Source organism: Ferdinandcohnia sp. FSL W7-1320, from assembly GCF_038050315.1.
GTDB lineage: Bacteria > Bacillota > Bacilli > Bacillales > Bacillaceae_L > Ferdinandcohnia > Ferdinandcohnia aciditolerans.
Genome location: NZ_JBBPAM010000001.1, coordinates 3,426,762 through 3,484,432 on the forward strand (window position 1 = coordinate 3,426,762; position 57,671 = coordinate 3,484,432).

Annotated in this window: 52 protein-coding genes and 1 pseudogene (2 of these 53 cut by a window edge); 15 read left to right on the plus strand and 38 right to left on the minus strand. The window is 36.1% G+C overall.

The features are described from left to right. Positions 1 to 137, plus strand: the 3' portion of a protein-coding gene (locus NST91_RS16980; RefSeq protein ID WP_304212292.1) for a hypothetical protein. Its footprint begins 40 nt before the window's first position; the window shows 137 of its 177 coding nt (coding positions 41–177); its start codon lies off the left edge, out of view; the stop codon is at positions 135 to 137. A gap of 16 nt (positions 138 to 153) precedes the next feature. Here the strand turns inward: NST91_RS16980 and NST91_RS16985 are convergent, their stop codons facing one another. From NST91_RS16985 to NST91_RS17020, 8 genes are all read right to left on the minus strand, one after another. Continuing rightward, on the minus strand, positions 154 to 384 hold the full coding sequence (locus NST91_RS16985; RefSeq protein WP_341332091.1) for a helix-hairpin-helix domain-containing protein: 231 nt from the start codon (positions 382 to 384) through the stop codon (positions 154 to 156). Next, positions 368 to 1,981, minus strand: a complete 1,614-nt coding sequence (locus NST91_RS16990; protein WP_341332092.1) for an ABC1 kinase family protein — start codon at positions 1,979 to 1,981, stop codon at positions 368 to 370. Before NST91_RS16990 ends, NST91_RS16985 begins: the two co-directional genes overlap by 17 nt. Positions 1,982 to 2,077: 96 nt before the next feature. Next, a complete protein-coding gene (locus NST91_RS16995; RefSeq protein WP_341332093.1) occupies positions 2,078 to 3,136 on the minus strand; it encodes an ABC transporter permease in 1,059 nt (352 codons plus the stop codon). Between the two features lies 1 nt (position 3,137). After that, entirely contained in the window at positions 3,138 to 4,640 is a 1,503-nt protein-coding gene (locus tag NST91_RS17000) for an ATP-binding cassette domain-containing protein (RefSeq protein ID WP_121445110.1), read from the minus strand. A 228-nt stretch (positions 4,641 to 4,868) separates the two neighbouring features. Then, positions 4,869 to 5,852, minus strand: coding sequence for an ABC transporter substrate-binding protein (locus tag NST91_RS17005; RefSeq protein ID WP_341332094.1), 984 nt, complete (start codon positions 5,850 to 5,852; stop codon positions 4,869 to 4,871). Positions 5,853 to 6,017: 165 nt separating this feature from the next. Then, positions 6,018 to 7,016, minus strand: a complete 999-nt coding sequence (locus NST91_RS17010; protein ID WP_341332095.1) for a Gfo/Idh/MocA family protein — start codon at positions 7,014 to 7,016, stop codon at positions 6,018 to 6,020. Positions 7,017 to 7,385: 369 nt separating this feature from the next. Further along, a complete protein-coding gene (locus NST91_RS17015) occupies positions 7,386 to 8,393 on the minus strand; it encodes a Gfo/Idh/MocA family protein (RefSeq protein ID WP_121445113.1) in 1,008 nt (335 codons plus the stop codon). 38 nt (positions 8,394 to 8,431) lie between these two features. After that, on the minus strand, positions 8,432 to 9,421 hold the full coding sequence (locus tag NST91_RS17020; RefSeq protein WP_341332096.1) for a LacI family DNA-binding transcriptional regulator: 990 nt from the start codon (positions 9,419 to 9,421) through the stop codon (positions 8,432 to 8,434). Between the two features lie 441 nt (positions 9,422 to 9,862). Here NST91_RS17020 and NST91_RS17025 point away from each other — a divergent pair, with 441 nt between their 5' ends. From NST91_RS17025 to NST91_RS17035, 3 genes are all read left to right on the plus strand, one after another. After that, the gene (locus tag NST91_RS17025; protein WP_341332097.1) at positions 9,863 to 10,831 is read left to right on the plus strand and encodes a sugar phosphate isomerase/epimerase family protein; all 969 of its coding nucleotides are present in this window, start codon (positions 9,863 to 9,865) and stop codon (positions 10,829 to 10,831) included. A gap of 275 nt (positions 10,832 to 11,106) precedes the next feature. Continuing rightward, entirely contained in the window at positions 11,107 to 11,337 is a 231-nt protein-coding gene (locus tag NST91_RS17030; RefSeq protein ID WP_341332098.1) for a hypothetical protein, read from the plus strand. After that, positions 11,330 to 13,057: an insertion element protein gene (locus tag NST91_RS17035; RefSeq protein WP_341332099.1), complete on the plus strand. Its 1,728-nt coding sequence runs from the start codon at positions 11,330 to 11,332 to the stop codon at positions 13,055 to 13,057. The genes NST91_RS17030 and NST91_RS17035 overlap by 8 nt, the downstream gene beginning before the upstream one ends. Positions 13,058 to 13,680: 623 nt before the next feature. On the opposite strand, the gene NST91_RS17040 is transcribed toward NST91_RS17035, so the two are convergent. Together NST91_RS17040 and NST91_RS17045 are read right to left on the minus strand one after the other, a co-directional pair. Then, on the minus strand, positions 13,681 to 14,205 hold the full coding sequence (locus NST91_RS17040; RefSeq protein WP_121445116.1) for a CBO0543 family protein: 525 nt from the start codon (positions 14,203 to 14,205) through the stop codon (positions 13,681 to 13,683). Between the two features lie 112 nt (positions 14,206 to 14,317). Beyond that, positions 14,318 to 15,484: an LL-diaminopimelate aminotransferase gene (locus NST91_RS17045; protein ID WP_121445117.1), complete on the minus strand. Its 1,167-nt coding sequence runs from the start codon at positions 15,482 to 15,484 to the stop codon at positions 14,318 to 14,320. 130 nt (positions 15,485 to 15,614) lie between these two features. Here NST91_RS17045 and NST91_RS17050 point away from each other — a divergent pair, with 130 nt between their 5' ends. Next, complete coding sequence (locus NST91_RS17050) at positions 15,615 to 16,841, plus strand: MFS transporter (protein ID WP_121445118.1); 1,227 nt, start codon at positions 15,615 to 15,617, stop codon at positions 16,839 to 16,841. A 118-nt stretch (positions 16,842 to 16,959) separates the two neighbouring features. On the opposite strand, the gene NST91_RS17055 is transcribed toward NST91_RS17050, so the two are convergent. The 3 genes from NST91_RS17055 to NST91_RS17065 form a co-directional block, all read right to left on the minus strand. Further along, positions 16,960 to 17,784 carry a D-alanyl-D-alanine carboxypeptidase family protein gene (locus tag NST91_RS17055; RefSeq protein ID WP_121445119.1) on the minus strand — a complete coding sequence of 275 codons (825 nt, stop codon included), beginning with the start codon at positions 17,782 to 17,784 and terminating at the stop codon, positions 16,960 to 16,962. 1,750 nt (positions 17,785 to 19,534) lie between these two features. Continuing rightward, positions 19,535 to 20,221, minus strand: a complete 687-nt coding sequence (locus tag NST91_RS17060) for an OmpA family protein (protein WP_121445120.1) — start codon at positions 20,219 to 20,221, stop codon at positions 19,535 to 19,537. Beyond that, entirely contained in the window at positions 20,214 to 22,040 is a 1,827-nt protein-coding gene (locus NST91_RS17065; protein ID WP_121445121.1) for a MotA/TolQ/ExbB proton channel family protein, read from the minus strand. The genes NST91_RS17060 and NST91_RS17065 overlap by 8 nt, the downstream gene beginning before the upstream one ends. A 200-nt stretch (positions 22,041 to 22,240) precedes the next feature. Between NST91_RS17065 and NST91_RS17070 the strand changes: the two genes are divergently transcribed. Both NST91_RS17070 and NST91_RS17075 read left to right on the plus strand, forming a co-directional pair. Then, entirely contained in the window at positions 22,241 to 23,080 is an 840-nt protein-coding gene (locus NST91_RS17070) for a serine O-acetyltransferase (RefSeq protein ID WP_246006327.1), read from the plus strand. Between the two features lie 96 nt (positions 23,081 to 23,176). Next, on the plus strand, positions 23,177 to 23,797 hold the full coding sequence (locus NST91_RS17075; protein ID WP_121445123.1) for a DUF3298 domain-containing protein: 621 nt from the start codon (positions 23,177 to 23,179) through the stop codon (positions 23,795 to 23,797). A 68-nt stretch (positions 23,798 to 23,865) separates the two neighbouring features. Here NST91_RS17075 and asnA read toward each other — a convergent pair whose 3' ends face one another. The 6 genes from asnA to NST91_RS17105 form a co-directional block, all read right to left on the minus strand. Beyond that, complete coding sequence (gene asnA, locus NST91_RS17080) at positions 23,866 to 24,867, minus strand: aspartate--ammonia ligase (protein ID WP_207899820.1); 1,002 nt, start codon at positions 24,865 to 24,867, stop codon at positions 23,866 to 23,868. 242 nt (positions 24,868 to 25,109) lie between these two features. Beyond that, positions 25,110 to 25,649 carry a VUT family protein gene (locus NST91_RS17085; protein WP_121445125.1) on the minus strand — a complete coding sequence of 180 codons (540 nt, stop codon included), beginning with the start codon at positions 25,647 to 25,649 and terminating at the stop codon, positions 25,110 to 25,112. Positions 25,650 to 25,696: 47 nt separating this feature from the next. Continuing rightward, positions 25,697 to 26,371, minus strand: a complete 675-nt coding sequence (gene queC / locus NST91_RS17090) for a 7-cyano-7-deazaguanine synthase QueC (protein ID WP_121445126.1) — start codon at positions 26,369 to 26,371, stop codon at positions 25,697 to 25,699. Between the two features lie 313 nt (positions 26,372 to 26,684). Next, positions 26,685 to 27,782 carry a Gfo/Idh/MocA family oxidoreductase gene (locus NST91_RS17095; protein ID WP_121445127.1) on the minus strand — a complete coding sequence of 366 codons (1,098 nt, stop codon included), beginning with the start codon at positions 27,780 to 27,782 and terminating at the stop codon, positions 26,685 to 26,687. Positions 27,783 to 27,818: 36 nt separating this feature from the next. Next, on the minus strand, positions 27,819 to 28,547 hold the full coding sequence (locus NST91_RS17100; protein ID WP_121445128.1) for a ThuA domain-containing protein: 729 nt from the start codon (positions 28,545 to 28,547) through the stop codon (positions 27,819 to 27,821). A 17-nt stretch (positions 28,548 to 28,564) separates the two neighbouring features. Further along, positions 28,565 to 29,722: a Gfo/Idh/MocA family protein gene (locus NST91_RS17105; RefSeq protein ID WP_121445129.1), complete on the minus strand. Its 1,158-nt coding sequence runs from the start codon at positions 29,720 to 29,722 to the stop codon at positions 28,565 to 28,567. A gap of 307 nt (positions 29,723 to 30,029) precedes the next feature. On the opposite strand from NST91_RS17105, the gene NST91_RS17110 reads away from it, so the two are divergent. Both NST91_RS17110 and NST91_RS17115 read left to right on the plus strand, forming a co-directional pair. Beyond that, entirely contained in the window at positions 30,030 to 30,194 is a 165-nt protein-coding gene (locus NST91_RS17110; RefSeq protein ID WP_121445130.1) for a DUF4177 domain-containing protein, read from the plus strand. 97 nt (positions 30,195 to 30,291) lie between these two features. Then, positions 30,292 to 30,558: a hypothetical protein gene (locus NST91_RS17115; RefSeq protein ID WP_121445131.1), complete on the plus strand. Its 267-nt coding sequence runs from the start codon at positions 30,292 to 30,294 to the stop codon at positions 30,556 to 30,558. A gap of 284 nt (positions 30,559 to 30,842) precedes the next feature. Here NST91_RS17115 and NST91_RS17120 read toward each other — a convergent pair whose 3' ends face one another. Further along, on the minus strand, positions 30,843 to 31,532 hold the full coding sequence (locus NST91_RS17120; protein WP_341332100.1) for an RraA family protein: 690 nt from the start codon (positions 31,530 to 31,532) through the stop codon (positions 30,843 to 30,845). Between the two features lie 206 nt (positions 31,533 to 31,738). On the opposite strand from NST91_RS17120, the gene NST91_RS17125 reads away from it, so the two are divergent. The 4 genes from NST91_RS17125 (at position 31,739) to NST91_RS17140 (ending at position 36,233) form a co-directional block, all read left to right on the plus strand. Further along, positions 31,739 to 32,824 carry an endospore germination permease gene (locus tag NST91_RS17125; RefSeq protein ID WP_121445132.1) on the plus strand — a complete coding sequence of 362 codons (1,086 nt, stop codon included), beginning with the start codon at positions 31,739 to 31,741 and terminating at the stop codon, positions 32,822 to 32,824. Continuing rightward, positions 32,821 to 34,251 (plus strand): spore germination protein, encoded by a 1,431-nt coding sequence (locus NST91_RS17130; protein ID WP_121445133.1) that lies wholly within the window; start codon positions 32,821 to 32,823, stop codon positions 34,249 to 34,251. Before NST91_RS17125 ends, NST91_RS17130 begins: the two co-directional genes overlap by 4 nt. Before the next feature lies 1 nt (position 34,252). Then, a complete protein-coding gene (locus NST91_RS17135) occupies positions 34,253 to 35,422 on the plus strand; it encodes a Ger(x)C family spore germination protein (protein ID WP_121445134.1) in 1,170 nt (389 codons plus the stop codon). A 178-nt stretch (positions 35,423 to 35,600) separates the two neighbouring features. Beyond that, complete coding sequence (locus NST91_RS17140; protein WP_121445501.1) at positions 35,601 to 36,233, plus strand: LysE family transporter; 633 nt, start codon at positions 35,601 to 35,603, stop codon at positions 36,231 to 36,233. Positions 36,234 to 36,361: 128 nt separating this feature from the next. Here NST91_RS17140 and NST91_RS17145 read toward each other — a convergent pair whose 3' ends face one another. From NST91_RS17145 to NST91_RS17170, 6 genes are all read right to left on the minus strand, one after another. Then, entirely contained in the window at positions 36,362 to 37,237 is an 876-nt protein-coding gene (locus NST91_RS17145; RefSeq protein WP_121445135.1) for a YitT family protein, read from the minus strand. Between the two features lie 398 nt (positions 37,238 to 37,635). Then, positions 37,636 to 38,148, minus strand: a complete 513-nt coding sequence (locus tag NST91_RS17150) for a GyrI-like domain-containing protein (protein WP_246006328.1) — start codon at positions 38,146 to 38,148, stop codon at positions 37,636 to 37,638. 160 nt (positions 38,149 to 38,308) lie between these two features. After that, positions 38,309 to 39,319, minus strand: coding sequence for a DUF3231 family protein (locus NST91_RS17155; RefSeq protein ID WP_121445136.1), 1,011 nt, complete (start codon positions 39,317 to 39,319; stop codon positions 38,309 to 38,311). A 116-nt stretch (positions 39,320 to 39,435) separates the two neighbouring features. After that, entirely contained in the window at positions 39,436 to 40,146 is a 711-nt protein-coding gene (locus tag NST91_RS17160; RefSeq protein ID WP_341332101.1) for a hypothetical protein, read from the minus strand. Positions 40,147 to 40,287: 141 nt separating this feature from the next. Then, on the minus strand, positions 40,288 to 41,049 hold the full coding sequence (locus NST91_RS17165; RefSeq protein ID WP_341332102.1) for an NERD domain-containing protein: 762 nt from the start codon (positions 41,047 to 41,049) through the stop codon (positions 40,288 to 40,290). 180 nt (positions 41,050 to 41,229) lie between these two features. After that, a complete protein-coding gene (locus NST91_RS17170) occupies positions 41,230 to 42,432 on the minus strand; it encodes an iron-containing alcohol dehydrogenase (RefSeq protein ID WP_341332103.1) in 1,203 nt (400 codons plus the stop codon). Between the two features lie 675 nt (positions 42,433 to 43,107). Here NST91_RS17170 and NST91_RS17175 point away from each other — a divergent pair. Further along, entirely contained in the window at positions 43,108 to 44,508 is a 1,401-nt protein-coding gene (locus tag NST91_RS17175) for a M28 family peptidase (RefSeq protein ID WP_341332104.1), read from the plus strand. A gap of 144 nt (positions 44,509 to 44,652) precedes the next feature. Next, positions 44,653 to 45,969, plus strand: a complete 1,317-nt coding sequence (locus tag NST91_RS17180) for a TIGR00366 family protein (RefSeq protein WP_121445142.1) — start codon at positions 44,653 to 44,655, stop codon at positions 45,967 to 45,969. A 100-nt stretch (positions 45,970 to 46,069) separates the two neighbouring features. Here NST91_RS17180 and NST91_RS17185 read toward each other — a convergent pair whose 3' ends face one another. From NST91_RS17185 to NST91_RS17240, 12 genes and pseudogenes are all read right to left on the minus strand, one after another. Then, the gene (locus tag NST91_RS17185) at positions 46,070 to 47,410 is read right to left on the minus strand and encodes a hypothetical protein (RefSeq protein ID WP_341332105.1); all 1,341 of its coding nucleotides are present in this window, start codon (positions 47,408 to 47,410) and stop codon (positions 46,070 to 46,072) included. Positions 47,411 to 47,483: 73 nt separating this feature from the next. Further along, on the minus strand, positions 47,484 to 48,515 hold the full coding sequence (locus tag NST91_RS17190; RefSeq protein WP_121445144.1) for a uroporphyrinogen decarboxylase family protein: 1,032 nt from the start codon (positions 48,513 to 48,515) through the stop codon (positions 47,484 to 47,486). A 68-nt stretch (positions 48,516 to 48,583) separates the two neighbouring features. Further along, a complete protein-coding gene (locus NST91_RS17195; RefSeq protein WP_341332106.1) occupies positions 48,584 to 49,276 on the minus strand; it encodes an amino acid ABC transporter permease in 693 nt (230 codons plus the stop codon). A 14-nt stretch (positions 49,277 to 49,290) separates the two neighbouring features. Then, on the minus strand, positions 49,291 to 49,989 hold the full coding sequence (locus NST91_RS17200) for an amino acid ABC transporter permease (RefSeq protein WP_341332107.1): 699 nt from the start codon (positions 49,987 to 49,989) through the stop codon (positions 49,291 to 49,293). 163 nt (positions 49,990 to 50,152) lie between these two features. Continuing rightward, positions 50,153 to 50,965, minus strand: coding sequence for a transporter substrate-binding domain-containing protein (locus NST91_RS17205; protein ID WP_341332108.1), 813 nt, complete (start codon positions 50,963 to 50,965; stop codon positions 50,153 to 50,155). 14 nt (positions 50,966 to 50,979) lie between these two features. Continuing rightward, positions 50,980 to 51,739: pseudogene (locus tag NST91_RS17210) on the minus strand (amino acid ABC transporter ATP-binding protein). A 133-nt stretch (positions 51,740 to 51,872) separates the two neighbouring features. Next, positions 51,873 to 53,072, minus strand: coding sequence for an aminotransferase class I/II-fold pyridoxal phosphate-dependent enzyme (locus NST91_RS17215; RefSeq protein ID WP_121445148.1), 1,200 nt, complete (start codon positions 53,070 to 53,072; stop codon positions 51,873 to 51,875). 71 nt (positions 53,073 to 53,143) lie between these two features. Next, entirely contained in the window at positions 53,144 to 53,836 is a 693-nt protein-coding gene (locus tag NST91_RS17220; RefSeq protein WP_121445149.1) for an FCD domain-containing protein, read from the minus strand. Positions 53,837 to 53,988: 152 nt separating this feature from the next. Continuing rightward, the gene (locus NST91_RS17225) at positions 53,989 to 54,876 is read right to left on the minus strand and encodes an NAD(P)-dependent oxidoreductase (protein ID WP_341332109.1); all 888 of its coding nucleotides are present in this window, start codon (positions 54,874 to 54,876) and stop codon (positions 53,989 to 53,991) included. Between the two features lie 85 nt (positions 54,877 to 54,961). After that, positions 54,962 to 56,725, minus strand: coding sequence for an ABC transporter ATP-binding protein (locus tag NST91_RS17230; RefSeq protein ID WP_341332110.1), 1,764 nt, complete (start codon positions 56,723 to 56,725; stop codon positions 54,962 to 54,964). A 40-nt stretch (positions 56,726 to 56,765) separates the two neighbouring features. Then, a complete protein-coding gene (locus NST91_RS17235; RefSeq protein WP_341332111.1) occupies positions 56,766 to 57,575 on the minus strand; it encodes an energy-coupling factor transporter transmembrane component T family protein in 810 nt (269 codons plus the stop codon). Between the two features lie 30 nt (positions 57,576 to 57,605). Further along, on the minus strand, positions 57,606 to 57,671 hold the 3' end of the coding sequence (locus NST91_RS17240) for a hypothetical protein (RefSeq protein ID WP_121445153.1). It continues 513 nt past the right edge of the window; the window shows 66 of its 579 coding nt (coding positions 514–579); its start codon lies beyond the right edge, outside the window; its stop codon occupies positions 57,606 to 57,608.

The window sequence follows — 57,671 nt, forward strand, 5'->3', positions numbered from 1 at the left end:
TTGGGATTTTTGCGGTTATCTTAACAACAATCTATACGATTATCATCATGATTCAAGGTAGTAGAACAATGAAGATGATTCGTTACATGTACAATCAAACTAAACAAAGTGTAGAACATGAAAATCGCGGGGAATAACCCTCGCGATTCTACTTTACGCTTCTGTTTTAAAAGCAAGTCCCTTTTCCCCTAGTGCTAATCGAAGCTCCCTAATGGCAGTAGGACCCACACCATGTAAAGCCAATACTTCTCTCTCAGTTAGTTTTGTGAACTGTTCTAACATGATATACCCCGCACCATGCAACGCACGTAATGCTGGTTTGCTCAATTTCAACTCATCAATTTCAGCCAAAATAAACACTCCTTTTTCATCTCCGTTTTTCATGCATGTACCTCATCCATTTTTTCTGTTTATGTGTCACATTAAAATATCCAATACAAGAAATTGATGTTAGCCCACCTGAAAAGTAAAGCAAGATTAAATGCGAAGTAAAAATACTGGCCGCAATTCCTATAATGCCAAGTAATGACAACTGAAATAGATGCTTTTTATATGTTTCATAAACCGTAAATTGAAATTCTCTTCTTTGTTCAATTTCCTTCAAATCCTCTAATTTGTGAGGTAACTGTAAAAACTGTTGGATTGAATGGAAAATCTTAAAAATCGGCTGTGCCTGAATCCATTGCCAGACCAATGACCATTTCTGATTGCCTTCCTTGTTCAACCAGTTCGTGAACACTGGTTTTACTAATTCTAATACATCATCCTCAGAGATTAGATTAAGAATAATTCCTTCAATTGCTACAAAGGATCGCCCTAAAAAGATATATCGTGTTGGGACTTGGATTGGTAGTGCTTGAATGATATCATTCAGGTCGCGTTTAAAGGCAATAAGGTCTATTTCCTTTAATTGAGACAGTTCAAACGACATTAATTCCTCTAACAGTTTTTCCATTGTTCGATGATCAGCCTCAGGTAATAAAAATCCTAATTGTGATAAGCAATCAACCGTTTTCGAATAATTCTTGGTAAGAAAGCTTTCAATTAACCCTTGAAAATGTTTCGCATCCTTTTTCGAGATTTCCCCAACCATCCCGAAATCAAGTAAGATGATTTTCCCTTCCTTTGATAGCAGAAGGTTACCTGGGTGTGGGTCAGCATGAAACATACCTGGTTCCAGCCATTGTGGAAGGAATAGTTCTATTAAACTCTGGGCAATCTTTCTCCGGTCAATGGATTGGATACCCTCGATACTTGATATTTTTATTCCATCAACCCATTCCATTACAAGAACCTTTGAAGTACAGTATTCTTGGTAGACCATAGGAATTTTGAGATCGTTCATATCCTTAAACCGCTCGGAAAAGGACCCAAGAGTTTGTCGTTCCTTTGTATAATCTAACTCTCTCTCAATTACTTGTTTTATTTCCTTAAATAGTACCTTGAAATTAATAAACCCCTTCGGAACTGGTACAAAATGATCAGCAAACCAAATAATGATTGCTAACGACCGAAAATCCGTTTTTAATATGGAATGAATATCTGGCCTTTGGACCTTAATTGCAACCCTTGCTCCATTTTTAAGAACACCCTGATATACTTCACCAATGGACGCAGAAGCAATCGCCTCTTTCTTGATTGATTGAAAAATGGAATGAATTGGCCTACCCCACTCGTCTTTAAGAATCCTTTCAACATTACTCCAATCTGAAGAAGGAACCTTATCTGTTAGATCTTCGATTTGCTTAATAAAAGGTTTTGGAAGAAGATCTGTTCTAGTACTTAAGATTTGTCCAACCTTAATCAATAAACCTTCTAATTCAAAAAGCGTATTTCGAAAATTTGCACCTATCTGCACCCAAAGTTTATCCCATTCAGCCTGTGGCTTTCTACGAAGTTTATACCAGTAAATTTTACTAAAAATCATTAAAGCCATCGAAAGAACCTTGGTCATGCGAATCAACTTATTTTTCGTCTTCATAAGAAACCTCTCATTTCCTAAACTTCCCATATTAAAATATTTCAATATAAAAAGCATTTCTCCTTTAAAAAGAAATGCTTTTTGTGTCCGGAGATCTTATGAAGTTTTCTCTTTCTTCTGCAATAAAACAGCTGCGATTACAATAACCCCTTTAAATGCTTCCCTTAAAAATGGCGGAACCCCGAATAGGTTAAGAAGGTTGTTCATAACGGCAATGATTAGCATACCGTAGACAGTTCCCAGAATGAAACCTCTTCCACCCATCATGTTTGTTCCTCCAACAACCGCTGCAGCGATTGCATCCATTTCCATTCCTCTACCCGCATTAGAAAAGTCCATAGAACCAATTCGCGAAACTTGGATAATAGCGGCTATTGACACGAGCAGCCCCATAAGAGCGTATACCCTTAATTTCACTTTCTCTACATTTATCCCAGAAAGCTTAGCTGCCCTTTCATTCGATCCAACCGCGATGATATGTCTTCCGAAGGTTGTTCTTTTCGAAACATAATAAAGTATATAGGCAATGACCGCCCAATAGACAATTGGCATAATCATATAGTTTCCAATTTTAAAGCTTGCAATTTGTAAAAATTCAACTGGAACAGTAGGATTATATCCTTGCATGAAGTGCTGTGTCACACTTCTAAAAATCATCATCGCTCCTAATGTTGCGATAAATGGAGGAACATTCCCCTTCGTAATACTAACTCCAATTAGTGAACCTAAAAGATAGCCTGCAAGTAAAACCAATAGAATTGTAATGATAAATGCTGGTGCACCTGATATTCCCATCATTGCCAGAAACCCTTTTGTCCCGGTATCTAGGAGCATCATTGAAAAGGCACCAGTGACAACCAAGGTAGAACCAACAGCTAAATCAATTCCCCCTGTCATGATAACAAAAGTCATCCCTAAAGCAACAATGGCTGTCCCTGCATTATTTCGTAAAATATTGATCCAGTTATTAATCCATGACTGAAACCATCCTCCAAATGAATCATAATCAAAGCCCAACACCAATGTTTGTAAAATAATCATAATAATTAATGCAATCGCGATACTGAATAATGGGTCATTTGACCATTTATATTTAAACCACCCAAAAAAATCTTTCTTATTTTTGATTGTTGTTTGATCGATATCTGGCTTCATGTTAGCTTACCTCACCCTCACTTAAGTCCCCACCCGTAGCAAGACTCATGATGGAATGCTCATTCATATTTTCTCCAGCGACCTCCCCTTGGATGGTACCGTGATACATGACGATTGCTCGGTCACAGACACGAATGATTTCATTTGCTTCACTTGAAAGAACAACAACTGCAATATTTTCTTCAGCTAGTTTGAGAATAATATCATAGATATCTTCCTTTGCCCCCACATCAACACCTTGGGTAGGATTGTCCAGAATAAGAAGTTTTGGATTAGCCGCCAACCATTTTGCTAGGACAACCTTTTGCTGATTTCCACCAGAGAGACTTGTAATACTGTCAGAAAGGTCACCCATTTTTAATTGCAAAGCTTTTCGATGCTTTTCAAAAATTTCCTGATGCTTTTTCGTATTAATCGTGCCCCGCTTTGAAAACGTTGGCCAAGTAACGATTGACGCATTCTCGATGATGTTCATGTCCTTGATAATAGCATTTTCTTTTCGGTTTCGTGGCAGATACGCAATTCCTTCCTTGATTGCTTTCGTAGTACTCGTTATTTTCACTACCTTACCATTCAGGAATATTTTCCCTGATGAAATCTGGTCGGCTCCAAAAATGGATTGAAAAAGTTCACTTCGTCCATCTCCAAGGAGCCCTGTAAAACCGACAATTTCACCCGCTCGAACTGAAAAATTTATATCTCGAAAGATATGACCAGAGGTTAATCCTTCAACCCGTAATATCTCATTTCCTAGCTTTTTTTCCCTGATAAGCGATTCTGTTCTCACATCGTGTCCCACCATAAAACGTGCAAGATCATTCGTGTTCACTTCGCTGACACTTCCTTCAGACACCAAGTTACCATCACGAAGCACAAGATAGCGATTACAGATCTCCATTACCTCATTTAATTTATGAGAAATAAAGATAATGCCTACATTATGTTCCTTTAATGTCCTCATCATCGCGAAGACTCGCTCAATTTCCTGGTCTGTTAGGGAAGTAGTCGGTTCATCCATAATAATAATAGACGCATTTGTCATCATAGCCCGGCATATTTCGATGATTTGTTTATAAGAAGCATCAAGTTCCCGCACCAATTTATTTGGATTAAGGTCTACGTTCATTTTGGTAAACATCTCTTTTGTTTCTTGATACATCTTTTCTAAATCCAGAGTGCCTCTTTTGGTTTTTAACTCTCTACCAAGAAACATATTTTCATAGATTGGTAAATCGTTGATTAAGTTAAGTTCTTGATGGATGAAGGCAATTCCGGCATCCTGAGAATGTGCTGGTGTAGCAAATTCCACTTGTTTCCCGTCAATGAGTATGGAGCCATGATCCATTTGCAAAACTCCACCCAATATGTTCATCAAAGTGGATTTTCCTGCACCATTTTCTCCAAGCAATGCGCAGATTTCACCGCCTTTTAAGGAAAAAGATACATCCTTAAGAACATGATTGCTTCCAAAGGATTTTCGGATTTTTTTCATTTCAATACGCATCTCATCACTTCCAAACCTGTAAAATCACTACATTATTCATAAGAAAAACACAAGGCGCCCGCCTATCGGCGACAAGCATAAGACAAGCGCTGTTTGCCTTCAAAAGCTCCTAGGGCTAGACACCAAAAACTACGTGCAAAATTTTATATTTACTTATCTTTAAAAAAAGGTAAAAAGAGAGGCTATAGCAGTGTTGCCATAGCCCTCAAAGTCTACGAGCTCCAATCTTTAGTACGGTGAACCCTCATCGAGGAAGTCTTTATAATTATCTCTGTCAACAATGGTTGTAGGAATAATGGTTTCCATTTCAACCTCTTCACCTTTTAATACCTTAAGTGCAACATCAACAGCATCCTTTACCATTGCTGGGCTGTAAAGAGCTGACTGAATCCAGATATCTTCGTTTTCAGGCATCATTTTAAAGTACTCTTGCATTCCACCGCCACCGGTAACTACTTTAATATCTGTTCTTCCTGCTTCTTTGATTGCTTGTAATACACCGATTGAAGTTTCATCATCTAGGGAATAGACTGCATCAATTTTATCTAAGCTTGTCAAAATATCTGCAAAATCTTTCAATCCATCTTCTCTTGTAAACTGTGTCGCATATGTGTGGAGTTCAATATCTGGAGCGATTTCCCCAATTGTTTCAACAAATCCCTTCTTACGCAATTCAGAAACGGAGCCTGAGGATGGTACTTCTAGAATAACAACATTTCCTTCTTTACCGATTTTTTCAACAACGTAATTGGCACCTTGAACACCCATGTCCTCATTGTCTCCAGCTACTCGATAAACACCTTCTGCATCAATGACAATGTCAAAGTTTACAACCTTGATTCCTTCATCTAATGCTCGTTGAATAGGTACTTCCATCCCTTCCCATTGTGGGAACGCTACAATAGCCTCTGCACCCCAAGTCATTAAATCATCTAATTGTGAAGTCATTTCAGCTGCGTTGCTACTTGTTTGAATTTGGTACTCGATTTCACCGGAAAGTTCCTTTGCACAGGCTTCGGCATGATATGCTACTGCAGCAACCCATCCATGTGTTACAGCTGGCGCCAAAATACCAATCTTATGCTTTTCACTTGAGTCATTTCCAGTATCCCCGCTTGTTTTATCACCTGTTTGTTCTGAACTACTACAAGCACTCAATACAGGAATGAATAGTAAAATTAGCAGTGACACTACACGTAAAATTTTTTTCATAAGTAAATAACCCCCTCGTTTTTGGCTAGTAATCTATTTCATGAATAAATTGAAACCTACGTAAATAAATAGTTTTTACTAGTAAATATAAGCGCTTTCTTTTCTAGGAGTTAAAATCATGTTGTGGTTTATTGTGAGGACCTCGAATGTATGTAAAGTGGGCAACTACATATATACTTGTTTTCCAGATTCTAAGGATTCTTCTATATTTTTAAGTAGTTGTATTGTGTAGAGTACGTCTTTTAAAGGTATAATTGTATTTTCTTGGTTCTTATCCAAACAATTTATAAAATACGATAATTCATTTTGAAAGGCATCGCTCTTTTCAAAGGTTACTGCTGACTTTCCCTCGTGATTGTAGTAGATAAATTGTTTCGTACCCTTTTCTATGTTTTCGATATTTTCACCGGCTGTTAGATTAAAATCTAGCGTCCCTTGAGCCGATTGTGCACGTAATGACATGGTAAAAGGATAGCCAATTGGCATACGTTGAGAGGCTTCAACGAATGCTTTACTTTTATTCTTAAAGATTAGTGTTGTCATGACATGGTCCCAAGCACCATATTTGTTTTGGTTTCCAACAGCATATACAGATTCAACTTCGCCTACTAAATAATGGACGAAATCTATATCATGTAAGTGAAGATCAAATAGGGCTCCACCACTCTTTTCGGGGTGCAAAAACCAATCACTCCATGTAGGAATCTGCCCCAATCTCTTAGCATGGACAATCTCAATATCTTTCAGTTTGTCAGTTTCACTTAACGATTTGATTGCCTTGTATTCAGGCCAAAAGCGAAGCACATGACCGACAAAGAGTTTGACACCATTTTTATGAACTTCATCCATTATTCGATCTGCAGATTCTGGTGTAAGTGTTAGTGGTTTTTCACAAATAATATGTTTCCCAGCTCTAGCTGCCTTGATGATATAGTCTTCATGTAGAAAGGTTGGTACACATATATCAATGATGTCTATTTCCTTACTATTTAATAAATATTCGTAATCCGTGACAAAAGACCCATTAAAACTTTGAATAATGTCAACGTCTTCTACTTTATTCCGGGTACATATTGCCGTTACCTGACAATTTTCAATATGTTGGTAAACGTCTAGATGTGCTTTACCAATGAATCCCAAACCAACTAGCCCGATATGCTTCATGTTTCCCCCTCTTAACCTATTAATCTAAAAGGATTTTTGACAGAAACGTCTAATTCAATTTGAGTGAACCTGCTTTGCTTGCTCCTTTGACAACAATCTCCAGCGAAAAGCCGCGATATGTATTGGGTTTATGGATAGCTGCTTTAACATAGTAGCCTTCTATCAAACATGTAATTGATTACATATCGCAATCTCAACTCATCGTACAAGCTCTACGTTACTAATTATATTAGTAAAGAATTACCAATTTGTAATCCGTTACATTTATAGTATAAGATAAACAATATTCAGTCAATTATTTTTAGGTATTAATTATCATTTTTACCAATTAAGGGTTGTTTGCTTTTTTTACAGTTCTAACGTATCATCTTATGAACCAAGAATTTTTTCAACAACCCTAAGAGAAGCAACCGCTTGCTCACCAGTAACTGGAGGCTCTATTTCATTAATGATTGAATCAATAAATGAATCGATAACACCTGAATTCGTTTGGTTGTCATTTGTCTGAATGGATTCTAGTTCATACCTCTTAATCGAGCCATCCCTTTTCTCAATTAGTAACGGCGCACTTGGATCATGATAAATTTTTAGGATTCCCAATTGACAGTAGATAATCGTTGAATTATCTTCTGAACCATAATATGTCCATGAAAACGAAGCTGTTCCCAAACGGCCTTTCTGCGTTTTTAATGCACAGACAACATTGTCACATACTTCTATTGGTTTACCATTTTCATCTACCTTATCTAACGCACCATAGAAGGAGTGAACATCCACAATTTCGTCATCTAGCAGATAGTGAATTAAATCAATTTTATGAATTCCTAAATCACCTGCAACACCTGAATGAGAGCGATTCTTTTTAAAAAACCAAGTAGAGTTTGATTTGTTTACTCCCCAATTCTCAGGACCTTGATGACCAAAAGAGGTTTTGAAAGTTAATACCTCACCTAGTTCCTTTTTATCTATTATTTCTTTTGCTTTCTGATGTGCATTTGTGAAACGTTGGTTATGGTCGACCATTAATTTTTTCCCAGATTTCCGTTGTGCTTCTAGGATTACCTCAGCATATTTCACATTAATAGCTAATGGCTTTTCACACAATACATGCTTCCCGCTTAATAACGCGTTTGAAGTATTAATATGATGGGCTTCATTAGAAGAACAATCGCTAATGGCAATAATGGATGGATCGTTGAATAGTTCCTCAACTGTTTTTACAGCTCGCCCACTAAATTCTTTAGCCAAGCTCTGGGCTCTTTCAATTTTACGGTCAAAAAAAATAATTTCCTCAACATGTGGATTTGCTTTATACTCTGGTGCGTGTCTATACCTAGTAATGGAACCACACCCGATAATGCCCACCTTAATACCCATGATTGAAAACCTCCCTATTTTTTAAAAATGTAAGATTCCTACCCCATTGTTGACTCACGAATTATTAATTCATGGTCTAGAATCACACTTTCCACCCTTTCTCCTTGAATACTACTAATCAGCATGTTTGCTGCAATACTCCCCATTTTATACATCGGCTGTGATATTGTGGTTAAGGTTGGATTCGTCATGTTTGAGAAACTAATATTATCAAAACCTACTAAAGCAATGTCATTTGGAACACGTAAGCCATTTCCATTAATTCCTTTTAGAGCTCCAATAGCCAGTGTGTCAGAAACAGCAAAACAAGCTGTCGGTTTTTCTGCTAATTGAAACATGACCCTCATCGCCTGAACACCATTTTGAAATTCAAGTTCTTTTGAGTGGTAGATCCATTCATCACGGATTGGAAGATTAAATTCTTTTAAAGCTCGCTCATACCCATTTCGACGTTGTCTAGCATATAAAAACTTTTCATCAGAATTGATGAGCGCTATTCTTTCATGGCCTAACTTAATTAAATGCTTAACAGCTTGATAAGCCGCCAATTCATTGTCTATCGTGACATAAGGGATACTACCTCCCTCTTCATATTCACTACAGAGAATAACAGAATAATTCTCCGCTAATTCATTTAGCTTGTTCATATTAACTGTCGGATCCATCGAAATAACACCATCAGCTAATTTATTCTTAATCATGTTAAAATATATGTTTTCTCGTTGTGGATTGGAATCCGTTTCGCATAGAAGTATATTGTAGTTGTTGATAATGGCTGTATTTTGGATTCCGTTGATAATTTCTGTGTAAAAGGGATTTGAAATACTTGGAAGTAATACTAATAACAGTCGACTTTCGGAATTCCGAAGATTTCTTCCTAGCATACTAGGTTCATAATTTAGATCTTTAATTGCATTTTCAACTTTTAGCCTTGTTTTCGGACTTACAGACTTAGCATTATTAAGGACCCTTGAAACCGTTGCGACGGAAACACCTGCTTTTTGAGCTACCTGTTGAATATTTGCCATTTTTGGTCCCCACTTTCAAACTAAATAATCAAATGCGCCTTGGCGTATTTGCGCCCAGATTATTTGGCCCACAGGAAGTGGGTAATAAGGACGTTGCCGCAGGACGTGATGCTTTTAGTCTTTGATCTTATTGCTCGAAAATTTATCTTTGAATATCTGTGGCATCTGCAAGGCTTTAACTTTATTAAGTCAGGGTTTGCCCCTCCCACTAAAATTAGTTGCTCATATTGTATTAACCCACTTATAGAAGCGGAGGACTTCTACCGAATAAAGTTTAAAAAATGTAATCGATTACAATTATGATTGTAGGTACTCTGAATTTTTTTGTCAATATTTAAACTTTAACCTATATTTTAACAATTTTTTATATTTAATTTTTTATTTTCTTTGCTATAATTGGTTGTAACGGATTACAATACTTTAAATTGGGGAGGTTTTTTTATGAAGTTAGGGGTTTTTACAGTTCTATTCTCAGATAAAAGTCTTGACGATATGCTTGACCATGTCGCAGCAGAAGGGATTGAAGCAGTCGAATTAGGCACCGGTGGTTATCCTGGTAATGCCCACTGTAACGTTGATGAATTAGTAGATAATGAACAAAAACAAAAGGAATTCTTAGAAAAAATTTCTAGTAGAGGACTAATTATTAGCGCCTTAAGTTGTCACAGCAACCCTCTTCATCCTCAAAAACACATCGCAAACGAAGCAGATTCTCTTATTTTGAAAACGGTTAAATTAGCAAGTCAGCTTGGTGTCCCTGTTGTAAATACGTTTTCTGGCTGTCCAGGTGACCATGAACATGCAAAATATCCGAATTGGCCTGTCTCCCCATGGCCAAATGAGTACCAAGAAATTCTAAAATGGCAATGGGAAGAAAAAATCATTCCTTATTGGAAGGAAAAAGCAGCATTCGCAAAAGAGCATAATGTGAAGATTGGGCTCGAATTACATGGCGGATTTTCCGTCCATACACCTGCAACTCTCTTACGCTTAAGGGAAGCATGTGGTCCGGAAATCGGTGCAAACCTTGACCCAAGTCATATGTGGTGGCAAGGAATAGACCCTGTTGAATCTATAAAAATACTTGGACGTGAAAACGCAATCCATCATTTCCACGCTAAAGATACTATTATCGATCAACCAAATACAAACCGTAACGGGTTAACGGATATGACTCCTTATCATGAAATACAGAACCGTTCCTGGTATTTCCGAACAGTTGGTTTCGGTCATGATACAAAGGTTTGGGCTGACATTATTAGCACTCTTCGTCTTTTTGGCTATGATTATGTCGTAAGCATTGAACATGAGGACGGATTAATGTCCATTGACGAAGGTTTTAAAAAAGCGATTCAAACCCTCAATCCGGTTATGGTAAAGGAGTCAATTGGAGAGATGTGGTGGACGTAAAAATATAAAAAAGGAGAAGCTTAAAATAGTAACGGGTTCCGTTAGCTATCGCAAAAGTCTAAAATGTAACTCAAAATGCCAATCAATTTGTAAACAAAATTGATTGGCATTTTTTATTGGTTTAAAGGGATTCTACTCTCAAAATCAGGTTTATTTGTAGTGTAATTTGTCTATAATATTGCATACTAACAATAGCCAGTGTTAGTATGCAAATTGTGTTACATTTTGACCTGCAATTTAGCATACATAAAAACGGAATAAAATGGAGTAGATTGATGATGAAAATCAAACCGAAGTACCCAAATACCGAGGAAGTAAAACTTAAATTATCCTTACAATCACGAAAAGTATTAGAACATTACTCGAACTATACAGGATTAACCCCATCTCAAATACTTGAAGAGGTGTTACCGCACCTACTAAAAGATGAGGATTTCATTAAATATGTGGAAGGTAAACGCAGCAACAAACGAATGAAGCGTGAACTGGGTTTAATAGATGGTTAAGATTAAACGTTTAGCAACCTTTAGTGACCCCATTTGTCAAATTGAAACAAATATCACTTCAGAGGAACTCGAACAACGAGAAAGTGACTACAATACTCTATCTGATAAAAAAATGAAGACATCGTATATCAATTCAGCATTTCGTCCTGTACATTTGCATTGGAATGGGCAAGTGCACGAAATTCAACTTAATTATTGTTCTGACCCCTTTTGTAAAAATCACAATAAACCTCAAGACGATTACAACGTAGGAAAAATTAAACGATATAAATTTACAGGTAAAGACGGTTCAAGAACAATCCAATGTGTCCCAGACCCAACAGATTTTATGGGTACTCCAACATTGGGGTGTTACACAAAAACCTTTTCTAATTGGTCATTAGCAACTGAGATTGAACGATTGATACGCATTAACACCGTAGTTCCTCTGGAACCATCATACGAGTTCCATAAGGATGATTGCTTAAATAGCGATGTTACATATTTTGAATATCCGAAGGCATTTTATAAGCGTGGAAAAGCTAGCTCTAATGCTCAAGTTGTTCAATGTAAAACGTGTAAAAAATACACGAATTTATTGCCAGACAAGGTAAGCTCTACTTCTTATACCCAAAAGCGAAATGATGTTCTTCCGATGTTCGCTCAACATCTAATAAACCGTGTTCCAGTTTCTAGCACCTGTGAAATCTTGGGGATAGGAAGGAGCACTTATTACAGTAAATTAGAGTGGCTGTATCGTTGTTGTCTGGAATTTTTGGAGACCCGTGAAACTAAACAGTTTGCCAAAATGACGTTTCCACGCATTTGGTTAAATACAGATATGATGATGTATTATCTCAACAATGTTCGAAAAAAGGGGCAACCAAAAGCAAGAGGAACAATATCTGAGAAACAGTTGCAAACTCAGATTGTAGTTACGGCGGATTCTACATCTCGGTATGTGTTCAGAGCAGATGTTGCATATGATTGGGATATTGATTTTAAACAGATACAGAAGGATACCATCCTTTTTAAAGACGACCACTTACCAGTGGAGATTAGAAGGAATGCAAAATACACTAAGTATTCATATTATCCAATGAAACCGACACCGAATGATACGCAGGATTTAACTGAATACAATATGGAGATGCGTGAATTTATTCAAAGGGCTAAATATGTGGATGGATTGCACGTTAACCACACCTATACAGCTATGGCTCAAATGTTTTTGATTAGACAAATGGTAAACACAGATAAATGGCGTGTAGTAAGTGATGACGATATGGTATTAAAAGCAGCTATCAAAAAGGCTTTTGCCGAAGAACTACAACAAGGCAAATTACATTATTTCGTTAATACTTTTGATAAAACACTATCAAGAGAAGATGCGTATAAAGAATATATTGAATCTACGAAATATCTAAGTGATTGGGCGGAGACAAATGGATTATCAGGAATATCGAATAATGAGATAGCTGTTGAATTTTTAAAGCGACAACTTGATACACACAAATTTTATGAAACAAAATATGCTTCAGACGGAACACCTTATACTGTTCATAAATCAAATAAAATTGAACATCCCATCGCAATGTCGGACCGAGGAAATCGATATATTGATGTTATAACGGATACTTCTACCCTATCTGATGAACATTTAGCAAGACTGATTGTAAGAGCCAACGACAACGCGGTTAATGCGTTTTTACAAAATATAAGACCAGTTTATCTTTCTTAGAAAGACCTCTAGTTACTTCAAGAGGAGACGGTAAATCGTATATATACAGCAATTTCAATCCTAAGTATGCACAAATGGCAGTTACTATCTTGAGAACCTACTATAACTTTTGTGAAACAATCAAGGTAAATGGTGTCGATAAGACACCTGCTGAGAGGATTGGAATTGCCGATAGAGCGTATACCTGGAAGGATATTATTTATAAACGATAGCTCAAACTATTTTGAAAATTTATTTAACTAATGAAAAGTCGTGATAAAATAGAATGAAGGATTATACTTAAACTAAAGTTGAGTAGATGAAAAATTTATGAAATTGAAGCCTTAGATAAAATCGAGCCGAAATATGTGTATGTGTTTTCTAAATGGTTTGGAGGTGAAATTTTGAAAAAAGACAATCGAGAAAAAAGTAAGATAGATACTGATGATGGTTGGAACAGAGCAGTCTATGGAAGTCCAACAATCGGGGGTATTGTTGTAGTTGGAGCTATTGTTCTATACTTTATATTCAGATGATTTATTAACTAATGAGTAGCATTCGTTCAAAAAGACTTGAAAACAAATATAAGGAAATAGCCTAGTTAAATGACTGGTGCCATATTTTCTTAAAGTTGTATGTAATTTTTATTTAATGTATTCCAATGGAATTGGGAACCTAGTTAATAGAAAAATAATCCAAATAAATGATAACCCCAATGCGATAAGTGGTCGTTTTTGATGAAGTCTTAGCATTGGAAACATAACGAGATTAAAAAGAATGGACCATCCCATCGTCCAACCATGATGATGATTGATTAAATGCAAATACTCCAAATTGATGTATTCCATAACTACATATATTAATACCCACAGTCCAATCCAAAAAAACTGTTTCCATTTCTGTTCAGGAAAGCGCCCTAAATAAATGAGAGTAGTAGCAGGATAAGAAACAAACATAATTAATAATGAAATAAATGTATGATTCGATAAGATGTTTTGAGCAAACAGCGTTTCCTGGTAGGTCCAGATCAAATAATCATGGAACAAGAAATTTTTTAAAAGATCACCCATAATAAAGAATAGAATCGTTGGGTAATATTCTCGCCATCCTCTCCAATCCCCCCATTTGATTGCAGCCGAAAGAAGTAAGGCATTATATATTAGGTGCATCTAATACACTCCTGAGTTAGTTATACATTTATATTACCCAATATTTTACATAAAAATAAGACGAATCCTCAATTCGATTCGCCTCGTAGAGAGTCTTAATTCGTACCCTTCTCTATTTTAACAGTGAGATTTCTTTTAATCGATGGACTGTCTTTTCTAATGTTTCTTCGTTTTGAACAAGTCCAATTCGAACATAGCCTTCGCCACTTGGACCAAAAGCATTTCCTGGAGTGACTACAATTCCTGCTTCATTGATTAACTGATACGTAAAATCAGTGGAGGTAAACCCAGACGGTACCTTCGCCCAAATAAACATTGAGGCTTTTGGTGAATCAACTTGCCAACCTATTTCATCCAGGCCATTAATCAAAATATCGCGTCGTTTTTTATACGTTTGTCTTAGTTTTTCACTAAAACTTGACGTATCACGTAAAGCAGCAATCGCAGCTTTTTGGATTGGTAAAAAAACACCATAATCAAGATTTGATTTAAGTCGGTTTACAGCTGCAATGATTTCCGGGTTACCGAGTATATATCCAATTCGACACCCCGCCATATTAAAGCTTTTCGAAAGCGAGTTGAATTCAACTCCCACTTCTTTCGCACCTTCTACTGATAAGAAGCTTATCGGTTTTTCTTCATAATATAGCTCCGAATAGGCAAAATCATGTAGGACAATAATCTGATGTTTTTTCGCGAATTCAATCACCTTCTTAAAAAAGAATTCCGAAGCAAGTGCGGGTACAGGGTTGCCAGGAAAGTTTAAGATCATCAATTTCGCCTTTTGGCAAACATCCTTAGGAATCGCATCCAAGTCAGGTAGGAATCCATTTTCTTCTTTAAGAGGCATTCCAATTGGAGTTGCTCCTGAAAGTGCGATACCAGATGCATATGCCGTGTAGCCAGGGTCTGGAACAAGAACTACATCACCTGGGTTAGCAAAAACCATTGGAAAGTGGACAAGTCCATCTTGGGAACCCATAACCATTAAGATTTCATTATCCTTATGTACCGAAACATTAAACCTGTTTGAATAGTATGCTGAAATGGCTTCATATAACTCATCGGTTCCTGTTAATGAATATCCGTATAATGAAGGATCTTGTACATGACCAGTCAACGCTTCGATGACATACGGTGGTGGCGGCAAATCTGGGCTACCCACACTTAGGTCAATAATATCGTGCCCCTCACTCAGTTTTTGTTTCTTATAGTTTGCTAGTTCGTTAAAAATCGATTCCCCAAATTCATTCATTTTCTGTGATAGTGTGATATCCAATGCTGTCACCTCATTTGATTGATTAGTATTATTATAGCAAGAATTATTCGATTGACCATGAAAGTTAAGATTTAACTTCAAAAAGCTGATATAATCGTTACAGCATCAATTTAAAGAGAGAAGGATTCTAATGCAGCAACAACTGAACACTCCAGATAAATTATGGACAAAAAACTATTTTCTAGCGTTTATTTATGCGATGTCTACTCAAATTTCCAACAACATGCTAATGACAGGACTGCCATTATACGCAATTTATTTAGGTGGGGATAATTCGATTTCAGGTATGCTTTTTGGTTTTTTCATGTTTGTAGCGATTCTTTTCAGACCTTATTTTGGTAAATTGATAGATGAAAAGAGCCGTAGAATCGTCTTAATTATTGGTGCTGTGATCGCAGCTTTTATTACTTTCTCGTATGTTGTAGCCTTTTCGATTAGTCTACTGATTGTAATGAGAAGTATACACGGTATAGGGTTCAGTGCTACTACCAATGCTTCCGGTACTGTTGTTTCGGACATCGTACCAAAAAGACGGTTAGCAGAAGGGATTGGGTATTTTGGTTTAGCAAATACACTGTCTACAGCAATCGGACCTGCACTTAGTATCTTTTTAATTCAACAGTATAATTATCAAGTTTTATTCATCGTTGCCGGTTTAATCGGTTTGATTTCAATCATTTGTAGCCTGTTTATGACGTATGAAAAAAAGAATCCAAATCTTGTGATAAAATCAACAAAAAAGAATCGAAAAATCTCCGAATTGCTTTTTGAAAAAACAGCACTACCAACAGGTTTAGTAACCGCTTTTGTTTATGTTGGAATGGGCGCATCGTTAACTTTCATTCCAACCTTTGCCCTTTCCTTAGGAATTGAAGACATTGGTTTATATTTTACAGTGTTTTCATTTGCTCTATTATTCACGAGAATTATGGGAGGAAAATTGGCTGATAAATATGGAAGTTCCATCGTGGTAATCCCTGGTTTAGTGATTATGACGATATCATTTGTGGTCTTGGCATACGCCAATTCTCTCGGAGACTTTATTCTAACAGGTATCCTTTATGGATTAGGGTTAGGTTTTGTTGAGCCAGCCTTAAATGCTGTCATGATCAGGCTATGTCCCCCTGATCGAAGAGGAGCAGGGAATTCGACGTTTTTTACAGCAAAGGATTTAGGTAGCGGACTCGGAGCGATTTGTTTAGGTTTCATCTCTCTGAATTCAGGATTCAAAGCTGTTTTCCTTTACAGTGCAGTAAGTATTATTCTCGCATTTTTTGCGTATATATTGATATTGCGAAGACAAATAACTACTGCAAGAAAATCAGAGAGTTCAAATTTACAGGCAAGTGTAAGCTAGATTCATACATTTTAACATGTCAGGTCCCTTCTATACTTAGGGGTCCTGGCATTTTTATTAACGAAATATCCTAGTCTACTCTCCAAAGAAAAAAGAGCCCCAAATGAGCTCTTTCAATCTAATATTCTACGACTCCAAGATATTCTTCTAATGTAATTTCATGTTCCGTGATATATTTTGCATGCTCGACACCGACATAGCGAATATGCCATGGTTCGTACATATAACCTGTGATGTCTTCATTTCCTAAAGTATAACGAACAATAAAACCAAATTCCGCTGCGTGCTCAGCAACCCATTTGCCTTCAACCGTTTCACCAAATTCCTGTACAAGCTGGTTGTCGACACTATCACTTGTCACGTCCATCGCAAGACCGGTTTGATGCTCACTTTGCCCGGCCTTTGCACTAAAGGTAGAAGCCTCAGTCTCACCATATCCACGTACATAAGAATCATAGATTACTTGTTGTGTTGCATAGGAGCGGTAACCCGATTGTGCATGTAACTCAATTCCGTCGACGCTCGCCTGTGCAAATAATTTTTCCAATGCCTCTGCTGCTTCTTTTACCATATGTTTACGTTCTGAAACAGAAGTTGAAAAATCAACATTTGGCACAACAAGGTTTTGCGGTACATAAGTTGCATCCAATACTCCTACTTCTTTGTTGACTAAGAGTAAAAATGGATCATTTGGATCTATGACTGGTTTTACATCCTCTGGCTTCACTACTTCAGTCTGCTCACCAGCTGTTTGGGTTTCTGGTGCCTCTACTTTTTCCGGCAATACTTCCCCATCGTTTTCTTTGCTTAACGCAATTTTCCCAATCACTATTTCTTTAATAGAGGCATAGCTTTCTTGTAAAATATCAGAAAAAGCTTCCCTCGTAAAAAAAATCGAGGACGCCACTAGTACCAGTACCAATCCGATAATGACTTTCTTCAATATAATTCCTCTTCCCTACGTCTATCTCTGTTTTTTTCTCTACCTACCATTCTACTATATTTTACAAGAATCGACACAGGGAATTTAGTTGTAAGTTTTCACCATGAGGAAAGCCCTAGGAGCATGGGACCCGATTCTGATTTTGTGGGTCACGGGGACAGGTCTATCCCAGCTTTTAAAAAGTGTTGCGTATGCTTTTAGATAGAACGGTGGTGTATTTTCATTCATAAGATCCACATAAAGGTAATAATGAACTAAAAAGAGTTATAAATTGTAAAAATTATACATTTGTGCATGTTTTATAAGGAAAAGTGCAATAAAAGCATACAGAAATATGATTTGCGTATGCTTTTAGATAGATTGGTAGTGTTATTACATTCGTAAGATCCACATAAAGGTAATAATGAACTAAAAAGAGTTATAAATTGTAAAAATTATACATTTGCGCATGTTTTATAAGGAAAAATGCAATAAAAGCATACGAAAATATGAATTGCGTATGCTTTTAGATAGATTACTAGTATATTTTCATTCACATAATCCAAATAAAGGTAATAATGAACTAAAAAGAGTTATAAATTGTGAAAATCATCCATTTGTTTTTGTTTTATAAGGAAAAATGCAATAAAAGCATACAGAAATATGATTTGCGTATGCTTTTAGATAGATCACTAGTATATTTTCATTCGCATAATCCAAATAAAGGTAATAATGAACTAAAAAGTGTTATAAATTGTAAAAATTATACATTTGCGCATGTTTTATAAGGAAAAATGCAATAAAAGCATACGAAAATATGAATTGCGTATGCTTTTAGATAGATTACTAGTATATTTTCATTCGCATAATCCAAATAAAGGTAATAATGAACTAAAAAGTGTTATAAATTGTAAAAATTATACATTTGTGCATGTTTTATAAGGAAAAGTGCAATAAAAGCATACGAAAATATGAATTGCGTATGCTTTTAGATAGATCACTAGTATATTTTCATTCGCATAATCCAAATAAAGGTAATAATGAACTAAAAAGTGTTATAAATTGTGAAAATTACCCATTTATGCTTGTTTTATAAGGAAAAGTGCAATAAAAGCATACAAAAATATGATTTGCGTATGCTTTTAGATAGATTACTAGTATATTTTCATTCACATAATCCAAATAAAGGTAATAATGAACTAAAAAGAGTTATAAATTGTAAAAATTATACATTTGTGCATGTTTTATAAGGAAAAATGCAATAAAAGCATACAGAAATATGATTTGCGTATGCTTTTAGATAGATTACTAGTATATTTTCATTCACATAATCCAAATAAAGGTAATAATGAACTAAAAAGAGTTATAAATTGTAAAAATTATACATTTGTGCATGTTTTATAAGGAAAAATGCAATAAAAGCATACGAAAATATGAATTGCATATGCTTTTAGATAGATCAGTAGTCTATTTACATTCTTAAAATCCAAGAAAAAGGAAAAAGTAATTTCGAAAACGACTATAATTTTATTAAGCCTATTCTAATTAAGTTCTTAATCTGTTTTATCCCTAGCTTGTCAAGCGAAAACCAGCTAGCAGGACACGCTCGTCTCTGAGAGGACGTATCGCGAGACCAGCTTGCCGTACACGCTCACCACTTTTCCGCCTGCGCATATATCGCGAGAGCAGCCAATACTGAAAAATCTGGGACAAGGGACCTCCTGTGTCCCAACCCCAACAAAAAAGGACACGGCACAATACCGCATCCCCTTCAGTTCCCCAACAATTCTCTTGTCTTCTCCAATATCTCCTGGTCCTTCAACCGGAATTTAAATTCGACTCTCCGGGAGGCTTGGCCGTTATAGTTTCCATCGGAGTCGGAGCGGCCATCGGTAAAGGACCTCCCATTTACGGTTAGCTTTGTTTTTAGATGCTCCTGAATGTTTTTATATGGAAACTCACTACTTAGTATATATTCTGCTACACTATATGCCCGCTGTTGGGAAAGTTCTAGGTTATACAAATAGGTGCCATCCCTGTCTGCATGCCCCTCGATAATAATTTCTGAAATATACTCTTCATATCCATTTTCAAGGAGTACATCTAAGTAAGCTGGAACGAATTCATCCAAAAACGTAAAAGCTTCCGGTTTCAGTACAGATGAGTCATACTCAAACAGGATATCTGTATTAAAAATCAAGGCCCCAGTTTTCTCATCAATTTCAATGCTAGCGTCGCTGAATTTTTGATTGAGATCCTCTATAAGCCCCACTCTGACACCCATGATTTGATCGATTGTTTTTTTCATTTCTTGAATTTGAAAGGATTTAATTACCATCATGATTATAAAAATCAAAATAAAACACAGCAGTACTGATGTCAGTAAATCGGTGAATGACGGCCAAAATGAACTTTCCTCTTGTTCACGGTGAAAAAGCCTTTGGTATTTACTAATCATTGGTTCCAATCCTTACCCGGCTGTTTTCTTGAACCGTACTCTGAGCAATTGATTGAAGTTGCCGATTCAACTGCTGGAATTCCTGACCAATATCACCCAAAGTTTGCTGCAATTGGCGAGCATTTCTCTGGCCCACATCCCCTGTTATTTCACCAATTTGTTTAAACTCTCTTTTCACAGCCTCATTCATTTCCAGCATGTACTCATTAATATTTCGACTTACTTTATCGAGTTTTTCTCCAAGTGTTCCCTCGAGATTTGTTACATATTTCGAAAGCGTATCCCGTAAAGCATTCACACTTGAGTCAATCTGGTTTTCTTTATATTGGAAGGAATCCCCCATTTGTGTAATGGTCCGGTTGATTTCATTTAATAACTTCATATATTTCATGCCTACCTGCTCATTTGAACGCGAGGCTTCACTCAGGTAACTTTCAATCGCCTGGGCATTTGTCAAATGAACCTGCAGATGCGAATTAAATTCATGGGTAAACTGTGTCAATTCATCAAAACGGTAGGTTAAAAGATTTTTATATTCACTTTGGGCTTTGTTAATCGAATCAAGCGCATGAGGCAAGCGACCTATCGAGTTGCCAAGGGCCTTAAAATCATTGCGGACGTCACGTATTGAAGAAATAATATCGGTTAACTTAGAACTTACATCCGTTCCAAACACTCGCTCAAACTGTAGATTGTTCTCCTTCATTAAATTAATAGAGTGCTCACTTTGTTCATTCATTTTATCAAACGCACCATAAATTGCTTCCTGCCTCTGGGCAATGGAAGAAAAATACTCTCGTATATCAACCACTGACTGCTGAAAATGATTCATCGTTTCCTTTTGATCAGCTGTTAATTCCGCTACCTTTTTATAGGTTTCTGTAAAAGCACTTCTCATTTTTTCATTGCGCTGGTCCATATTCTGAAAGTAAATAAACAATTGATCAAAGTTTTGGTTCAACTTTTTCACGCCTTGATCAAAGCCTTCCGTTAATTCCTGCACACCATGAAAAATAGCCGAAAACTGTTTTAGATTTTCCGTAAGCCCTTCATTAAATTTCGCCAAATCCTTCGCAGATTGCTGCAAACCAACTGTATACTCCTGAAACCCTTTAAACGAATTTACAATACTCTGTAGGTATTCTTGATTCGAGTTCCGTAATTCAAGAATAGAGGTATTAATGGTTTCCGAAACAGCAATAAGACGCCCCATTCCATCCTGTTCATTTCCTTCTAGAATGGACTCAGTCTTAAGCATAATATCGGTTATCATAAATTCCGTATTCGCAACCCGAGTAACAATCGTCATAATCAACGAAAGTCCCATCCCAGCAATACTTGTGTAAAATGCGACGTCAATTCCTGCAAGGACGGTTGCGACATTCTCCACTAGCATGTCACCGGTTGTGTCTATGCTGCCGAGTGACATTGCAAGCCCAATGAACGTCCCGAGTACACCTATTAAAATAAAAATGGAAACCGTCATCTGAACAATTTTAATCAGATTGATAACTGGCACATTAAACACACGCCAGCCGGAAATTTTATTCTGAACAAAAGTCTCCACCTTCACCGATTCCTTTTGTTTCATTTGTTCAAAATCCGTCTGAATTCGATTCAGTGGGTCAATCTCTAACGAATTGGTGTCACGGATATAATTACGAATTCTCCTAAGTTTGCTGTACAACGTAAAATGAACCAGGATTGCCACCACAAATCCCACAAAAAGCGCCATAAAAATTAATTCAATCAGTGGACTAGTCAAGACAGCCTCTGCCTGCTGCTCACTCACAAACAACCTCAAGATTGCTTCAACCATTCATTCTCCTCCTTCATTGCACGTCCATTTTTCACCTTGTTTATAGCTATTCGAAAAATGGACAAATCATGCATTTGAATGAAAAAAGAGATGTGATATCAAACCAATTAGAACGATACAATTTTAATAAGGTAATAGCTTTGCAATAATTTGAATTTTACGTTACTTTATAATTAATGATACAAATGGGGATGATACAGATGGAACAAAATGACATATTACATATCTATAAAAAATTGCATACAGAAATCGGAAATACAAAAAAACACTTGTGTTCTCGATTAAATCATAGTTTAAAGCTGATTCCTACTTTTATTGACACCATTAGAGAAGTACTTTTACCAGAATACTATTGTACAAGTAAAGAACGGAATATGGAGTACGAATTAAACAATCTGGAAAAGCTTCAAAGCCTGTTACAGGAAATCTTATCACATAAAAACGACGAGGATGTCGTTAATCAAGACACGTATACCTTTCTTGAACTATTACCATCATTAAGATCAATCATTATGAAGGATGTCGATGCAGCATTTCGAAAAGACCCTGCAGCGAAAAGCTATGAAGAAATTGCGCTCACTTATCCAGGTGTTCTCTCAATCATTGTTCATCGAATTTCTCATGAACTTCATAAAATGGGATATACGTTAGTATCTCGTGGTATTTCTGAATATGCACATGGTAAAACAGGAATTGACATCCACCCTGGTGCAACAATTGGTCATAGTTTTTTTATGGACCATGGAACTGGCATTGTTGTCGGGGAAACTACCCTGATTGGTAACGATGTAACTCTTTATCAAGGTGTGACACTCGGTGCCTTTTCGTTTGACCGCGATAAAAATGGCGAAATCATCAAAGGTGGCAAAAGGCGTCATCCGGTCATCGAAGATAATGTGACCATTTATGCAGGGGCTACGATTCTTGGAGGAGAAACCGTGATTGGAAGAGATTCCATTATTGGCGGAAACGTCTGGCTTACTCGGAGCATTCCAGCTGGAAGTAAGGTCGTAACAGTTATTCAAAATAAAATGCTATAGATTACTTTTTTGAGGAAATAGTTTATAAAAGGCAATTTCCTTTTTTTCACACTCTTTTCCTTTAAGAATATGATATGGAAAAAAGGACTGTGATGTATGCCTATTTCATTTCCAGTTAGTATAAGAACACAAGCTGTCAGATTTGGCCCTCAAAAAAGAGTCTATTATCCTCAAGTTGAAAGGATGCGGAATCAAAAACTCCAGCAATTAATTAACCAGTCGATTCTACAACAAGCCCAAGGACTGATTTCATTTCAGGTTGGAAATATGCCCTCTACCGTGGCAGAGATGCTCGGATATTACGAAATTAAAAATAACCAGCGACAGGTTTTAAGCCTTACACAAACAAACTATACCTACCATGATAGGGCCGCCCACGGCATGACGTTTATCCGATCATTAACATTTGATCTTAAAAAGGGGAAACGCTGCGATCTCAAGGATCTATTTAAACCAGGCAGTGATTATGTAAAAAGATTATCCACCCTTGTTTCCGAACAAATCAAAGAGCGTAATATTGATTTACTATCTGAATTCACAACGATAAGCCCAAACCAAGAATTTTATATCGCTGACAAAACGCTAGTCCTCTATTTTCAACTGTATGACCTGACACCATATGTATTCGGTTTCCCGATGTTTCCAATATCCGTCTATGACATTCAAGATATTATTGATGAAGATGGACCCCTTGGGAGAATGGCGACAAATGATTGATAGATTTAATAAAGCTTAAATGGGGAATGTTCCTTTCCTCCATTTAAGCTTTTACCATTTATTGCACTCTACAACAGAAAGATATTCTGTTTTTTGCATTCAGTTCTGATTTTTTCATTCCATACCGAAGCTTGAACTTCGCCTATATGTGCCTTTTTTAGCAGAAACATAGATAATCGTGACTGCCCAATTCCTCCCCCAATTGTATAAGGGAGCTTCTTTTCGAGGATTGCTTTATGATAAGGTAATCCTTTCCGGTCTTCATAAAAAGATGACCTTAACTGTTTGAGGAGGGCTTTTTCATCGACTCGTATCCCCATTGAAGAAATTTCAATCGCGGTTTGTAATAATGGACTCCAAAAGAGCATATCCCCATTCAAGGCCCAGTCATCATAATCTGGAGAACGTCCGTCATGTCGCTCGCCTGAACGTAACACTCCACCAATTTGCATTATGAAAACCGCACCATGTTTTTTGGCTATGATAAATTCTCGTTCCTTTGTTGTGTTATAGGGGTACATATCCTCAAGCTCTTGGGCTGTAATGAAGAAAATGTCATTAGGTAATTTCGGGGTCAGTTGCGAATGCAGACCAAACATGTGGAGTTCGGTCGACTTGATTGCCTGATAAATTTTTCTAACTTCTTGCTTCAGCGTCCCCAGATTGCGCTCTTCTTTGGAAATGACCTTCTCCCAATCCCACTGATCCACAAAAATCGAATGGAGATTATCTAGCTTTTCATCTCTTCGAATCGCATGCATATTAGTATATAGCCCAGTTCCTTTTGCAAACCCATATCTGCTTAGAGCTACTCTTTTCCATTTCGCAAGCGATTGAACCACTTCAATGTTTTTATTTTTAATATCAGCCGCATCAAATGACAGGACACGCTCATACCCATTTAAATCATCGTTGATTCCCTCGCCATTCTGAACCAGCAATGGGGCTGATACCTTTAATAAACGCATTGACTTCGAAAACGTATTCTCAAAATAATTCTTTAATTCATTAATGGCAGCTTGTGTATGAAGAATATCCAACACTGATTTGTATTCACCTTGTAATGATATAGAAGTAATTGTCCATTCACCTCCGAGAATGTAAGCAAGAGTCCGCGTTTTTTAGTAGACTCCTCCATTTATTAGACTTATTACCCTATGTGCTAGCGCCCTAAAGTGTTACAGTAATGCTCTATAATTCTATAATGTATGGGGAAAGTGCAAAAAAATGTGTAAGTTACATCACAACAAACATAAAAAAGCTTGGATATATAATATTCTAATCCAAGCTTTTCCTGTAAATATAAATTCTCTTATTGTGATACGATTTCTTTATCCATTGATGGGTTAATTTGATGAAGAATAAACGCACCAATCCCTTGTATAATTGTTTTCACTAGAACTTGACCAATAATAGCGGCTGGAACAGCTTCCCATGGCAAAAAGTTAGCACCAAGTGGACTTAAACCAATGATGACAAAGACTGCTGAGTCGAGTAATCCACCCACTAAGCCACTGTAAAAAACTCTCCAACTCATTGGCAACTTAAGTCGTGTATAAATTTCAGTGTCCGTTGTTTCTGCAAGTAAAAATGAAATCGCAGATGCAAAGACAATCAATAATGTATCACCTAATAAAAATGATACAAGCGCTGATAATAACAAGGCAATACATATAAAGACGTAAGTCAACTTTCTCCCATAACGATTTTGAACAAAGTCTCTAAAAATAAATGTTGCTCCGATTAGAAGTGTCCCCATCGGTACGATGAAAACACCTAGTGTCATCGGTTGAAAAGCTGCTGTTATCACATTCGCTAGAATAATAGATAAAAGATATAAAATGACTCTCATGATAATCCCCCTAAGTTACATTCTTGTTGTTTTACATAAATTGTATATTATTTGAATTCCTCAACTCTCTTACGTGATTCAAGGTAAAGAGTTAATCCATTTTTTCTTAATTTGCAGGAAGGGCATTCACCACAGCCGTCTCCAATGACACCCTCATAACAAGTCAATGTCTTTTCACGAATAATATCCAAGACACCGAGATCATCAGAAAGCTTCCATGTTTGTGCCTTATCCAACCACATTAACGGAGTATGGATGACAAACTGTTGATCCATTGATAAATTAATCGTTACATTTAAAGATTTAATAAACGAATCGCGACAATCCGGGTACCCACTAAAATCAGTTTCGGAAACACCGGTAATGATGTGTTTCGCACCGACTTGACTTGCTAAAACAGCAGCAAATGATAAAAAGAGTAGATTACGGCCAGGTACAAATGTAGATGGTAACCCGCCTTCTTCTCCTTCCTTTATCTCCAGATCATTTCGAGTTAACGCATTTGGAGCAAGTTGATTTAAAAGCTGCATATCCAAAATATGCTGGGTAACACTTATCTCACTCGCTATCGCCTTTGCACACTCAATCTCCTGCTTATGTCGTTGGTTGTAATTAAAAGTCACAACCTCAACTTCTTTAAAAGTTTCTAAGGCCCAAAATAAACACGTGGTACTGTCTTGCCCACCACTAAATACCACTACCGCCTTTTCATCTTTTAACATGTTTAAAACTCCTTCCGACAAAAGAAAAAACAGTACCCCAAGAGAAGTACTGCTTCATCTTAGTTTTTTTATAGAGGGGTGCTAGAACCTCTACCGCTAAAAAACGGATTTTTCTATTCAACTAAAAATTATAGTATCACAAAAGTCAATACAGTGGTACAAAAATTTTGGGTCACAGGGACAGGTCCCTTGTCCCACCATATATTTCCATACATAACATTTTAAACATAACACACCCCCCGACATTGTTTACTATTTCAGACTACAATCGGGGGAAATGACGTTCTTGGTATAATTCTCTTTTAACAGTTAATTAGATATACGAATAGGTCGACAAGTCGAATTTTTTCGGTTTCTCGCACGTGCTCTCCAGTTGATAATGCTGTCCACTATCCGAAGAATCATGAAAACCATGCATGGCTTCTAAAACATGATAAGCTAACTCACCATTTGCACGGAAAGATTCATTATGTAGAATCGCGTTTGCCATATCAGCGACACCAATGCCTCGGTTATTAGTAGGATTTTCAAAAGCGAGTGGAATTTCTACAAATTCCTTTTCATCTTTTCTTCTGATTTTGACTGGTCCGCCAAATGTATTTGGATTTGGGACAAGAAGTGTTCCCTCACTTCCATATACTTCAATTGGCGGTAATGACGTTCCCCCAAATGCATCAAAGCTTGTTGTAATCGTTGCAATTGCACCACTAGCAAAATCAATGGTTCCTGCAATATGAGTTGGTGTTACAACATCAATTGTTGTCCCCTTCTTAGGTTCGCTTAATATCGTTCGCTCCGGATAACTGATTCTTGTTGTACCCGCTATCCGCTTCATTGGACCTAATAATGCCACCAATGCCGTTAAATAATAGGGCCCCATATCAAACATCGGCCCGCCACCATGATCATAGTAGAATGCTGGATCGGGATGCCAATGTTCATGACCCCGGTTGATCATAAAAGCAGAAGCTCCAATCGGAACACCAATTTCACCTTTTTCAATTAGATGAATGGCAGTTTGAATACCTGCACCTAAAAAGGTATCTGGAGCACCACCAACGAATAGGTTAGACTTCTTGGCTACTTCTAAAATTTGTTTCCCTTCTTCACGGGACACAGTAAGTGGTTTCTCTGTATACACATGCTTACCTGCTTCTAATGCCTTGAGACTAACTGACGCGTGCGCCCGAGGAATTGTTAAATTAACCACCAACTGAATTTCATCGTCCGCCAATAGCTCCTCAACTGAAAATGCATTAGGGACTCCAAATTTTTCTGCTTGCTGCTTTGCGCGGGCCACATCTATATCGGCACAAGCCACTAGCTCAAGATGTTCATATTTTTGAAGATTTTCCAAATAGATTGAACTAATGGTTCCACATCCGATAATGCCAAGTTTCAATTTACTCATATTCTTCCCCCTTACGCTCTGTACGTGATTTCCCTTTTACTGACTATCTCCCATACCTGTATATGTCCGCACATCTCCTGAATCTGCTCGTTCATTAGCCAGTTGCTTTCCTTCTGCTGCCCATAAAAATCCACGACGCATAATAAGAGACACTTCCGGCATTTCAATGATATCGGCATGGTGACCTAAAGAACTATAAAAAACTCTTCCCTGCCCCCACCGTTTTGTCCAAACAACAGGCATGTCGACTGCTTTATTAGTCGCATGTGGTCCATCTACAACCGGGAATCTCGTTGTGGCTAATACTTCCACAGCTGGATCGAAGTGAAGATAATATTGTTCACTCACGACTTTAAAATCAGACAAGCCCTCAAGCAATGGGCTTGAACTATGTTTGATATTCACCATATACTCAACCCCATCATTACCGGGGTGAGCCACCCAATTTCCCCCCGTCATAAACTGCCAATCGACATTATTACGGAATGAGTCACACATTCCCCCGTGACAACCAGCAACGCCAACTCCACTGGCTACCGCTTGAGAAATATTTAGAACATATTTCTTCTCAATCTCCCCCATTGTCCAATGAGGAACCAATAAGTCTAGTGATTGTAGTTTTTCAGCATCAGCATATGTATCTAGTGAATGTGAGACCTCAACTTGGAAGTTTTCTTCTGCCAACATGTTTTTAAAAAGCTGGGCAACCTGTTCCGGCTCATGACCATCCCAGCCACCCCAAACAATTAATGCTTTTTTTTGCATAGATGAACGCTCCTTACTCATTCAGATATTGTAATCCATTGGCGTTTTTCAATTGACTTTTCCACTGCCTCTAAGACCGCTTGGCACTTAACACCATCTTCAAAATTAGGCACTGGCTGACGATCTTCTTGAATCGCATCCATAAATTCTACGATTTCATGAATAAATGTATGCTCATAGCCAATCGTGTGCCCTGCTGGCCAATAGCGGTCAATATAGTCGTGACTCGGTTCTGTTGCTAAAACACGACGGAAACCTTGAGCATCCTCTCTGTCATCCGTAAAATAAACCTGAAGCTCATTCAATCTTTCAAAATCAAAAATAACGCTCCCTTTACTACCATTAATTTCGAACGAATTCGTACTGCGATGCCCTGTTGCAAAACGAGTTGCCTCAAAACTACCTAATGCACCATTAGCGAATCGCGCCATAAATAATGTGGCATCGTCGACTGTTACTGGACCTTTTTTCCCTTGGGTACTCCCTGTTGCTGATAGCCCTGTCATATTGGTTGGTAATGGTCTTTCTTTAATAAAAGTTTCACTCATACCAATCACCTCAGTGATATCACCGATTAGGTAATGGGACAAATCAATGAGATGAGCGCCTAAGTCTCCATGTGAACCAGAACCCGCAATCTCTTTTTGAAGTCTCCAAGCAAGTGGAAAATTCGGATCCACTAACCAATCCTGAAGAAACCAAGCACGAAAATGATAAATGTCCCCTAATGCACCTTCGTCAATCAGTTTCTTCGCAAGTCTAACAGCCGGAGTAAAACGGTAATTGAAGCCAATCATATGCTTGACACCCGCGTCTTTTACAGCCGCCAGCATTTCCTTAGAATCTTGTAGTGTAAGCGCTAACGGTTTTTCGCAAAAAACGTGTTTCCCCGCTTCAGCAGCAGCAATCGCAATCTCTTTATGTACATCACTTGGTGCATTAATATCGATCAAATCAATATCATCACGTTCAACAAGTGCGCGCCAATCACTCTTATACTCTTCCCAACCAAACTGTGCAGCTGCCTTTGCAACCGCTTCTTGATTTCTGCCACATATCACTTTCATTTCAGGACGAAGCCGATCTGGAAAAAACAACGGAAGATCACGATAGGCGTGGCTATGTGCTTTCCCCATAAACTTATAACCTATCATACCGATATTTACTTGTTTCATAGTTTCCTCCCTTTCAGACATATACTTTGTAAGTCTACTCTACTTTATTTAAACATATCTTTACAATTACATATACAATCATTTGCTAAGGAAATGTATAAATATAACAAAAGTTAATATTGAAAAAGTTAATAAAAGAACTTTTTAAATAAAAAATTAGAAAATAAAAGGAAATCTAATCAAAAAATAGAAACAAATAAGAGCTTTTGTATTTTATTAACAAGTAGATATTTGAAGGTGAAACCATTTTTAATATGGATCGTAATATAAATAAGATTCCCTAGCAAATAATTAAGGAGGTTCTTAGATGAAGCAATTTGAATATAAAATCGAAAACATCCAGATTCAGTTGAATAACGATATTGATTTTAATACAGCAATGACTAAAAAGTTGAATTCACTTGGTAAAGAAGGTTGGGAATTAACAGGTGTTAATGGAACAATTTTTTACTTTAAGAGAGAAATTTCTTAGCTCTTAGTGTTTGACCTTACTATCACTTCTTATGCTAACATTGCGAAATATTTATAAAAAGCAAAGTATATATTGTAAGTATTTAAGGGGGATGGATATGGTTTTCTTTAATTTAGTAGATGTTTATATAGGATTTTCAATGGAAGAATTACTAAAAATAAGAGCAATACTTAAAAGAGAAAACATTAAATATACCTATAAAATTTTTGACCCTTCAGAAAATTGGTTGGGTCCTGGTACCATAAGAGGAAACTTTGGAAGTTTCGGAATGAATAAAAATTACGAAAAACAATATATTGTTTCTGTAAGAAAAAAAGACGCAGAGAATGCAAAATATTTTATCCATTGTGTTTTGCATTCATAGTCTTAGTATACTAACAATAGAATATCTAAAATAAATGAAGATGCATTTTTCTAAATGATCTGGGTGCGTTTGTTGAACAAAAAAACGATTAGGTTACTATTATATGTCAGTATAAAATGAAGGTCCTCCCCCAAAAAAGCTACTCTTATTGAGAGCAGTTCTAAAAAAATTATTTTACTCACTGATCATGATTTCGAATTTATATGCTTTAATCCTACATTTGTTGATCCACATCTAATACTTCTTTCTCGAATTTAATACACTTGTGTTACCAAAAACTGCCTTTATCTTTTAGTAGTATCAATAAACTCACACCCCTTTTCAAGAAGCGCTGCATCCACCCACGTTCTGTCCCATGTACCCTTTTTGATTGCCACCATTATTTCAGCCTCTTTTGCTACCGTTTTACGGGTTTTCTCAAGGATTTCAGGTGCATCATTAGGATTGATGACCACAATACCATCGTCATCACCAACCAAAATATCACCTGGGTGGACGGTTACACCATCACAAGAAATCGGAATACTGATTTCACCCGGGCCATCCTTATACGGACCAGCCGGCGTTACACCCACTGCGTACACTGGAATCGTCATTTGTTTAATAACTCCCACATCGCGATTCGCTCCGTTGATAATAAACCCGGCGATTCCTCGCTTTTGTGCCCAGGTAATCATTAATTCACCAATTAGGGCATTAGTGATATCGCCCTGCCCATCAACCACAATGACATCGCCAGGAGAGGCTAAGTCAATTGCTTTATGTAGCAGCAAATTATCACCTGGTCTAGTTTTAACTGTAAAAGCACATCCAATGAGTGGTGCTGAATTGTATGGCCTTATTTTTCTACCAATACAGGATGTCCGGTTCATGTTATCTACAATATTTGAAACCGGAATCCCTTTAAAAGCAACAACTAGTCTACGAGGTGGTCTATCAAACTCACCCTGAATCCGAAATCCTACATTTCCCATACAAGTTCCTTCTCCCTTCATCTATAGTCCGTATTTCACAACCATTTAATAGATAATATTTAGGACTTGTATGATTTATACGAAAAAAGGCGTTAAACCATGTTGAATATACTTCGTACTCGTTTTATCCCTTACTAACGATATGCATAATTTGGTAACACAAACAAATCCTAACAGCATCGGGAATTAATTTGGTGGTGTTAAGAATGTATTTCTCACGTACTCAGTTATTATTTGTCCTTATTCTTTTTATTGGAATTTCTAATCATGTGCTCATCATGCCTCATTTGCTTAGTACGGGAAGACGGGATGCCTGGCTATGTGCAATTGTTGCCTATGTCTTATTACTGTTTTGGGGATATATTCTTTATTTGATTATGAAAAAAAACGAACAACGAATATGTCTTTATGACTGGATTACGGAACGTGCAGGCGCCGCTATATCTCGTGTCTTAATAGCCTTCCTTTGGGTTTATGTTTTCACGATAACTGCCATTTCTTTTTATGATCTGATCCAATCTATTAATATTTATTTTCTGCCGAGAACACCATCGTTTATCGTGATGCTCCCTTTCCTTTTGATTTGTATTTGGTCCGCCTATACTGGCTTAAAATCAATTATTTATACTTCCGCGGTTTTATTGCCGGTTGTTTGGATGCTTGGAATTTTTGTAGCAACTTTTACTCTTAAAGAAAAAGATTATTCGTATCTATTCCCTGTTCTTGTTGAAGGATATCAACCCGTTATTAAAGGAAGCATTATTATTCTTGGAGGAAGTGCAGATTTCCTTGTATTGTTGCTCATTCAACACCACTTAAAAAAGTCGTTTACAAAAGGTAACCTTTTTTTATTGATTACCATTTTAGTTATTCTGATCCTTGGCCCTACCATGGGATCTTTGTCTTCATTTGGCCCAGCAGTTGCATCAGATATGCGGTTCCCCGCTTTTGAACAATGGAGACTTATTACCTTGGGGAATTATATTTCACATGTAGATTTTTTAGCGGTGTTTCAATTATTAAGCGGTGAACTCATCCGTGTTTCATTAGGATTATTTCTTCTTTCAGATATGGTGAAAGGTCATTTACAACCAGTGAAAAAAAAGCATATATTCATCGTTGCTTCGCTTTCATTAGGATTACTGACATTAATTCCGTTAAGTGACATGTGGGTTCAAACATTAATCGGACGGTACTTTTATCCCGCTGCTTTTATTAGTGCGGTGTTCATGTTAACTGCTTTATTCATTATTAGCTATTTGCCGAAGAAGAAAGGAACCCTGCGGATATGAACATGACACAATTAGACGAATTGTTAGAAAACGGAATATTGACTAACCGTGTGATTAAATGTTTTTTCAGTCATTATGCTGATATTGAATTTATTCCAATCGAAAATAATGATTATATTCAAGCTTTTTATTGTAAAGGCATGCTGGATTCCAAACAGTTAAATGAATACTTTAATCGAATTCTACTGAGCATCCAAAAAAAAGAATCTCGCAGTCATTCTGAAGATCTTCCACCAGTCCAACATATAAAAACCATGAAGGAAATGGTCAATCTTGTGTTTTCTGGTTCTTTAATTGTTTATCGGGAAGGTACCCCGTTTTTTCATGTATTCGATATTAGCAATGTGCCACAACGAAAACCGCAAGAATCAACGACAGAGGTTTCGATTAAGGGTCCTAAAGATAGCTTTACTGAAGAGATGAATGTCAACATCTCATTGATTCGTAAAAGAATGAAGACCGATCAGCTCTATTCCGAATCTTTCACCCTTGGTTCGCTAAGTAAAACAGAGGTTTCTCTGCTTTATTTGAATGATAAAGCCAACCCGGAAATCATTGAGGAAGTCAGGAAGCGACTCGAGGACTTTCAAAGCGAAAGCGTGGTCAGCAGTGGTCAATTAGAGCAATGGCTATCTGATCGTTCGTTCTCTTTGTTTCCTTTATTTGATTATGTGACACGTCCTGATTATGTCATTGAATGTATGTTACGCGGAAGATTCCTTCTTATTGTAAATGGTTCACCCTCTGTATTGATTGGTCCAATAAATGTTTTTGAATTAATAAAATCACCTGAAGATGTGCATTTTCCATACTATTTTGTTCTCTTTGGACGGCTTATTCGGATCATTGGCTTAATCGTCGCTATTTTCCTACCGGGCTTTTGGGTTTCGTTATCTTCTGTCAATATTGACCAACTACCGTTTGCCCTATTAGCAACCGTCGTAGTCTCCCGTGAAGGTTTGCCATTGCCACTTGGACTGGAAGCAATATTTATTCTTGGGTTGTTTGAGATATTAAGAGAAGCAGGAGTTCGGATGCCAACTGTTCTTGGACAAACAGTTTCGATTGTCGGGGGTATCATTATCGGTGATGCAGCGATTCGAGCTGGTCTTGCTTCCCCCACGATGATTGTAGTCATTGCGTTAACAGCAGTCGCAAGCTACACACTTGTGAATCAATCATTGGTTGGAACCGTCAGTATCCTAAGGGTGTATAACTTGTTACTTTCTATTTTTTTAGGAATATACGGACTTTTTATAGGATTTTTTAGCGTTCTTATTTATCTATCAACATTAGAGTCTTTAAAAGTAGCCTATCTTGAACCCGTTGCTTCCTTAACATTCAAAGAATACTTAGCAGCCCTGTTTTTGAATCCACTTGACCGAAAAAAATTTGGAATCTCATTCATTCAGAAGCGGAGAAAATAGCATGAAACTTAAAACAATGATAGTTTGCTTAATAAAAATTGTACTATGTCTTTTCGTTTTAACAGCTTGTGAAAATGACATAGGAGAAATTGAAAATCAAAACTTTGCTACTGCTATTGGTGTTGATTACCGAGATGGGGAGTATTATGTCTCGATTCAGATGATTGGATTAACCTCTGTCGCAAAAACAGAAAACGGTGATAGAGGGGCACCTCAAGTGTATGTCTCTCAAACAAGCGGAAAAACCTTTATTGATGCATTCTTCAAAGCATATCATACTTCGCAAGAACGGTTTCTTTGGGCACATGTGACAGCTGTTGTTCTGAGTGAAAATGCACTTGAACAAGGGATGGATAGTATCTTTGATGGTTTAACACGATATTATGAGTTTCGCCCTACTCCATGGATTTTTGGGACAAAGAACTCCATATTGGATATTTTATCGACAAATGGATTCTTTAATCAAAATTCATTAAATACGATTCTTCATAGTCCAGAAAGTTCATACGAACAAAGATCGACCATTAGGCCGCTAAAATTAAATCAATTTGCACGTGAGTTTTTTGATCCTGGTCGTACTACATATATTCCATCACTCACGATCGATGACCAACAATGGAAGAAAAATAAAAAAGATGAGGCAAAACTAGCGATTGATGGAGCATTTTTTCTCGATAACCAGAAATACAAAGGCTATTTTCCGTATGAGAAACTAAAAGGCATGCGGTGGATAGCTCCTGAAACTGTACGTGCCTCCTTACTTTTACCCAATGAAAGAAATCCAGAATTTATTGCGGTACTTGAAGACCAATCGGTAACTATCATTCCCGAAGAACAAAACGGAAACTTTCGCTTTACAGTCCTTTTTCTGGCTAACGCGATTGTCAGCAATCGCATTAAAAACAACACACTTCATGTAAATGCCATGGAAGAATACGTACAAAAAGGCATCATTTCTGAAATCAGACAATTATATCGATTAGGTTTGGAGCATGATATCGATTTTTTAAACTTCGAACATCAGCTTTTCCGAAAGTATAATGCTGATTGGAAAAAGCTAAAAAGTCAAGATACATTACTTCGCGAGGATAGTATAAAATCGATTGAAGCACATATCAAATTAGAGCATTCAGGTTCATTTAAAAATCGTAAAATTGAGATTAAGGAATGATTCAAAAAATTTACTCACCGTTTTTGGTGAGTTTTTGTATTTTTGGGTTGTAATTCTATATAAAATCTTAAAAATCAAATCAATTAAACAAATATTTCTGTTCAATAAACAACACGCATTCTATATAATATACTGTAAGAATTACATATCTGACCTTAATAAGAATGGGGATAAGGAAATGGAAAACTTTTATCTGTTTGTTCTTATGTGTATTTTTCTAATTATATTACCTGGTCCTGATACTGCCGTTGCTACAAAGAATACTCTTACAGTTGGGAGAATTGGAGGCCTAAAAACGGCTTTAGGCACGTGTTGTGCCCTCCTTATCCATACTTCTGCTGCTGTATTCGGACTTTCAGCAATCATTGTGAAGTCCGCATTGTTATTCTCTGCATTCAAATATGTAGGGGCTATTTACTTAATTTATCTAGGGATTAAAACGTTATGGTCATTGAGGAAGAAGGAAGAAGCTGCCACCATTGATTCCAACGCAAAAAGACAGTTTGCAAATACATCTTGTTTTAAACAAGGGTTCCTAACCAATATCCTAAATCCCAAAGTTGCTGTCTTTTTCTTAACCTTTTTACCTCAATTCGTAGACGCAGGAAACCACACGTTCATTCCATTTCTCCTGATGGGAATTACGTATACTGTATTGACCGCTATCTGGTTTTTTCTCTATGTCTTACTAATCAACCAGGTCAGTGCCTTTATGAAAAAACCTAAATCACAGAAGATCATTGAAGCAATCACTGGTACGATCCTGGTTGGATTCGGAATCAAACTCGCCCTAGAAAAGGCTCATAATTAGAGTGCCATACTTCTTTTAAAGTATGGTACTTTTTAGCTAGTTAAAATTCACCTTTTCAATCCGATCGATATTTTCTCACAAAGGGATCCACTCATTACCTTCGAAACAATACATGGAATCAATATTTATTAATGTATGTCCCTTTTCTTAAAGTTGCCACCCTTAACTTCCGCTACATCATATACAACAACAAAGGCATGCTTATCAATTTGATAAATGATTTCTTTCATTTTACTGTCTTCTAAACGGTTAATAATACAAGTAATTTCTTTGATTTTTTCGTTTGAATAACCGCCTTCAGCTAGGTTATATGTTGCGCTTCTACCTAAACGGTCACGTATTGTTTCTACCATTAATTCAGGCTCACTTGTAATAATTTTATAGCTTTTAGAACCACTTAACCCCTCTTCAACAGTTTCGATCACCTTGGAAGCAATAAAATAAGCAATTCCCGATAGGAAGGCGCCTTGTAGCCCAAAAACAGTCGATACGATGATAAATACAAATAAATTTAAGAATAAAATGAGGTCACTTGTCCCAAAAGGTAATTTTCTTGATAGCAATACAGCTAACATATCAATGCCATCTAATGCACCGCCATTTCGTAAAGCCAATCCCATACCGAAACCGATGATAATACCACCAAAGACAGTTACTAACAGTGTATCTCCCTCAATAATGGTTGGAATATGATGCATAATACTTGTCCCGTAAGCTAATGAAGCAATTCCAATAACAGAATAAATAGCAAAACTTTTCCCAATTTGTTTATAACCTAGGAATATGAATGGAATATTTAATACTGCAATTAATAGGCCTAAAGGAATTCCCATTAATTGTGATCCAACGATACTCAGGCCAGTTACACCGCCATCTGAAACGTTGTTTGGGATTAATATCGCTTCCAGTCCATATGCAGTTATAAATGCCCCGATCATAACGGTTAATGCTCGCGCAACCGTCTTAAGCCCTTTCATTCCTCTTTGCTTAGAATTGGTTTCCATATTATGTCCTCTTTCCCAATTAATCTCTTATTTTTCAATTAACGTACATTATGGGCTACTTTTCTAAACCATATTCACTCACAATGTAGTGACACAGTGTCATTTACAATAAAAATTTTATATGACACCATGTCACTTGTCAATAAAAATATGACATCGTGTCATATTATATGAATTGATAAAGCCTTTTTTCTAAGGACATTGGATAAAATTTACTAATTTATCGTGTAGATACTGTGATCGGAACGATTACATTTTGGGTGTATTTGGTATCTATAATTACGGATTAGCGTTTCGAAGGAGATTCTTATTAATAACCCTGCCTTTTTCGAAAGACTTTTAAAAACCTTCAATTGTTGCCTTTAGGTACTCGAATCATTTCCGATAATAAGAATATATTATTCTTTGACAATCGGAATATAGATATCAAAATGCGGATCAATAGGGTCACGATCAACTGGATAACGTTCATGTTTTATTGGCATATATGGATCATAGTAATCTACACCCTCTTCCCTAAATGGGATATACTCACTATCAAATAACCATTTATGTAGATCCGTATATGTCTGTTCTATATCTTCCCCTTTGTTATGTGTGGTCTTCACATACGTTAGTTCAGGAACTTCTATTTCGATCATCCCTTTAGGAAGTTCCTGCTTATCACTTACTTCATACATTGCATAGTGCACAAATCCATTTTCAATTACATGATAAGATAGACCTAATTGAACATTTGGATTTACCTTGTGATCTATCTCCTTAACACGTTCTTCAACTTGTCGAATCACGTTTTTCAAACTAGGTACAATCTCAGAAAATGTACCCTCCCATCTTAATCCTACTGCCCGATAGCCTGGTAATGTAATAATTTCATAGCTCACTATATCTACAACCTTTCCCAAAAGCATCATAATTCTCCTATAACATAAAATGCTTCTTTTTAATCCCGTTCTGTAGTATAAATATTTCCACATAAAAGGCGTTAATCCCTCCTTGGATCAACGCCTTCCGTACTTTTATGTACATATTTTCTAATTATCATCCAAGGTTCGTTATTTCCCCTACGACTTATTCATTCCCCTTTATAATTTCTGCTCTGTTCTCTGTTTGGGGAGGTTCTTCAAACCAACCGTTTTTTATCTTAAGTTCGATTCCCTCTCTTGCATATAAGTAGATATCTTTAGCAATTATCATTGATTTCATGGCAATGTCATTCCGTAAACTGAAAAAAACACCACTTCCTGATCCAACAATTGAAAATCCGTTGAGAATATAAATGCAGTGCATCATTAACTTATCCGAAAAAGGAGGTACCGTTGACTTCGTGACCGTTGCACCAGAGTTAGCAGAAAGGTGAATATCTGCTTTTAGTAACATATCTTCCATGAATTTGATTTGCTTCTTTGCAAGTTCCTTCCCTTTCAGAAAGTATTGTTTCACCTCTTTGTTTTGAGCGCATTGGGCAAACCCTGTAATCAGCTGCATCCCTATATTATTAGATTCGAGTGTGTGATGAAGGAATCCGACTTCGAGGCTATTAAATGCTCGTTTATCACCGGTAATCTTAAAGCCCTCTAAGTACTTCTTTGTTTCAATGAATTCTACTTCTTTCGGCATGGTAACGAATGGAGGTGGAGAAAGTATCCCATTTTCAAGTAAATATGCAGTTGCAAGTTTATAAATTTTTTGGGTGATCGATGTAAGACCTTCATAGATAGCCATCACTCTTTTATTGTAAGACATGTTCATATTTAAAGTATATAAACCCATGCTAACTTCCTTTAAAACCCGAACAAACATAATATCAAATCCGTGGTCATACAGCTTAGGCGCATCCAAATGGACATCTGCAGCTGTAAACCCTACAGGTTTTACCATACCTTGTTCCTTAAAAACTTCCTCCATCTCTTTCACATAAAAATCTAGCTCTTGCCACAGACCTCCTAGTATATTCCGAGCTTGATGATCATCCGCTTTTTCAATAAAATATTCCAAAAGCCTCATAATAAGCGTCTTTTCTAAGTATGTCTGCCAAAGGGTGCCTACTTCTGAAACATTAATAGGATTTTTCTGACTCAATGCTTGCAACCTCCAATTAATTCTAAATATCCCACTTGTGTAATCCTATTAATACACTGCCCAGATTATAGGAAAGAATACCCAAATTTTTCATCAAAACAAGTTACAGTTAGCATTCAAGATTCCTTCGTTATTTTTTGATTGAATCTATAAAACATATAAAATTGCTTAATGTTTGCAAGTGGCCTCAATAATTTCACGTATTGTGTATCCCCCAACCCATAATGTTTAAAGTGTTGGATTAGTAGTTGAACGAGTTCATTTGTTGGGATATCTTGATGCTTTTGAATATACATCATCAGATCACTATTACTAGTAAGATAACTGAAATATAATCCAATCCCCTTCTGTAGAGAATTTGGGTAAACACCCTGAGGAAGTTTTTTGTCGATTACTACCTGTTTGTAGAGTTTATAATATCCATTCGGCGTTAATGTAAAGGAATCCACAGCTTGAAAAGCATCACCGACGATATGAATTTCGATTGCTCCTTTATAATCAGTTAGGTCTAACCAAGCCAAAATGGTGAGAACATTAATCTGGCAAAACATATCTTCATCAAACCATAATATGATCCGATTAAAATCTCCATCAAAAAGAGGCTGCAATGGGTTTAGGGTAATTTCAGCATATTGTGAAGGTGTAACATGATGAACTTTCGACCGTATCTCAGTAAATTTTTCAGAAAATAATTCTTCACAGGTGTTTCCATAGCACATTGCTTCGTTAAACGGGATCATTAACTCGTCTTCTAAGAATGAAGTCCTTTTAAAATATGTATACATTTCCATTCCATTTAAAATATGTAATGTCTTTTGTTGATTCACATGGACACCTCCTGTCATTCTACAATAACATGTTTGGCTAAATATTATTATGGATTCTAAAATATGTTGCCATTTAATAGAAACTCCTTTTGCCTGCTTTGACTAGTAGCCAGTGTAGACAAGACGAATAAAAGCTGTCTATTACAAATTTGCCTGTTTGTTACTCTCAACAAACCTACATTTTGGATAGCTGCTGCAACCCAAAAAAGTTCCGTATTTTCCCTTTCTTTCGACCAGTTCCGAACCACAATTTGGGCACATATTTGCGTTAATTTTATATTGATAAAATCGTTGTGAATCTTTAATGTTTTTAACATGCTGCTTTTTCTTGTCTCCATCAGCATTCAATGTTTTCTCAAGTTTATTAACAATCTTCTTGGTTTCTCCTGCAGACAAATGTACTTGTTTATGTTCCAGGATAGTACCTACAAGGCGTGAAGAATACACGACACTTACATTTGAACTATTAGTTTCAATTTTTTTTAGTGTAGCCCGGTTACTAAAGGAAATAATAGAATGATAGGGTTCTTCGTTCTCCATTCCTAAGTATTCTTGCAATGCCTTAATATGGCCATAGTTTTGCCAAATAGGATTATAAAGCTTCTCTTTGCGTTTATAAATGACCTGAGTCCAATATTTGCTCTTAGAATCACCATAAATCCACCCTTTGTAATTTTTCGTTTCAATTACAAAAATTCCATAAGGAGAAACTACAACATGATCAATTTGTGACGATTTTCTGTTTTTTAACGGAATGAGAACATCATTGAACACCTGGTATTTCTCTTTATCTAGTTTGTTTAAATAAAGACGCACTGATGCTTCTCCTAGGAACCCTTTTACTTTTGGTATTCCTAGGATGAATAGGATTGCAACTGTAAAAATTAATAGAAATTCAAGCATATTTCACCTCAAGTATAGTTGATACAGTAATTCCCAAAAAAAATTTTCCCTATTTTTCAAGATTATATCACAATATTTTACAAAAAACGCAAAAATATGGTAAAATATTACTGTGAAAAAAGAAGAGCTACTTGGCCCTTCTTACTTCTTCGGCTTTCCGTTTCAAATGAAATTGACCAATTAAAAGGTTGATTCATTAACACCTTCATTCATCTTGTAATCAAAACAAAGTTCATATAATGCAATAATTTCATCTTCTGTTGGAATTCTTGGATTGTTTCCGGGACTACCACTTGAAATAGCATCTTTCGCCATTTTTCCAACTACTTTATCTAATTCTTGTTTGTCTATCCCCCACTCCTTCATATTAGGGATATTCAAATTCGAACAAAGTTGCTTTATTTCTCTTACAACGATATTTGCAATTTCTTCATTTGAGTAACCATTTAACTCTGGTCTAATTAACAGTCCAATATTAGCTAATCTATCAATGCAAGCTGATTTACTATATTCTAATATTGCAGGTAGCAACATTGCATTTGAAACTCCGTGTGGTACATGAAATAAAGCTCCAATTGGTCTGGACATTCCATGAACTAAACAAACAGATGCATTTGAAAATGCGATGCCAGCTTTTAAGGCTCCTAATGACATTTTTTCTCTTGCTAATATATTGTTACCATTCTTATAAGCTTCTTCAATGTTATCGTAAATCAATTTGATCGCCGATAATGCAAGGGTATCTGTGAATGGATGTGAGCGTCTTGAAATGTATGCTTCGATTGCATGTGTTAGGGCATCTATCCCGGTTGCTGAAGTAATATGTTTTGGAGAAGAAAGTGTAAGCAAAGGATCAACTATAGCGACTTCTGGTAAAAAAGCCGGTTGTTTAATCATCATTTTAACATCATTTTTAGTATTTGTTATGACTGTAACATCTGTTACTTCAGATCCAGTACCCGCTGTGGTCGGAATTGCAATTAGTGGAACAGCCTTCTTATCAGCGATTTTTTTATTCCCTATAAAATCACTAATACTTCCCCCATTTGTAGCAATTACTGAAACAGCTTTTGCTGTGTCAATACAACTTCCTCCACCTAGTGCAATAATGACATCACAATTATTTTGTTTAAATACTTTCAAAGCTTCATGAACGAATATTTCAGTCGGTTCGGATGTAATATCCAAATAGGTTGAATGCTCAATTCCTTCTTCATTGCATATATCTTTACAATCATTAACATACCCAATATCCTCCATCACCCTATCACTAATGATAAGAACTCTATTTCCTAGTTTCCTAGTTTCAATCCCTAATTGTTTAAAGGAATCAGATCCATAAAAAATAGCTTTAGGCATATAAACACTTGATATTGAACTCATGTCTTCCCCTCCCTATTATTATTACTGAGTATGGTTGAGCTAATTGCACGTCCTAATTTCCTATCCGATGATTTTAACAATTATTTACGTATTGCCATTTTATTCATTAATTATTATTAAAAGACTACTAGATATTTGAAGGGCTAATTCTTGTCTCTTTTTTTGGCAAATATGACGTCCAATCGCCACCCCAACAAATTTCAACCCAATTTTTTTGCAGGATACACAGGCTGGAGTTCATCGTTGTAATTCATCAATTGATGAATTTGAAGGATTCCATTTGCCAATAAAGCTGTAGGTAATGTATGTACCGAAGATATTGTCAAGATTTATAAAAAAAATGGGGATTGAAAACAGTATTAATCTAGAAGAATTAATTCAGACTGCATTTTGGTGGAGGCAAATGAAACGGAAACTTGCTGGAATGCTGATGAAGATTTTTGACAAACCATTAAACTCCTCCCAGCATGCCACCTTCTTCAATGTGACAATACCCAAACCTCGATTTATTTCTGGAAGTATTTTCCTCATAGGGAGTAAGTCCTTTTCTAGCCACTTTGAAGTATAAATATGAGTTTAAGCCTATGTTTGTCTAAGGATTCCTACACTTATTAGAATTTTCCAAATGATATAAACTTTACCTTGTACTATGAATCTAGTAAAAGGAGGAATTTCATGAAAAAACTAGTAGTATCGTTTGGACTCACTACAACACTTGCATTTGGGGCTATTGCTACACCTGTAGTATTTGCAAAACCAATCGTAGTGACGCAATCTCAGAAGGAGAAGTTCTTTGATCACAAGGTGATTAATCAACTTAATGTAGACAATATTTATAACAATATTGCATCCCTTTCTGAAACACCGCGTGTTGCAGGGACTGAAGCAGAACACAACGCTGTTCAATACATAAAAGAACAATTCGAATCCTATGGTTACGAAACTGAAATTCAACAATTTACCTTCTATGGCTATACACCTCCAAGTGCAATTGAACTTTCAGTTAATGGCTATGATGGTACCCTCAACCCAAGTTCTTTCACCTATACTGTAAATGGAAATGTCTCAGGGGAACTAGTTTATGCAGGATTAGGGACAGTTGCTGAACTTCAAAACACTGACCTTACTGGAAAAATTGCGCTTATTCAGCGTGGCGAGATCTCGTTTGGGGAGAAAGTCTTAAATGCTGCTGAAAAAGGAGCAATAGGAGTTATTATTTTCAACAATACTTCAGGAGCAGTTAATGGAACACTTGGAGAAGCGAACGACAAGTATGTACCTGCTGTTGCGCTAACGAAAGCAGAAGGTGATGCACTGCATGAAGCACTTATAAGTGGAGAGGTCCTACATACTTCACTCCAAGTTGAAGGTGCTAGAGCAGGTGAGAGTATTTCTCATAATGTAATTGCAACGAAAAAGCCAACCAATAAGAAAAAAGATACCAATGATGTCATTGTTGTTGGGGCTCACCACGATTCCGTTGCTGGTGCACCTGGAGCAAATGACGATGCTTCAGGGACCGCGATGACACTTGAGCTCGCTCGTGTCTTTAAAAACCTACCTACAGATACTGAAATTCGTTTCATAACATTTGGTGCTGAGGAGAATGGGCTACTTGGCTCCGCACACTATGTAGCAAACCTACCTGAGGACGACCTCAATCGTATTATCGCAAACTTTAATCTAGATATGGTCGGAAGTCGTGATGCCGGAAATCTAACAATGGCGACACTTGATGGTAAACCAAATCTAGTAACTGAGCTTGCCCAAGCATCAAGTACAAGACTGAATGGCGAACCTACTCCATATTATGCTGGTGGTAGAAGTGACCATGTTCCATTTGCTGAAGCTGGAATCCCAGCTGCATTATTCATTCACAGTCCAACAGAACCTTGGTATCATACACCAGAAGACTCGTTAGACAAAATAAGTAAGGAAAAACTCCAAGATGTTGCTGAAATCGTAGGTTCCGCCATCTATGATCAAGCCCGTTTTGACAATATGGGACCAAAACCTAAAAAAGGACCGAAAGTGAAAGCAGACCCAGAGTTATATCATGAGCAGTCTTTAAAATAAGAAAGAATTAAACAACAAGCAAGGTCATTTGGCCTTGCTTGTTCATTTTTCAGTTAAGGAAAAATACTCCAAAGAGACTTATTGAAAACAAGTCATACAAAATTCGCTCCCCTCATACCTTTTGTAGTAAAAGGAGGGATAAAAATGTTAAACAGAGTGTCAGAACGCTTTTCACGAGTAATTCAGAGGTATTTGCCTGATGCGTTTGTTATTGCTGTGTTGATGACTTTGTTTGTGTTTGTCTTGGCCTTTTTTACAGCTCCTGCTGATCCTGCGAATTTATTTCAGTCTTACGGAGATGGATTTTGGACTTATTTAGCGTTTACGATGCAAATGGTGCTTTTGCTTATGACGGGGATGGTCCTTGCTTCGGTTCCTTTTGTTCGAAAGGGTTTAGAGGCTATCTCAGCTAAAGCTAATACGGCAACAAAGGCGTATTTATTCACGTTCTTAATTTCGGCTGCTGCGTATTATGTCAACTGGGGGCTCGCTGTTGTTGTTGGTGCCATCGTCGCTCGTGAGGTAGGAAAAAGGAATAAAAACGCTCATTTCCCACTTTTGGTCGCTTGTGCCTATGCTCCTACTGTACTTTATACAGCTGGTCTTTCGAGCTCAATCCTTCTAACGATTGCAACAGAAGATCACTTTCTCGCCGATGTTATGGGCGTTATCCCGACCTCTGAAACTATCTTCCATCCGGGTACTGTAATCATTTTCTTTGCACTACTTATTACAATTCCTATCTTTATCCTATTAATGGCTCCAAAAAAGAATATCATTCCATATACAGCAAAAGTGGAACCACCACAAGCAGAAGTTGTTACCAAAGAAGACACTAATTCACCAGCCATACGTTTAGAAAACACACCAATTTTGGGGATTTTAATTGGCTTAGTTGGTATCGTCTATGTGTTATTACAATTTGCTAAAAGTGTGGACCTCAACTTGAACCTTATTAATATTTTATTTTTATCTTTAGGACTGCTCTTCCATCGCTCGCTTGCGCAATATGGAAATGCATTTAAGGAAGCTGCCGGATCGATTTCACCTATCATTCTCCAATTTCCTTTCTATGCGGGGATTATCGCACTACTTGGTAGCTCCGGACTTGCTGATACAATTATTAGGGGTATGACATCTATTTCAAGTGCAGAATCATTCGGTGTCTTTACGTATTGGACCGCTGGACTCGTCAATATCTTAGCTCCATCAGGTGGCGGACAGTGGGCACTACAAGGTCCACTTCAAGTACCTGCGGGGATGGAACTAGGTGCCGATCCTGCCGTTATCGCGATGGCGGTCGGATGGGGAGATGCATGGACAAATCTCATCCAACCATTCTGGGCATTGCCTATCTTAAGTATTGTTGGTCTTCATATACGCCATATTATGGGCTATTGCATTTTACTAAGTGTGTGGATTGGGATTGTGACTTCGATTTTGATTTATTTTGTGTACTAATAAAAAAACTGGCGCAAGCTCTATTAAAAGAGCTGCGCCTTTTTTATAAAGTGATAACAGTATAATAAGCTGCTTTTCTTAATAATTCTATAACCATGATTTATAACAATAAATGCACACAATATATTACCATTGTATGTACACAGCTAATTAAAACTGTATACAGTAGGTTCCATTTCAAGATAATTTGGTATACATCAACTTTAAGGATATTTGAAGTAACTACATTTGTAGGGGTGATTGGTGATACAGTTCCGGCTACAGCCCAAGAACTCAGTAATATCATCGCAAAAGTAATATCATGTAAACCTACATTCGTTGGTGAAACGCTAGAAAGAATAGAGGTTATAACAACAATTTGATGAATACCAACAAATGATAGAAGACCTACTAGTGCAATCGTGAATAGTATTAATAACAAAATAGATAAATGAGAAATTTGAGTCCACAAATCACTAAAAATATCGGAAATAACTGTTTTGGACAGTACAACTCCAAAGAAACCAGCAGATAAAAACAAGGAAACCTCGTTTGCCTGGGAAGGAATTATTTTTTTTTGAAAAAGGTTCACTTCTTTTATAAAACGTCTAAATTCTTTTAAATATTTTCCCCAAATGAAAGAATAAACAATTGCCGTAATTATTATTATTACACTTACATTAATTGCACTTTCAACCTCTAGAATAAAGATAGTTCCACTTAATAATAGAAGAAAGAAAAGTAGTTCATATAGTTTTTTTTTACGAATATTAGCTTTCGATTCTATAGCCCCAAAATTAATAGATTGTTTTTCTTTAAATGAAAATACGATGTTTGCTGTCCAGAATTGAAAAAAGCTGAGCAACAATCCAAATGGTAAGAAATATAGCATGGGTATATTCAAATAATACACAACTAAAAAAACGGATGCGAAATAAGGGGACCAAGTATTAATTGAAGAAAACCCTCTAATATATAATCTTCCTAAAAATTCTACTGGAAGGTTCATTATTTTTACTATGGAATGAATAATATGGATGGATCCTAAATTGGTTATTGGGCCTAAAATATAGAATGTGCTTGATAAAAATATATAAAGCAATTGTGGTTTACCGTTAAGCTTTGAAGCAAATTGTGTAATACTGTCATCGTATTTCCCTATTTCAATAGGAATAGTTAAAATTGGAACGACAATTATTAAGCACACAAGTGGTAGGTTTTTTGTAATGCTCTCTGCCCAAACTTCAAAACCAGCCTTTTGTACATACATAATAATAATACCAATGCCTATCATAATACCACTAAATATACGAGGGAGAACCCTGCTAAATATCATACTAAGTAACATCACTAAAGTTGTTAAAATTACGGTAACAATATAAAGTACAGGAGGTGAATAAAATTGGGTGATAATATAGGTAATAATAAGTAGTATAATGATACGATTACTCAAGTCTTGCAAGATAAATACTCCTTTATAAATTTGAAAGAGCTCCGTATGAGGACGAAGCCCTTATTCATATTTAACTTTACATCTACGTTAATGTACGCTGATTTGCAGTAACAGCTCTTCGAACTGCAAAAAGACTTTTCTCTGGTGTAGCCTGGTCTATTACACAACCTGGACCTATAATTAACCCCTTTCCATCAACCTCTTCTATAGCCTCTTTTACATGGTTTTCTACTTCATTTACAGTACCTTCAATTAATAAACTATTTCTTATCATTCTATTATTCTCACCATAATATGGAACTTCCCTAACCCCTCCAAGTAAGCACTTATTAGTCAGTGTTCGCGCTTTTGCTAACGAAGGAGCAGTCCAACGATCGTGCCAATTCAAACAATTAACTGGATAATCCTTAATTAAGTCGAACATAATTTTATCACCATGAATGTGTACAATATTTAAAAACGTTTCCTTGTTATAGCTTTCTATTACCTTTAAATCAAAAGGTTCGCCGAATATTTTGTATTCTTCCTCTGTTAAAAGATCGTAAGATGCACATTGAGTCGCAAAAAAGAATCCATCTACACCGGCTTCTATATTTGCTTTAACAAAATTAATTGTCGTTTCTGTTATTATTTCAAGCGCATTTTTAATTAGTTCAGGTCTTTCTTTCATATCCAACAGTATTCGATCCCCAGCAAGTTTTCTTGCAACCGTTAACGGACTAAAAATAGTTTGAACAAATGGTAATTCACCTTTCACTTTATCACTAACATATTGTGCCAATTGAAGTTGTTTTCCATAGGTCCCATAGCATGCTGGTAAGACCTTTAATTTTCCCCAATCTTCAATTGAGTGAATTCCGTATTTTTTGATGATTGGAGGACGATTCGTTCTTGTAAAGTATTGTACCTGAGCTCCCCAATCCTCTACGCAATATAAACCGAAGGGCATCAATTTTATAAAATCATAGTCGTATTTCTTAGTAAATTCTATTTGAGAGTCTGCCAAAATACCTGGGTTGATATCATCCTTTGACAAATGCATCCACAAACTAACAGGTACTCGATCCACTTCCTTTGAATTCAACGCTGCTTCAATACGCTCAAATTTATTCATTTCACGAATCTCCTTCACTAAATATATTTAACCTTTTAATATCTGGTTTTTTTAACAGAATAATAGAATTAGTGCCCCTTTCTTAGGCTAATCTCATATCTATTTACAAGATAAGTTAATAGTGCACTAATGCACCAATATATAAGAGCTGCAGCAACAAATGCTTCTAAATACCTGAACGTCATTGCTCCTACTATTTTCGCTTTAGCAAAAATGTCTACTACAGTAATCAAAAAAGCAAGCGAAAGCGCTTTAATAATAACCATATAAGAATTCAAAAAATCTGGCAGGGCTTCGGTTAATGCTTGTGGGACGATTACTCTCCAAAGAGTCTGTAAAAAGTTATATCCTAATGAATATGCTGCTTCAATCTGCCCATAATTTACAGAAAGAAATGCACCTCTAATAATTTCTGACTGAAATGCAGATAAAGTTAATGAAAAGGTAACGATAACAGTGATTACTGGGTTTAAATTATTTGGATTAAATTCTATTCCTATCAACGATAATAGAGGATGACTGATTTGAGGCAAGGCGTAATACATAATATAAAGTAATACCACCGCTGGGGTGCCCCTTAAAAACGATTTAAATACCGTAATTAACTGGGAAATTATAGGGATTTTATATTGTTGAATGATTGCAATGATTCCCCCAAGGAATGTTGAGATTAGGAGTATAACTAGAGCTAATAATAGTGTCTTAGGGACAACCGTTAAAATCCCTACAAAATCCTCAACAAGAATATCAAATTTAAACATTTTTACCTCCCCCCTTACTGTTTGATTCCACTACCTATTTGTGAATACTTTACTCTCTTTTCAAGGAAACGGACAAGATTGTCTGATATAAGGCATAGAATCCAAAATAATATGGCTATTGTTAAAAAAATTTCAACTTGATTAGATCCATAGGATTGAGATATTAATAAATTTGCAACACCCATAATATCGAGTACTCCGATAACAAATATTAGTGAGGTATCATGAATGAGATAAATCAAGGCATTTCCCCAACCAGGTAAAGCTATTGGAATAACTTGAGGTACAATAATTCTTGTAAATTTTTGAAATGGGGTATAGCCTAAGCTTAGTGCTGCTTCATGTTGACCTCGTTCAACCGCTAAATAAGCAGGACGTATAACTTCAGCCAAATAACCTCCATTATACAGAGTTAATGCAATGATTGTGGCTATCACAGCACTTATATTACTAATATTAATTCCTACCAGTGAAAATAAGATTGGAAGAGCATAATAGACCAAGAATAATTGAAGGACTATAGGCACACTTCTTGTAAAAGAAATATACAAAGTCATAATTTTACTAAGATATTTAATCTCTTTTATTCGTATCATTGTTACAAAAATACTTAAAATTAATCCTAATGTTGAGGCTGAAATAATAATCAGAATGGTTACATGAAGGACACTTAAAAACTCCGGAAGTATTTCAATCATAAATTTAAAATCCATTGTATCGGCAACCCTTCTCTCGTTAGATTAGAACAATGGTAGATTCTATGTTGGTATATTTGAAACTTAAAAAATTGTTACATAGACCCCATATCATTCCTAATAAGTTCTTCATTTTGTCTCTTCACAATAGGGTCCAGTTGTTTTTCCCCCCTAGTCAACTTTATTCATGTATAAATACATCTTCATCATAATATTTAATTGATAATTCTGGTAATTTACCTTCTTCTTTTAGTTCCTTTAATGCAATGCCTACTTCTTCCGCCAATTTTTTATTTTCTTCTGTTCTATAGATTAGAAAATATGTTGGGAAAACCTTAACCGGATCAGTTACATGAATATTCAAGTTCTCATTTTCAATAATTTTGCTTTGCCCCAAATTTGATGGAAGTATTAAAGCATCGTATTTTCCTGAATCAACTTCTTTTAAACGATCAGCATACGATAAACCTGCGTCGGATGTTTTGAACTCAATTTTATATTCAGGGTTTTCTTCATTCCAGGCCATTAAGAAATTGAAAACTCCTCCGGTAGGTGTTGTAGGAACAATTTTTTTTCCAACTAGATCCTTCATATCTTTAATATTTTTGTTGTTGGTATATATTTTCATTAAACTAGCACCATTGTTTTCAGAGGGTAAAAGATATTTTTCTTCACGTTCTGCACTTTTAAATAATCCTTGAGCAATCATGTCGTACTTACCTGTATCTAGACCAATTTCAGCTGCACTATCAGCAACACCTACTAAGTTAAACTCGTAATCTGCTAATTTCTCATCAACAAGCTTAAGAATTTCAGGTTCATATCCAACTAGTTTTCCATTTTCCTCCCAACTTAATGGTTTTGAAGTCGGAGGAACAGCAACCTCAATGGTTCTAACACCTGTTTCTGATTTTACAGATGAGGCTTCACCGCTACATGCTGCTAGTAATAGGATTAAGCCTAAAAAAATAAGTAACTTTGTTCTTTTAACCATTTTTTTCTCCCCTTTTATCCATTATTTGAAATCAAATGATCCTCATAAACACTCTTTAAAAATTCTCTTGTTCTTATATTATTTGAGTTTTCAAAAATTTGGGAGGGCGGACCTTCTTCTGCAATATGGCCTTTATCCATAAAAACAACTTTTGTAGAAATTTTTTTGGCAAACCTCATTTCATGAGTTACCAAAAGGATTGTTACACCAGATTTCGCTACATTTTCAATTACCTTCAAAACTTCATCTACTAATTCGGGATCAAGTGCAGAAGTAGGTTCATCGAATAAAATCACCTCTGGTTCAAGAGCTAACGCCCTAGCGATACTTACTCTTTGTTGCTGACCTCCTGATAAGCGTGAGGGATACATATCCTTTTTATCGAGTAAACCTACTCGTTCTAATTCCAAAAGACTTTTTTCATATGCATCTTTTTTAGACTTTTTTTGTACCACTATCTGTGCATCCATTATATTTTCAATGACTGTTTTATGTTTAAATAGATTAAATTGTTGAAAAACCATCGCTGTTTTTCTTCGAAGTTTGAGGATATCCTTTTTCTGCACTGATTTATAATCTATATGAAGTCCTGAAAGAATCACCTCCCCATCATTCGGCTTTTCTAAATAATTTAAGCATCTTAACAAAGTGGTTTTTCCAGTTCCACTAGGGGCCAATAAAAGTTACAACATCTCCTTTATTAACTGTCAGATTTATCCCCTTTAGAATCTCGTTATTATCAAATGATATCCGTAGATTTTTTAAAGTTAGCATCTAGTTACCCTCCCTATCATTAGAAATTCACACATTTACTTGTATACAACAACTGTACACAAGATGGAATATTCAGAACATTTATTGCAAAAAAATATATTATTCATTAATAATTAAGCATATCTCTCATTTATTACTTATTAACAGTAATAGTAATAGACGATAACGCTTGTTCTATATCTGCAATTATATCCTCGACATCCTCCAAACCAACAGATAATCTAATTAGACCTTTTGCAATACCAAAATCTGCAAGTCTTTCTTCCGGGATTGATGAATGAGTCATTGAAGCTGGGTGTTGTACTAATGTCTCCGGATCTCCTAAACTAAAAGAAATCATGGCAATTTTCAAGGTACTAATAAACTCTTTTCCTGCTTTAACACCTCCCTTAACCTCAAATGATACAATCCCCCCCATACCTTTCATTTGTTGTTTTGCTAGTTCATGTTGAGGATGAGATTTTAAGCCTGGATAGTAAACTTTTTCTACAGATGGATGGCTTTCAAGAAATTCTGCTACTTTTTGTGCATTATGACAATGTTGTTTTAGACGTATTCCGAGTGTTTTTATTCCTCTTAAGATTAGAAATGATTCCCAAGCATTCAGATTTTGTCCTAAGTCTCCCATAATATCCTTTCGCATAAAATCAATCATTTCTTTTTTTCCACAAATAATCCCTGCAATAACATCACCATGCCCATTTAAATATTTTGTAGCACTGTGAACAACTACATCTGCTCCTAGTTCCAACGGTTTTTGTAAATATGGTGTCATAAACGTATTGTCTACTATTAAAACAAGGTTGTATCTTCTAGTAATATCTGAGACCTTTTTAATATCAATCATAGTAAGGCTCGGGTTCGAAGGTGTTTCAATATAAACAGCACGTGTGTTTACTCTGATAGCGCTTTCAACGTTAGCTAAATTAGTACAATCTACAAAATCGTATTCAATACCGTACCTGCTAGCAATAGTTGATAAAAATTTGTGAGTCCCTCCATATACATCCTTAGTTACAATAACATGATCACCTGAACAAAGATGAGCCATTAATGCCACACTTATCGCTGCCATGCCACTACTAACTCCCAAGGCATCTTCAGCTCCTTCTAAAGAGGCTATTTTTTTCTCTAATGTTCTAGTAGTTGGATTGCCATATCGACCATAATATCTTCCTTCTTTTTTCCCTGTAACAACTTCAACTGCAGATTCTGCATTTTCAAATGAGTATGCTACGGCTGGTATTATTGCCTGTGATACTGCTCCAGACATTTCATCTGGTTGTTGTTCATTGTGAACAGCTTGAGTGTTAAATTTCCATGGTTTCATCATACCTTTTTATACCCCTCTCAATTGTGTTTAATTTCAAGTCATTTGTAAGCAAAAGTAGTTGGAAAACTAAATTACCATGTAGAGTTATTTTTTTCATATATACCAATTGCCGTTATAGCAGAAGATAAACTATTTTCTATATGTTTTTTCATTGCTAACTCAGCTCCTGTTATATCTTTATTTGTAATACATTCCAAAATAAGCTGATGTTCTTCTCCCTCTTCTATTGCTCGTTCTACACTCTGATTAGGAACTAAGCGCCTATATCTATGAATATGGTCATATAATTGTGATAAAAAGTTATTAACTGTCCCGTTACGACTCAATTCATAAATATACGAATGAAATTCAACTCCATAATTTAAAAGCTCTTCGATGTTCCCCTCTTTAGATGCATCTTTAAGTTTATCAGCGATATCCTTTAGATTCCTCAAATCCTCTTGTGTAGCATTTTCTGTAGCCTCGGCAACAGCAATTTCTTCTAATTTAGATCTTACTTTAAATATTTCCTTTACTTCTTCAACAGAAATTGGAGCTATTTTTAGCCTTCCATTAGGCTGACGTATGACCATTTTTTCAAATTCAAGTTTCTCTAAAGCACCTCTTAAAGGTGTTCGACTGATATTTAATTTTGAGGATAAATCCTCTTCACTAACAGGTTGATTAGGTTGTAATATACCATCTATTATCCTTCTTTTAATTTCATAATAAGCAAAATCTTTAGCTGAACCTTTTGTTGGTGGGCTATTGAACTGATTATGCATTGAATTACCTCGCTATTCGTATTTTTGCATCCATTTTTTGCATTCAAAAACTGTATACAATTATTGTATACAGTTATGTTAATTTAAATATTTATAATTGTCAATATATTTTGTAATTTTTCACTATATTTATTTTGCGAATAAGAATAAACCTAGGTTTCATATACCTTAATTAATGCTCGCGTGCCATTATTTTCTTCTCCCATTTCTACCAGCTGTTTAAACAAAGATAAGCTTAATTTCAATCCAGGTGCATCCACATTCATTTCTTCAAAGGTTTCATAAGCAATAGTCAAATCCTTAACTATATGTTTTACATAAAAACCTGGTTTGAAATCGCCTTCAATCATTTTATTTGCTAAGTTTTCCATAACCCAGCTATTGGATGTTCCATTAGTTAATGTTCTAATTATTCCTTTTGGGTCCAGACCAGCTTTTTTCGCGAAAATTATTACCTCACATATACCTACCATATTGTTAGCCATTGCCACTTGATTACAAATCTTTGTATACTGTCCAGCTCCAGCTGTACCTTTATAATAAATGTTTTTACCCACCGTTTCTAAAATAGGTAGCGCTTTTTTAAAATCAAACTCTGATCCACCTACCATGATAGTAAGACTACCGTTCTTAGCACCATCTTCACCTCCAGAAACTGGTGCATCAAGCGCTAATATCCCTTTCGATAATGCTTTCTGAAATATTTTTTTGGCCAAGGAGGGTTTTGACGTTGTCATATCAATTACTATTGTGCCTTTTTTCGCATTATCTATAATACCGTCCTTTTTTAAATAAAGATCTTCAACATCAGAAGGTAAGCCTACCATAGTAATTATTACGTCTGAGTTTAATGTAACTTCACTAACAGATTCCATCCAATTCGCACCTAATCTTAGCAAGTCTAAAGCTTTTTCCTTAGTTCTTGTGTAAATATTTATTTTGTAATCACTTAGTAAAAGATTTTTAGCCATAGCACTCCCCATAACGCCTATACCGATAAAACCTATAACAATACTATTTTTGTTTTCGATTTTACTCATTCCTTTCTCATTTATAATGCGTTATATCCAATGTAATTGAAATAAAATATACACCTACTACATGAGTAGGTGTATTAAGATACAATTAAACAATTGACCTTTTAGATTCTTCGGCTAATTCTTTGTCGTTTTTAATAATTTGCTCACTAAATTTATTCCAATTCGAAACATGAGGAAATCCATATTCACTTAGCTCTGCTGAAAATTGTGAGATAATTGGCGGCTTTAACTTTAATGAACGAAGCTTTTCGTAATTACTAAAGAATACATCATTTGGATCTCCTTCCATCACCACTTTGCCTGCGTCGATTACAACCACTTTACTCGCATACTGAGCTACCACTTCCATATCATGAGTAATCATAACGATGGTTGCTTGATTATCATTAATTAACGTTTCCATTAAGGATAACAGGGAATTTAAATTTTGTTCATCCTGCCCAGTAGTTGGTTCGTCCAACAGAATAATTTTCGGATTTGACACCAACATGGTTGCGACTGCTAATCTTTGACGTTCCCCTCTACTCAAAGAGAAAGGATGTTCTTTTCTTTTATTTTGAAGTCCAACTGTCTTAATAGCCAACTCTAACTGTTGATTGATAATGTCTTCCGCATAACCTCTATTCTTTAACCCAAATTTTATTTCATCTTCAACTGTGTTACAGAATAATTGATTATCTGGGTTTTGAAATACATATCCAATATCTAATATGATATCCTGCACCTTACTCTTCTTTGTATTTTTAGAATTGATTTCGACATCCCCATGGGTAGGTTTTAAAAGTCCAATTAAGTTTTTCATTAATGTAGACTTCCCACAGCCATTATGACCAACGATTGCTAATAGTTCACCTTTTCGAATGTCTAAATTAATATCATGGAGTATTTGTTTTTCTTTATTATAACTAAAATTAACATTTTGTAAGGATGCAACTAGTTCTGTATTATCTTGTTTTGGTAGATTTTTTTGTTCTGGAAATGTTAACTTTTTAGAAGTAAGTAGTTGCTTTATCCACTCCAAAACTTCCTTTTTTGTGATAGGAAAATTATCTAGAGTAAATCCTTTTTCATATAAATATTTTGCAAGTCTAATATGATCAGGGATTCGTATTCCTAATTGATTGAGTTCATAGAAGTGCTTATTAAAGATCTCATCAGGCCTACCATTATACAAAATTTCCCCTTCATGCATGATAACCACTCGATCAATAAATTCAATTAAATCATTCAAATCATGCTCAATAATTAGAAAAGTAGTATCTAATTCTTCCTTTAGTTCTGCAAGAATATCCATCACTTCCTGCTTACTAACTGGATCAAGGTCAGTGGTAGGGTCATCAAGTATAAGGATAGACGGTAACATCGCTAGGTTACTAGCAATGGATACCTTCTGTTTCTGTCCACCTGATAAAGAAAATGTAATTTGTTTCTTAATATCCTCTAACCGTAACTTTTGAAGACCATATGCAACACGTTCCTTGATTTCTGATTGAGTGTAGCCCTGACATTCTACTCCGAATGCCACTTCGTCCTCTACTCGTATTGAGAAAATCTGATCTTCTGGGTTTTGAAAGACCATTCCTATCTCGGAAGAAAGTTCATGCATTGGAACATATTGAGTGTTTTTTCCATTAATGACAATGTCACCTTCCAGGTTTCCGTCGGATAAATGTGGAATAATGCCATTTAGACATTTTGCTAGAGTTGTCTTCCCACTTCCACTTGTACCCGATAATAGGACGAATTCTCCCTTGTTTATTTGTAAATTAATATTTTTCAACGTCTTTTTTTCAACACTAGGATACGAAAAATTAAGATCTTTTACATGAATAATAGAATCTGTGCTCATAACTCCGCTCCTTTGCAAAGGATTTATTGTAACACTGTACTTATGCAATAAATGAATTATCTGCACCTAACCCGAGACCGTATCTCACATACAACGCACCGGCAAAAAATACAATCGTTAGCACAATGACTACATAATCCTTATTTTCAAGTTTCATATCTTGGTAGTATTCACGCCAAGCCATTTTGCTAAATCCTTTGCTCTCAACGGCCAGTCCCATTGTTCTACTTCTTCTTAAAGAATTAATCAACAATGGAAAAGCTGCTAGTTTAAAACTGTTCCAGCTTCCTCTTATCCCTTTTTTGTTAACCCCTCTAATCGTTTGTGCATTTGAAATATTCGTCAATTCTTCAAATACTAATGGGAAGAACCTTAAAGTCCCTAAAAACATAAAGGCAATGTTCATAGGAACCTTCATCTTCATTAAACCCTTTGCCAATAACGCAGGATCAGTTGTCGTTATAATAACAATTGTCATAAAACATGGAATAGCAATTCTGTATCCAAGGACTAATCCAGAATATAGACCAATATCTGTCGCATGGAGTGAACCTATTGAAAAAAGGACATTGGCATTTGCTTGTTCATAATTATAAAAAGTAGAGAAAATAACTGCTGACATGGCAAGTATGACAATTGTGCCAAGCAAAGGCATGATTGACTTCATATGAATCTTCGCTGATAACCAAATAGGAATACCAATTAATAGGATAATCGTTAAGTATAGGGGATCCATAAATAACAAAGGTGTTACGACGAAACCAATTATTAAAAGTAATTTTGCGCGTGGATCCAATTTATGAACCCACGTTCCTTTATCTAGATTTGCAACAAAATCGCTAGCTGCCATATTTTACACCTCCATACAAATCAATTTTACTTATCCTAAAAGGGCTTTTAATTTTTCACCAAGTGGCTTTGCAATGACTGTTCCGATAACCATCCC

Coding starts and splice junctions, on each gene's coding strand:
- NST91_RS16985 (WP_341332091.1), bottom strand. CDS start 384: ATGAAAAACGGAGATGAAAAAGGAGTGTTTATTTTGGCTGAAATTGAT.
- NST91_RS16990 (WP_341332092.1), bottom strand. CDS start 1,981: ATGAAGACGAAAAATAAGTTGATTCGCATGACCAAGGTTCTTTCGATG.
- NST91_RS16995 (WP_341332093.1), bottom strand. CDS start 3,136: ATGAAGCCAGATATCGATCAAACAACAATCAAAAATAAGAAAGATTTT.
- NST91_RS17000 (WP_121445110.1), bottom strand. CDS start 4,640: ATGCGTATTGAAATGAAAAAAATCCGAAAATCCTTTGGAAGCAATCAT.
- NST91_RS17005 (WP_341332094.1), bottom strand. CDS start 5,852: ATGAAAAAAATTTTACGTGTAGTGTCACTGCTAATTTTACTATTCATT.
- NST91_RS17010 (WP_341332095.1), bottom strand. CDS start 7,016: ATGAAGCATATCGGGCTAGTTGGTTTGGGATTCATTGGTAAAGCACAT.
- NST91_RS17015 (WP_121445113.1), bottom strand. CDS start 8,393: ATGGGTATTAAGGTGGGCATTATCGGGTGTGGTTCCATTACTAGGTAT.
- NST91_RS17020 (WP_341332096.1), bottom strand. CDS start 9,421: ATGGCAAATATTCAACAGGTAGCTCAAAAAGCAGGTGTTTCCGTCGCA.
- NST91_RS17025 (WP_341332097.1), top strand. CDS start 9,863: ATGAAGTTAGGGGTTTTTACAGTTCTATTCTCAGATAAAAGTCTTGAC.
- NST91_RS17030 (WP_341332098.1), top strand. CDS start 11,107: ATGATGAAAATCAAACCGAAGTACCCAAATACCGAGGAAGTAAAACTT.
- NST91_RS17035 (WP_341332099.1), top strand. CDS start 11,330: ATGGTTAAGATTAAACGTTTAGCAACCTTTAGTGACCCCATTTGTCAA.
- NST91_RS17040 (WP_121445116.1), bottom strand. CDS start 14,205: ATGCACCTAATATATAATGCCTTACTTCTTTCGGCTGCAATCAAATGG.
- NST91_RS17050 (WP_121445118.1), top strand. CDS start 15,615: ATGCAGCAACAACTGAACACTCCAGATAAATTATGGACAAAAAACTAT.
- NST91_RS17060 (WP_121445120.1), bottom strand. CDS start 20,221: ATGATTAGTAAATACCAAAGGCTTTTTCACCGTGAACAAGAGGAAAGT.
- NST91_RS17065 (WP_121445121.1), bottom strand. CDS start 22,040: ATGGTTGAAGCAATCTTGAGGTTGTTTGTGAGTGAGCAGCAGGCAGAG.
- NST91_RS17070 (WP_246006327.1), top strand. CDS start 22,241: ATGGAACAAAATGACATATTACATATCTATAAAAAATTGCATACAGAA.
- NST91_RS17075 (WP_121445123.1), top strand. CDS start 23,177: ATGCCTATTTCATTTCCAGTTAGTATAAGAACACAAGCTGTCAGATTT.
- NST91_RS17085 (WP_121445125.1), bottom strand. CDS start 25,649: ATGAGAGTCATTTTATATCTTTTATCTATTATTCTAGCGAATGTGATA.
- queC (WP_121445126.1), bottom strand. CDS start 26,371: ATGTTAAAAGATGAAAAGGCGGTAGTGGTATTTAGTGGTGGGCAAGAC.
- NST91_RS17095 (WP_121445127.1), bottom strand. CDS start 27,782: ATGAGTAAATTGAAACTTGGCATTATCGGATGTGGAACCATTAGTTCA.
- NST91_RS17100 (WP_121445128.1), bottom strand. CDS start 28,547: ATGCAAAAAAAAGCATTAATTGTTTGGGGTGGCTGGGATGGTCATGAG.
- NST91_RS17105 (WP_121445129.1), bottom strand. CDS start 29,722: ATGAAACAAGTAAATATCGGTATGATAGGTTATAAGTTTATGGGGAAA.
- NST91_RS17110 (WP_121445130.1), top strand. CDS start 30,030: ATGAAGCAATTTGAATATAAAATCGAAAACATCCAGATTCAGTTGAAT.
- NST91_RS17115 (WP_121445131.1), top strand. CDS start 30,292: ATGGTTTTCTTTAATTTAGTAGATGTTTATATAGGATTTTCAATGGAA.
- NST91_RS17120 (WP_341332100.1), bottom strand. CDS start 31,532: ATGGGAAATGTAGGATTTCGGATTCAGGGTGAGTTTGATAGACCACCT.
- NST91_RS17125 (WP_121445132.1), top strand. CDS start 31,739: ATGTATTTCTCACGTACTCAGTTATTATTTGTCCTTATTCTTTTTATT.
- NST91_RS17130 (WP_121445133.1), top strand. CDS start 32,821: ATGAACATGACACAATTAGACGAATTGTTAGAAAACGGAATATTGACT.
- NST91_RS17135 (WP_121445134.1), top strand. CDS start 34,253: ATGAAACTTAAAACAATGATAGTTTGCTTAATAAAAATTGTACTATGT.
- NST91_RS17140 (WP_121445501.1), top strand. CDS start 35,601: ATGGAAAACTTTTATCTGTTTGTTCTTATGTGTATTTTTCTAATTATA.
- NST91_RS17145 (WP_121445135.1), bottom strand. CDS start 37,237: ATGGAAACCAATTCTAAGCAAAGAGGAATGAAAGGGCTTAAGACGGTT.
- NST91_RS17150 (WP_246006328.1), bottom strand. CDS start 38,148: ATGCTTTTGGGAAAGGTTGTAGATATAGTGAGCTATGAAATTATTACA.
- NST91_RS17165 (WP_341332102.1), bottom strand. CDS start 41,049: ATGCTTGAATTTCTATTAATTTTTACAGTTGCAATCCTATTCATCCTA.
- NST91_RS17170 (WP_341332103.1), bottom strand. CDS start 42,432: ATGAGTTCAATATCAAGTGTTTATATGCCTAAAGCTATTTTTTATGGA.
- NST91_RS17175 (WP_341332104.1), top strand. CDS start 43,108: ATGAAAAAACTAGTAGTATCGTTTGGACTCACTACAACACTTGCATTT.
- NST91_RS17180 (WP_121445142.1), top strand. CDS start 44,653: ATGTTAAACAGAGTGTCAGAACGCTTTTCACGAGTAATTCAGAGGTAT.
- NST91_RS17190 (WP_121445144.1), bottom strand. CDS start 48,515: ATGAATAAATTTGAGCGTATTGAAGCAGCGTTGAATTCAAAGGAAGTG.
- NST91_RS17195 (WP_341332106.1), bottom strand. CDS start 49,276: ATGTTTAAATTTGATATTCTTGTTGAGGATTTTGTAGGGATTTTAACG.
- NST91_RS17200 (WP_341332107.1), bottom strand. CDS start 49,989: ATGGATTTTAAATTTATGATTGAAATACTTCCGGAGTTTTTAAGTGTC.
- NST91_RS17205 (WP_341332108.1), bottom strand. CDS start 50,965: ATGGTTAAAAGAACAAAGTTACTTATTTTTTTAGGCTTAATCCTATTA.
- NST91_RS17215 (WP_121445148.1), bottom strand. CDS start 53,072: ATGATGAAACCATGGAAATTTAACACTCAAGCTGTTCACAATGAACAA.
- NST91_RS17220 (WP_121445149.1), bottom strand. CDS start 53,836: ATGCATAATCAGTTCAATAGCCCACCAACAAAAGGTTCAGCTAAAGAT.
- NST91_RS17225 (WP_341332109.1), bottom strand. CDS start 54,876: ATGAGTAAAATCGAAAACAAAAATAGTATTGTTATAGGTTTTATCGGT.
- NST91_RS17230 (WP_341332110.1), bottom strand. CDS start 56,725: ATGAGCACAGATTCTATTATTCATGTAAAAGATCTTAATTTTTCGTAT.
- NST91_RS17235 (WP_341332111.1), bottom strand. CDS start 57,575: ATGGCAGCTAGCGATTTTGTTGCAAATCTAGATAAAGGAACGTGGGTT.